Origin of the sequence: Collinsella aerofaciens (assembly GCF_040910325.1) — a bacterium.
GTDB classification, from domain to species: domain Bacteria; phylum Actinomycetota; class Coriobacteriia; order Coriobacteriales; family Coriobacteriaceae; genus Collinsella; species Collinsella aerofaciens_BL.
Window position 1 is genome coordinate 1 of record NZ_JBDGAV010000003.1, and the last position, 56,728, is coordinate 56,728.

At 60.0% G+C, this 56,728-nt stretch carries 54 protein-coding genes and 1 tRNA gene (1 of these 55 cut by a window edge); 10 read left to right on the plus strand and 45 right to left on the minus strand.

Going from position 1 to position 56,728, the window contains the following annotated elements; translation table 11 throughout:
- Window positions 1–410 precede the first annotated feature (410 nt).
- Complete coding sequence (locus AB5Z25_RS01880) at window positions 411–1,667, plus strand: ATP-binding protein (protein ID WP_271747000.1); 1,257 nt, start codon at window positions 411–413, stop codon at window positions 1,665–1,667.
- On the opposite strand, the gene AB5Z25_RS01885 is transcribed toward AB5Z25_RS01880, so the two are convergent.
- On the minus strand, window positions 1,668–2,432 hold the full coding sequence (locus tag AB5Z25_RS01885) for a DeoR/GlpR family DNA-binding transcription regulator (protein WP_368134652.1): 765 nt from the start codon (window positions 2,430–2,432) through the stop codon (window positions 1,668–1,670).
- A 205-nt stretch (window positions 2,433–2,637) separates the two neighbouring features.
- Between AB5Z25_RS01885 and AB5Z25_RS01890 the strand changes: the two genes are divergently transcribed.
- Entirely contained in the window at window positions 2,638–3,690 is a 1,053-nt protein-coding gene (locus tag AB5Z25_RS01890) for an aldose epimerase family protein (protein ID WP_368134653.1), read from the plus strand.
- An 84-nt stretch (window positions 3,691–3,774) separates the two neighbouring features.
- Here AB5Z25_RS01890 and AB5Z25_RS01895 read toward each other — a convergent pair whose 3' ends face one another.
- Entirely contained in the window at window positions 3,775–4,254 is a 480-nt protein-coding gene (locus AB5Z25_RS01895) for a PTS sugar transporter subunit IIB (RefSeq protein ID WP_368134654.1), read from the minus strand.
- A gap of 157 nt (window positions 4,255–4,411) precedes the next feature.
- Here AB5Z25_RS01895 and AB5Z25_RS01900 point away from each other — a divergent pair.
- Together AB5Z25_RS01900 and AB5Z25_RS01905 are read left to right on the plus strand one after the other, a co-directional pair.
- Window positions 4,412–4,487, plus strand: a tRNA-Thr gene (locus AB5Z25_RS01900).
- Between the two features lie 427 nt (window positions 4,488–4,914).
- Window positions 4,915–5,280 (plus strand): hypothetical protein, encoded by a 366-nt coding sequence (locus AB5Z25_RS01905; protein WP_147330591.1) that lies wholly within the window; start codon window positions 4,915–4,917, stop codon window positions 5,278–5,280.
- 134 nt (window positions 5,281–5,414) lie between these two features.
- Here AB5Z25_RS01905 and AB5Z25_RS01910 read toward each other — a convergent pair whose 3' ends face one another.
- From AB5Z25_RS01910 to AB5Z25_RS01920, 3 genes are all read right to left on the minus strand, one after another.
- Entirely contained in the window at window positions 5,415–5,888 is a 474-nt protein-coding gene (locus tag AB5Z25_RS01910) for a NanQ anomerase/TabA/YiaL family protein (protein ID WP_117778978.1), read from the minus strand.
- A 197-nt stretch (window positions 5,889–6,085) separates the two neighbouring features.
- Window positions 6,086–7,021: a hexose kinase gene (locus AB5Z25_RS01915; protein ID WP_368134655.1), complete on the minus strand. Its 936-nt coding sequence runs from the start codon at window positions 7,019–7,021 to the stop codon at window positions 6,086–6,088.
- Window positions 7,022–7,080: 59 nt separating this feature from the next.
- A complete protein-coding gene (locus AB5Z25_RS01920) occupies window positions 7,081–7,962 on the minus strand; it encodes an aldose 1-epimerase family protein (protein WP_368134656.1) in 882 nt (293 codons plus the stop codon).
- Between the two features lie 157 nt (window positions 7,963–8,119).
- Here AB5Z25_RS01920 and AB5Z25_RS01925 point away from each other — a divergent pair, with 157 nt between their 5' ends.
- Entirely contained in the window at window positions 8,120–8,704 is a 585-nt protein-coding gene (locus AB5Z25_RS01925; protein WP_368134657.1) for a flavodoxin domain-containing protein, read from the plus strand.
- Window positions 8,705–8,779: 75 nt separating this feature from the next.
- On the opposite strand, the gene nagA is transcribed toward AB5Z25_RS01925, so the two are convergent.
- The 21 genes from nagA to tmk form a co-directional block, all read right to left on the minus strand.
- Window positions 8,780–9,949, minus strand: coding sequence for an N-acetylglucosamine-6-phosphate deacetylase (gene nagA / locus AB5Z25_RS01930; protein WP_368134658.1), 1,170 nt, complete (start codon window positions 9,947–9,949; stop codon window positions 8,780–8,782).
- Between the two features lie 117 nt (window positions 9,950–10,066).
- On the minus strand, window positions 10,067–11,233 hold the full coding sequence (locus AB5Z25_RS01935; RefSeq protein WP_368134659.1) for an AgaS family sugar isomerase: 1,167 nt from the start codon (window positions 11,231–11,233) through the stop codon (window positions 10,067–10,069).
- Between the two features lie 114 nt (window positions 11,234–11,347).
- On the minus strand, window positions 11,348–12,079 hold the full coding sequence (locus AB5Z25_RS01940; RefSeq protein WP_368134660.1) for a GntR family transcriptional regulator: 732 nt from the start codon (window positions 12,077–12,079) through the stop codon (window positions 11,348–11,350).
- 185 nt (window positions 12,080–12,264) lie between these two features.
- Entirely contained in the window at window positions 12,265–13,347 is a 1,083-nt protein-coding gene (locus tag AB5Z25_RS01945) for a PTS system mannose/fructose/sorbose family transporter subunit IID (protein ID WP_055251210.1), read from the minus strand.
- Entirely contained in the window at window positions 13,337–14,137 is an 801-nt protein-coding gene (locus AB5Z25_RS01950) for a PTS mannose/fructose/sorbose/N-acetylgalactosamine transporter subunit IIC (RefSeq protein WP_196033554.1), read from the minus strand. The genes AB5Z25_RS01945 and AB5Z25_RS01950 overlap by 11 nt, the downstream gene beginning before the upstream one ends.
- A 90-nt stretch (window positions 14,138–14,227) precedes the next feature.
- Window positions 14,228–14,710, minus strand: a complete 483-nt coding sequence (gene agaV / locus AB5Z25_RS01955; protein WP_022094611.1) for a PTS N-acetylgalactosamine transporter subunit IIB — start codon at window positions 14,708–14,710, stop codon at window positions 14,228–14,230.
- Window positions 14,711–14,746: 36 nt separating this feature from the next.
- Entirely contained in the window at window positions 14,747–15,028 is a 282-nt protein-coding gene (gene yajC, locus AB5Z25_RS01960; protein ID WP_022094612.1) for a preprotein translocase subunit YajC, read from the minus strand.
- The gene (locus AB5Z25_RS01965) at window positions 15,028–15,471 is read right to left on the minus strand and encodes a PTS sugar transporter subunit IIA (RefSeq protein WP_022094613.1); all 444 of its coding nucleotides are present in this window, start codon (window positions 15,469–15,471) and stop codon (window positions 15,028–15,030) included. Before AB5Z25_RS01965 ends, yajC begins: the two co-directional genes overlap by 1 nt.
- A gap of 628 nt (window positions 15,472–16,099) precedes the next feature.
- Window positions 16,100–17,182: a hypothetical protein gene (locus AB5Z25_RS01970; protein WP_368134661.1), complete on the minus strand. Its 1,083-nt coding sequence runs from the start codon at window positions 17,180–17,182 to the stop codon at window positions 16,100–16,102.
- A gap of 126 nt (window positions 17,183–17,308) precedes the next feature.
- Window positions 17,309–18,394, minus strand: coding sequence for an isocitrate/isopropylmalate dehydrogenase family protein (locus AB5Z25_RS01975; protein WP_368134662.1), 1,086 nt, complete (start codon window positions 18,392–18,394; stop codon window positions 17,309–17,311).
- A 6-nt stretch (window positions 18,395–18,400) separates the two neighbouring features.
- Window positions 18,401–19,099 (minus strand): HEAT repeat domain-containing protein, encoded by a 699-nt coding sequence (locus tag AB5Z25_RS01980; RefSeq protein ID WP_368134663.1) that lies wholly within the window; start codon window positions 19,097–19,099, stop codon window positions 18,401–18,403.
- 15 nt (window positions 19,100–19,114) lie between these two features.
- Window positions 19,115–19,543 (minus strand): hypothetical protein, encoded by a 429-nt coding sequence (locus tag AB5Z25_RS01985; protein ID WP_368134664.1) that lies wholly within the window; start codon window positions 19,541–19,543, stop codon window positions 19,115–19,117.
- A gap of 5 nt (window positions 19,544–19,548) precedes the next feature.
- Window positions 19,549–20,628, minus strand: coding sequence for an NAD(P)-dependent oxidoreductase (locus AB5Z25_RS01990; RefSeq protein WP_368134665.1), 1,080 nt, complete (start codon window positions 20,626–20,628; stop codon window positions 19,549–19,551).
- A 98-nt stretch (window positions 20,629–20,726) separates the two neighbouring features.
- Entirely contained in the window at window positions 20,727–21,680 is a 954-nt protein-coding gene (locus AB5Z25_RS01995) for a DegV family protein (RefSeq protein ID WP_368134666.1), read from the minus strand.
- Window positions 21,681–21,759: 79 nt separating this feature from the next.
- Complete coding sequence (gene hpf / locus AB5Z25_RS02000; protein ID WP_349090327.1) at window positions 21,760–22,344, minus strand: ribosome hibernation-promoting factor, HPF/YfiA family; 585 nt, start codon at window positions 22,342–22,344, stop codon at window positions 21,760–21,762.
- Between the two features lie 317 nt (window positions 22,345–22,661).
- A complete protein-coding gene (locus tag AB5Z25_RS02005; RefSeq protein WP_368134710.1) occupies window positions 22,662–23,672 on the minus strand; it encodes a substrate-binding periplasmic protein in 1,011 nt (336 codons plus the stop codon).
- Window positions 23,673–24,405: 733 nt separating this feature from the next.
- A complete protein-coding gene (locus tag AB5Z25_RS02010) occupies window positions 24,406–25,518 on the minus strand; it encodes a hypothetical protein (RefSeq protein WP_368134667.1) in 1,113 nt (370 codons plus the stop codon).
- An 11-nt stretch (window positions 25,519–25,529) separates the two neighbouring features.
- Complete coding sequence (locus AB5Z25_RS02015) at window positions 25,530–26,336, minus strand: ComF family protein (protein WP_368134668.1); 807 nt, start codon at window positions 26,334–26,336, stop codon at window positions 25,530–25,532.
- A 102-nt stretch (window positions 26,337–26,438) separates the two neighbouring features.
- The gene (locus tag AB5Z25_RS02020; protein ID WP_368134669.1) at window positions 26,439–28,139 is read right to left on the minus strand and encodes a PSP1 domain-containing protein; all 1,701 of its coding nucleotides are present in this window, start codon (window positions 28,137–28,139) and stop codon (window positions 26,439–26,441) included.
- On the minus strand, window positions 28,130–29,257 hold the full coding sequence (locus AB5Z25_RS02025; RefSeq protein ID WP_368134670.1) for a DNA polymerase III subunit: 1,128 nt from the start codon (window positions 29,255–29,257) through the stop codon (window positions 28,130–28,132). The genes AB5Z25_RS02020 and AB5Z25_RS02025 overlap by 10 nt, the downstream gene beginning before the upstream one ends.
- Before the next feature lies 1 nt (window position 29,258).
- Window positions 29,259–29,942, minus strand: a complete 684-nt coding sequence (tmk, locus tag AB5Z25_RS02030; protein WP_368134671.1) for a dTMP kinase — start codon at window positions 29,940–29,942, stop codon at window positions 29,259–29,261.
- Between the two features lie 248 nt (window positions 29,943–30,190).
- Between tmk and AB5Z25_RS02035 the strand changes: the two genes are divergently transcribed.
- Entirely contained in the window at window positions 30,191–31,174 is a 984-nt protein-coding gene (locus tag AB5Z25_RS02035) for a zinc-ribbon domain-containing protein (protein ID WP_118081554.1), read from the plus strand.
- Between the two features lie 141 nt (window positions 31,175–31,315).
- On the opposite strand, the gene AB5Z25_RS02040 is transcribed toward AB5Z25_RS02035, so the two are convergent.
- The 7 genes from AB5Z25_RS02040 to AB5Z25_RS02070 all read right to left on the minus strand — a co-directional run bounded on the left by AB5Z25_RS02040 (window position 31,316) and on the right by AB5Z25_RS02070 (window position 38,277).
- Complete coding sequence (locus tag AB5Z25_RS02040) at window positions 31,316–33,910, minus strand: DNA topoisomerase I (protein WP_118226897.1); 2,595 nt, start codon at window positions 33,908–33,910, stop codon at window positions 31,316–31,318.
- A 54-nt stretch (window positions 33,911–33,964) separates the two neighbouring features.
- The gene (gene hypB / locus AB5Z25_RS02045) at window positions 33,965–34,648 is read right to left on the minus strand and encodes a hydrogenase nickel incorporation protein HypB (protein WP_006235936.1); all 684 of its coding nucleotides are present in this window, start codon (window positions 34,646–34,648) and stop codon (window positions 33,965–33,967) included.
- Window positions 34,649–34,702: 54 nt separating this feature from the next.
- Window positions 34,703–35,059 carry a hydrogenase maturation nickel metallochaperone HypA gene (gene hypA / locus AB5Z25_RS02050; RefSeq protein WP_117769919.1) on the minus strand — a complete coding sequence of 119 codons (357 nt, stop codon included), beginning with the start codon at window positions 35,057–35,059 and terminating at the stop codon, window positions 34,703–34,705.
- 6 nt (window positions 35,060–35,065) lie between these two features.
- Complete coding sequence (tatC, locus tag AB5Z25_RS02055; protein WP_022093860.1) at window positions 35,066–35,857, minus strand: twin-arginine translocase subunit TatC; 792 nt, start codon at window positions 35,855–35,857, stop codon at window positions 35,066–35,068.
- Complete coding sequence (locus AB5Z25_RS02060; RefSeq protein WP_040359780.1) at window positions 35,857–36,438, minus strand: twin-arginine translocase TatA/TatE family subunit; 582 nt, start codon at window positions 36,436–36,438, stop codon at window positions 35,857–35,859. The genes tatC and AB5Z25_RS02060 overlap by 1 nt, the downstream gene beginning before the upstream one ends.
- 153 nt (window positions 36,439–36,591) lie before the next feature.
- Window positions 36,592–36,906 carry an STAS domain-containing protein gene (locus AB5Z25_RS02065; RefSeq protein ID WP_368134672.1) on the minus strand — a complete coding sequence of 105 codons (315 nt, stop codon included), beginning with the start codon at window positions 36,904–36,906 and terminating at the stop codon, window positions 36,592–36,594.
- 66 nt (window positions 36,907–36,972) lie between these two features.
- Window positions 36,973–38,277, minus strand: a complete 1,305-nt coding sequence (locus tag AB5Z25_RS02070; RefSeq protein WP_368134673.1) for an aspartate aminotransferase type Ic — start codon at window positions 38,275–38,277, stop codon at window positions 36,973–36,975.
- A gap of 150 nt (window positions 38,278–38,427) precedes the next feature.
- On the opposite strand from AB5Z25_RS02070, the gene AB5Z25_RS02075 reads away from it, so the two are divergent.
- The gene (locus tag AB5Z25_RS02075) at window positions 38,428–38,682 is read left to right on the plus strand and encodes a hypothetical protein (protein WP_055285533.1); all 255 of its coding nucleotides are present in this window, start codon (window positions 38,428–38,430) and stop codon (window positions 38,680–38,682) included.
- Window positions 38,683–38,767: 85 nt separating this feature from the next.
- Here AB5Z25_RS02075 and nhaA read toward each other — a convergent pair whose 3' ends face one another.
- From nhaA to AB5Z25_RS02110, 7 genes are all read right to left on the minus strand, one after another.
- Entirely contained in the window at window positions 38,768–40,126 is a 1,359-nt protein-coding gene (gene nhaA / locus AB5Z25_RS02080) for a Na+/H+ antiporter NhaA (protein ID WP_250787274.1), read from the minus strand.
- Window positions 40,127–40,393: 267 nt separating this feature from the next.
- Entirely contained in the window at window positions 40,394–41,317 is a 924-nt protein-coding gene (locus tag AB5Z25_RS02085) for a manganese-dependent inorganic pyrophosphatase (protein ID WP_006235927.1), read from the minus strand.
- 168 nt (window positions 41,318–41,485) lie between these two features.
- A complete protein-coding gene (locus tag AB5Z25_RS02090; protein ID WP_117820909.1) occupies window positions 41,486–42,439 on the minus strand; it encodes an ROK family protein in 954 nt (317 codons plus the stop codon).
- Between the two features lie 241 nt (window positions 42,440–42,680).
- On the minus strand, window positions 42,681–43,013 hold the full coding sequence (locus AB5Z25_RS02095; protein WP_197736861.1) for a PTS sugar transporter subunit IIA: 333 nt from the start codon (window positions 43,011–43,013) through the stop codon (window positions 42,681–42,683).
- A 9-nt stretch (window positions 43,014–43,022) separates the two neighbouring features.
- Window positions 43,023–43,325 (minus strand): PTS sugar transporter subunit IIB, encoded by a 303-nt coding sequence (locus tag AB5Z25_RS02100; RefSeq protein WP_368134674.1) that lies wholly within the window; start codon window positions 43,323–43,325, stop codon window positions 43,023–43,025.
- Between the two features lie 161 nt (window positions 43,326–43,486).
- Window positions 43,487–44,830, minus strand: a complete 1,344-nt coding sequence (locus AB5Z25_RS02105) for a PTS sugar transporter subunit IIC (RefSeq protein WP_195444678.1) — start codon at window positions 44,828–44,830, stop codon at window positions 43,487–43,489.
- 119 nt (window positions 44,831–44,949) lie between these two features.
- Window positions 44,950–46,350, minus strand: a complete 1,401-nt coding sequence (locus tag AB5Z25_RS02110) for a glycoside hydrolase family 1 protein (protein ID WP_117746098.1) — start codon at window positions 46,348–46,350, stop codon at window positions 44,950–44,952.
- Window positions 46,351–46,654: 304 nt separating this feature from the next.
- Here AB5Z25_RS02110 and AB5Z25_RS02115 point away from each other — a divergent pair, with 304 nt between their 5' ends.
- Window positions 46,655–47,374 (plus strand): GntR family transcriptional regulator, encoded by a 720-nt coding sequence (locus AB5Z25_RS02115; RefSeq protein WP_152068462.1) that lies wholly within the window; start codon window positions 46,655–46,657, stop codon window positions 47,372–47,374.
- Between the two features lie 74 nt (window positions 47,375–47,448).
- The gene (manA, locus tag AB5Z25_RS02120) at window positions 47,449–48,381 is read left to right on the plus strand and encodes a mannose-6-phosphate isomerase, class I (protein ID WP_411161279.1); all 933 of its coding nucleotides are present in this window, start codon (window positions 47,449–47,451) and stop codon (window positions 48,379–48,381) included.
- Window positions 48,382–48,622: 241 nt separating this feature from the next.
- Here the strand turns inward: manA and AB5Z25_RS02125 are convergent, their stop codons facing one another.
- The 4 genes from AB5Z25_RS02125 to AB5Z25_RS02140 all read right to left on the minus strand — a co-directional run bounded on the left by AB5Z25_RS02125 (window position 48,623) and on the right by AB5Z25_RS02140 (window position 54,987).
- Window positions 48,623–49,390, minus strand: a complete 768-nt coding sequence (locus AB5Z25_RS02125) for a hypothetical protein (protein ID WP_368134675.1) — start codon at window positions 49,388–49,390, stop codon at window positions 48,623–48,625.
- Window positions 49,378–50,406 carry a hypothetical protein gene (locus AB5Z25_RS02130; RefSeq protein WP_368134676.1) on the minus strand — a complete coding sequence of 343 codons (1,029 nt, stop codon included), beginning with the start codon at window positions 50,404–50,406 and terminating at the stop codon, window positions 49,378–49,380. Before AB5Z25_RS02130 ends, AB5Z25_RS02125 begins: the two co-directional genes overlap by 13 nt.
- 366 nt (window positions 50,407–50,772) lie before the next feature.
- On the minus strand, window positions 50,773–53,673 hold the full coding sequence (locus tag AB5Z25_RS02135; RefSeq protein WP_368134677.1) for an ATP-dependent helicase: 2,901 nt from the start codon (window positions 53,671–53,673) through the stop codon (window positions 50,773–50,775).
- 333 nt (window positions 53,674–54,006) lie between these two features.
- Window positions 54,007–54,987 carry an undecaprenyl-diphosphate phosphatase gene (locus tag AB5Z25_RS02140; protein ID WP_368134678.1) on the minus strand — a complete coding sequence of 327 codons (981 nt, stop codon included), beginning with the start codon at window positions 54,985–54,987 and terminating at the stop codon, window positions 54,007–54,009.
- 249 nt (window positions 54,988–55,236) lie between these two features.
- On the opposite strand from AB5Z25_RS02140, the gene AB5Z25_RS02145 reads away from it, so the two are divergent.
- Window positions 55,237–55,674 carry a universal stress protein gene (locus AB5Z25_RS02145; protein WP_055285548.1) on the plus strand — a complete coding sequence of 146 codons (438 nt, stop codon included), beginning with the start codon at window positions 55,237–55,239 and terminating at the stop codon, window positions 55,672–55,674.
- Window positions 55,675–55,894: 220 nt separating this feature from the next.
- Here AB5Z25_RS02145 and AB5Z25_RS02150 read toward each other — a convergent pair whose 3' ends face one another.
- On the minus strand, window positions 55,895–56,728 hold the 3' portion of the coding sequence (locus AB5Z25_RS02150) for a sensor histidine kinase (protein ID WP_368134679.1). Its footprint extends 210 nt past the window's final position; only the last 834 of its 1,044 coding nucleotides appear in the window; its start codon lies off the right edge, out of view — the gene reads right to left on this strand; its stop codon occupies window positions 55,895–55,897.

The following is a 56,728-nucleotide window of genomic DNA, read 5'->3' on the forward strand; positions in this document are numbered from 1 at the left end:
GGATGTAGGGAAGCGATAGGAAAGTCATAGATGCGGGCGTGTTGGCTAAAATGGGTCGGCCGGGATTGGTCAATCTCGGCCGACTATATTTGGCTAAATTATTCCGACGCTAACACCTTATTATTATCGGTATCACGAACACACTTTCGGTATCCTTTAATGCCGAAATGATACCGAAAGCGTGTTCGAAAATACGGTTAATTCCATGCGTTAGCCCAATCAAGCCCCAGGCTTACAAACTCCGTTTTTTCAGAATGCCAATGCATTCGCGCTTGCGTGTCATTTCACGTCACTTTAACACGTAAAATGACACGCAATTTTTTTCGTGTCATAATTTTGACGCGTAAAATGACGTGTAAAGTTTTACGTGTCATTTTTCATGTCAAGTTAAAGCGAAACGGAGCACTACGATGCAAGAGACAAAGGATCTTGAGTTCAAGGAAAGCGTCACCAATTCGTTCCTCAAAACCGTCTCCGCTTATGCAAACAACACGGGTGGGCGTGTCCTATTTGGAATTAACGACGCCGGAAAAATCGTTGGCCTCGATGACCCCAAGCAGACCTGCTTGGATATCGAAAACAAGATTAACGATTCGATCATCCCCCAGCCCGATTACTCCCTAAAAATCAACGAGCCCGATGCAACCGTTGAGCTTACGGTCTTTCCCGGCAGATCGAAGCCTTATCTATACCGCTCGAAGGCGTACAAGCGCAATGACACAGCGACTATACCAGTTGATACCCTAGGTCTTTCGCGCCTTGTGCTCGAGGGTCAGAATCTCTCCTTTGAACAGCTCCCGGCAAGCAAGCAAGATCTATCTTTCACCGTTTTAGAGAATCGTCTAACTGCAAAGTTAGCGCTTCAGTCGTTCACAACCGACACTCTCAAAACCCTCGGCCTGCTCGATGAGACCGGGACCTACAATAATGCAGCAGAGCTGCTCGCGGACGAGAACGGCTTCCCAGGCATCGACATTGCAGTGTTTGGTGACACTATCAACCTCATTAAGCAGCGCAAGACCCTTGAGCATGCATCAGTTTTAACTGAAATTGACAGTGCTCTTGAGCTATTCGAAGCTCAGTACTGCTACGAAGAGATCAAGGGAATGGAACGAATCCGCAAGGAGCCCATTCCACTTGAGGCGTTCCGTGAGGCAATAACCAACGCAATCGTTCATAGGACCTGGGATGTACCAGCGCACATCCGCATCTCGATGTTCGACGACCGGGTAGAAGTCGCCTCACCCGGCGGATTACCGGCAAGCATGACTGTCGATGAGTACCTGTCCGATATGCTGTCCGTTAGGCGTAACCGCATTCTTGCCGAAGTCTTTTTGCGCCTGGGCCTTATCGAGGCATTCGGTACGGGCATTATGCGAATTCGAGACACCTATAAAGACAGCATCAAAAAGCCTCGTTTTCAAGTTTCGGACAACGCTATTGTGGTCACACTTCCCCTACTCATGGATAACCCCGGGCTCGAAGGCGACGATCTTACCGTATTTGAACTGCTGAGTGAAGTGCATCCCCAATCGACAAGTGCGCTTGCGGCCAAAGTTACCTTTAGCCGCTCGAAGCTACTTCGCATCCTCAAAAAACTCGTTGAGACGGGCCTGGCTACAGTTGAAGGCGCCGGCAGAGGGCAGAAGTATCTCCTGCTGCGCTAGCTAGCAAATGACCTGCGTGTGCTCCTCGATGGCAGTGCGGTCCTCGGCGGTAATACCCGGCTCGCACACCACGGCGTCCAAATTGTCCAGTCGACAGAAGGTGTAGAAGTCGCGCTTGCCAATCTTGCTGGAATCGGCGATCAGATAGCGCGAGTCGGCCTTGCTAAAGGCGAGCTGCTGGATGCGGCCCTCTTCCATGTTAGACGTAGACACGTCGCCGTCCAAAATGCCGTTTGCGCCGATAAAGGCTGCGTCGATCCCCAGTGCGCGCAAGGTGTCCTCGGCCGTGGGGCCCACAAAGGCGGCAGTGCGGCGGCGGTACACGCCGCCCACCAGGCACAGTTCGCAGTCTTCGCGCGCCTCGAGCAGGTTAAACACCGAAAGCGAATTGGTCACAATGCGCAGGCGAAACGCCGGCAGCATCGAGGCCATCTGCTCAACCGTGGTGCCCGTGCCCAAAAAGATGGTCGAGCCTTCCTCGATAAGCTCCACAGAACGGCGCGCAATCTGCAACTTTTCCTCGGCATGCTTCGTGCGCTTTTCGCTGTGCGAATACTCATGGCGCAGCATAGCGTGGGGACGGCCCTGCGCACTGCGGGCTCCGCCGTGCACGCGCTCGATCTCGCCCAGGCTCGCAAGCTCCTCAAGATCACGGCGGATCGTCATATCCGAGACACCTAACGCATCCGAAATCTCCTTGACCGAGACCGTTCCCTGTTCCTCGAGCAGCTGCCGAACCTTATCCTGTCGCTCCGCTTTAATCACGATGAGTCCTCGCTGTTCCACGCTCACGTCAATTCAAACAATAACGAACAAATTGTATCAGACTCGCGCGCGTCAGAAATGAACGCCCGCACAGCTCCAATCATCACTTTTTTGAGAAAAATACCCCCTGCTTTAGTGGGGTGTAGTGATAATCTCGCGTGTTCGCGCTACAGTTTGTCGGAAATACCTCGATGTTAGGAACCAAATGATCACTTCCGAGCTTTTCGGCACCGCTCCGTGCGGTACCCCCGTTCATCGTTACACCCTCAACGGGCCCGAGATCTGCGTTCGCATTATGGACTATGGCGCCACCGTGCTGGGCATCGACGTGCCCGACATTCCCGGCAACGTGCGCGATGTGGTGCTGGGCTTCGATAAGCTCGAGGATTACTTTGACAACCCCGCCTGCTTTGGCGCGACCATCGGCCCCGTGGCAAACCGCACCGCGGGCGCCACGATCACCATCGACGGCACGGACTGGCATATGCCGGCCAACGAAGGCGTCAACAACCTGCACAGCGATCTTGAGCACGGCCTGCACAAGCGCGTATGGGATGTTGAGCTCGACGAGGTCCACAATGCCGTGCGCATGACCACCTCGCTTGAGGATGGCGAGCTGGGCCTACCCGGCAACCGCACCTTTACGGCCGTGTTTACCGTGACGCGCACCGGCGTCTTTCGTGTCGAGTATGGCTGCGAGAGCGACCGCGCCACCTACGTGTCCATGACCAACCACACGTACTTTAACCTTGCCGGCCATAACGCCGGCATGGACTGTGAGCACTTCTTTGTCGCCAACGCTGCCCATTACCTGCCCATTAACGAGCAGAACATCCCCACCGGCGAGATCGCTCCGGTCGAGGGCACGCCGTTTGACTTCCGCGAGCTGCGTCCCGTCGCTCCCGGCATGGAGGCCGACGATCCGCAGATTAAGCAGGCCCGTGGCTACGATCACTGTCTGTGCATCGATGGCTATCAGTACGGCCGTAATCTGCGCCGCGCGATGCATGTTGAGGAGATGTGGACCGGTCGCGAGCTGGACTACTACACCACCGCACCGGGCGTGCAGCTCTACACCGGCAACTGGCTGGGCGACGAGCACGCCAAGGACGATGCCAACTATGGCTGGGGCGCCGGCTTTGCCCTCGAGGCCGAGATGTACCCCGACACGCCGCACCAGCCGCTGTTCCCGCAGGGCATTGTGGGCCCGGGTCACCCCTACAGCAATGTGATCGAATACCACTTTATGAGGCACTAAGCCCATAACGCGACATATCGCACAGCAGCGCCCGCCGGCACCACCGCCGACGGGCGCTTTGCTACCTAGTCATTGGGGACGTTCTTAAATGACTAGTTGGATGGGGTCGGGATTGGAACTGGGGAGGGAGCGGATTTCTAGCTCTATGCCGAGTTCTTGCAGCTCTTTGAAGGCGGCGACGTCTGTGTCGTCTACGGCAACTGTGGGCGTCGCGGGACGCTTGCCCTCCCCTGCTTGCATGTGACCGATACTGATCTTGGTAATGGGCACACCGCCCTTGACCAGCGCGAGCGCATCCGCGGGCGACGCCACCATGATGAGAATCCATTGGCGCGGCGTTGCAGTATGAATGATGTCGATGGTCCTTTGCACCGAGAAAAACCGCGTCCACACGCCCTCGGGCGCCGCGACCCTCATAGGCGCCCACTTGCGCGAATCCGCCGCAATCTCGTCGTTGACGATTAGGACGAGGTTGGAACCCATAGCCTCGTTCCACAGCTCGACGTCTTGCCCGTAAATAAACCGGTCATCGATACGCGTGAGAAGGATCTTGGGTTGAGCCATGGCAGTCCCATTCTGTTTGAGACTCGTAAGAGCGAGACATCACGTCTCCAATATTAGTGCATTTAAAGTGAGAAAAGCCGTCAGAACACTTGCACGGATGTGCGATGTCCCGTATCATAGACAGCCGTTGACGCCTCAGTTGCGTCACCACATGGCCGCCAGCGTAGCTCAGTTGGTAGAGCACCGCTCTCGTAAAGCGGGGGTCACCGGTTCGAGCCCGGTCGCTGGCTCCATTGCACAAGATAGCCGCCTTCGGGCGGCTTTTTTGTTGCCGATTCGCCCACTCGGTGGACTTCGGATTTAATGCTTAGGGGGCGGGGATTTACCAAAGTGAAATTTTAATGAAAAGAAACCCAGCTGCAACAATTGCCATGGTGAGGGCTCGAATTGGTCATATAGATTTAAAATAGCCACGATACCTTCTCTTTTGCTGGAACGATATATCTATACAAGGTTGTGAGCGGAAAACAAAAATACGTCGATTGCTATCCGACAAACGGGTCTGGAATTGCATTCACCGGCATTTCGGGGCAGATTGATACACATGTACGAAAGGGAACCTATGTGGTGCGTTGGGTTGGAGCTGCTGCAGGCCCGATATGGATTGCGGTCTTGCGCCCCGATGTCCAAATAGGTTTCTCTCTAGACGGGAAGTTGCTCATGGACGTCATCTATGACGGAGATGACTGGGTCGATCATTATACTTGGCGCCTGGTCGGCTCGAACGACAATGGGGATGTGGTGTTTGATGGACTATGTCCAAAGCATCTCCATCCTTTTGTCTCGTCGTTAATTGAGAGTTCCGCTCGTGTTGCCCCCTACAGCTCGGCATCGCTTCATGATACGGACGTTTTGAAGACCATAAGGGAATCAATTGACGATGGCACGATGAGCGGCCCGCTGTTTTCTCGGCTTGTGGGGCTAGATGAGATTGGCTCGAAACGACTGCTTGCGGGCGAAAAAGTGGAACTCACTTATCGGTCGATGATTTCAATCCTGCGGCTAGCCGATGTTCTTCGCAAATAAATGAGGCTTCCCTATTCAAAAACAGAAAACCCCGCTAAACGTGATTCCCCTAGGGAAACACGTTTAGCGGGGTCCTAGCGTGATTTCCCTAGGGGAATCACGCCATCAGACGAATAGCTCTGCCAGGCAGTTCGCTACTCCTCCCAGTAAGCGTCTGCAAGCAGCTTAAAGCAGATCTTCTTGACCGGCTGCGCGCCATCGCCCGGGAACTCGAGCGTGGGCATATGAGGCTCGCCGGCAACGAACAGCGCAAACTTATCGTCGGCAAGATCGCCGGCGATCGAGGCGTCGGAATCGACCAGATCGTAGTCGTCCTTCTCGTCAAACTCCTGGACCAGCGTCAGGCTGCCCGTGGCGACCTTAAAGGCCTCGCGACCCTCGACGTCGATCTGCAGGTCGTGATAGCGCTGATGCGTCTCGTAGTGGGCCTCGGCCTCCGGACGCGTCGTGGGAGCCATGACGTTCGCAAAGACCTTGTCGCCCAGAATCGGATGGCTGCCGACCTCGAGCTCCGCCGGGTCGTTCTCCTCGAGCCAGTCGATCAGCACGTCGAGGCCCTTGAGCATTCCGCGGTACTCCTCGATATCGCCCAGTGCACCGTAAATCATCTAAATCCCCTCTCGGATCGTTCCTTTGGCGGCTACTCGATAAACGCGTTACCGACGCTGTTGCCACCCACATACGTCTCGACCAGGGTAAGGTCGGGATTGAATACGACAAAGTCGGCGTCGCGCCCCGGCATAATGCTACCGCACTTGTCGTCAACATGAGCTAGCAAGCGATGCCGGAGCCGTCGCCCAAACTCTTACAGCTCAGTCACGACAACGCCGTTGTAGACCTCGTCCCAACGATCCATGACCAGATGGCCGGTCATGGGATCCATGGCGTTGAGCTTGCCGCAGGTGTTGGCGGTACGCAGCACCGTCTCGTCATCCGCACCAGCAGCAATCGCATGTGCGAAGCCGGCAATGGTCGAATCGCCCGAGCCCGTGGCGTTAACGGCAGGGATGTCGGGCGTCTTTGCGCGGAACGCACGGCCATTGTGGAAGCCAACGGAGCCGGCAGCGCCCATGGACACGACGACCCAGGGGATATCGGAGAAGCGGGCATCAGAGGCGAGCGCGGCGCGGAGCTCGTCCACATCGTCGGTGGTAAAGCTCGTGCCCAGAAGGCCGTTGATCTCGGTCAGGTTAGGCTTGACCAGCTCGGGCTTAATTTCGGACTTAAGGGCGGCCTCGAGCGAAGCACCCGAGGTATCGAGCAGCACCTTGGCGCCGGCGTTCTCGGCAATGCCCGTGATTTTGGCATAGTAGTCTGCCTCGACACCGCGGGGCAGCGAACCCGAAATGGTGACGACGTCGGCCTTGCCCGCAAGCTCGGTAAACTTGGCGGTAAAGGCATCGAGCTCCTCGGGGGCAATTGTCGGGCCACTCTCGAGCAGCTCAGTCTGGTTGCCGGCGTGGAGGACGTTGAGGCAAATGCGAGTCTCGCCCTTGATGGGCACAAAGTCGTTGTTAATACCGTTGGCGTCCATGAGCTCAGCCATGTAGGCGCCCATGTGGCCGCCGAGCAGACCGGTTGCCACAACGTCGTCGCCCAGCTGACCCAGCACACGGGCCACGTTGAGGCCCTTGCCGCCGGCGGTCTTTTCGGGCGTCACGCGGTTGACGTCGTCGATAACGAGCTCGTCGAGCTGATAGCGCGTATCGACAGACGGGTTCATCGTAACGGTGAGGATCATTTTTAGCTCCTTATCTCGCAGGCTCCTTGTGCCTCGCGATACGAGTCGACAAAACGGAATTACAGGATCTCAATCGTGAACGAGCGAACGACGGTCTCCTTGGGCTTGGCGACAAGGCAGCCGCGCTTATGCTCAAGCACGTCGTCCTCATCGGAGCAGGTCGAGAGACCGCCCCAAGGCTCAACCGCCACAAAATCGCCCTCGGGCTTGCTCCACACAATGAGATATGGGAAGCCCTCAAAGCTCAGGCGGACGCCCTTGTCCTCGCCCTTTTTGGAAAGCGTGACCTGACGGCTCTCGAGCACGTCAAAGATGGTCTCCGCAAAATCGAAGAGCTCGTGCGACAGGGGCAGCGTCTTTCCCACCATGGGGTTCTTGGAGCGGTTTGCCACGTCAATCAATCCAGTCGAGGGAACGGCGGTGCAGAGCTCCGCAGCCTCGTCTTTCTCAAAGCGCAGCTCGTAGTCCGTATAGGCCTCGCCCTCATCGAGCGGACACCTAAAGCCGGGATGACCGCCGATAAAGAACGGCATGTCCTCGGTTCCCTCGTTGGTGACCTCGTAGGAAACGCGCACGGCAGCGTCCTCGAGCGTATAGCGGGCGACAAGCTTAAACGGATACGGATAATCGCTCAGCAGCGCGGCGTTATCCTCCGAAGCCAGGCACATCGCCAGCTCGTTCTCGCCTTGGCTCAGCAGCTTCCACTCCTGTTTGCGCGCAAACCCGTGGCGAGCGAGCTTTACATGATGCCCGGCAAACGTCATGGCGCTGTTGTCGCGCAAGCCTCCACAAATCGGGAAGCAAATCGGTGCCTGGCCGGACCACACGGCGGGATCGCCCTGCCACAAGTACTCGCGTCCGTCAGCCTCAATCGAGGTAAACGAGCCGCCGGCCGTGGAAACCTTGATAGAAATCGAATCGTTGGAGAGAGCGTATTCCATTATCCATCCTTTCGAACAACTGCTTTTTTGCTCGCAAGAACCCGTCTCGGCCCTGACCAAAGGACAAACCCGCACGTTCATCGATACGTCCGGTATCCCAGCCATGTAACGGGGTACCATACAGACATTGATGCAATTACAGCTGAAAGGCCTTCTTATGCGAACCATCATCCTCTACGCCTCGCGCCATCACGGCAATACGAAAAAGCTCGTGGACGCCATCGTCGAGGCACACCCCGAGATCGATACCCTCGACGTCAAGGCGCTCGGTAAAAACGAGTACCCCGACCTGCACGAATACCATCTGATCGGTGTCGCCACGGGCATCTATTACTCCGAGATCGACAAGGACATGGCACGCGTGCTCACGAACGTGCTGCAGCCGCAGGACAAGGTGTTTGGCCTTATGACCTACGGTGGCAAAAACAAGTGGTACGGCAAGGATATCGATGGCATCTGCCGCATGAGGCAGGCCATCTTTATGGGCGTCTACGGCTGCCCCGGCTTTGATACGTGGGGGCCGTTCAAGCTCACCGGCGGTGTCCAAAAGGGACACCCGACCGCTGAGGAAATTATGGGCGCCGTCGACTTCTTCGACAAGATCGAAGACGAGTATGGCGACATCATCGTCGAAGAGTACGCCAAGCGCGAGAAGCGTCTAGCATACGAGAAGGAGCATCCTGCGGGAGGCCTGGTGGCCGGCGTCAAGCGCACGGCAAAGAAGATCGCTAACAAGCTGTAACTGTGAAGGTGCTTTTGAGCGTTTAACCCATACGGCGGGTCCGAGCAGATTCGGGCCCGCCGTCTTTTTCTATCGTTACTCGGTAAAGGCGTTGCCGACGCTCTGGCCGCCAACGTAGGTCTCAACGAGGGTGAGCTCGTGGTCGAACACGACAAAGTCGGCGTCGCGACCCGGCATGATGCTGCCGCACTTATCCTCGATATGCGCGGAGCGAGCCGGCACCTCGGTCGCCATGCGAATGGCGATATCGGCGCTGGCGATGCCCCAGTCGACGATGTTCTTGACGCCCTGGGCAAGCGTGAGCACCGAACCGGCGATGCTCTTGCCGTCGGCGAGCCAGCACAGGTTGTCCTTCATGATGACGTCCATGCCGCCGCTGGTGTAGCTGCCCTCGGGCATACCGCCGCAGCCCAGGCAATCGGTGATAAGCACCGTGTGCTGCCAGCCCTTGGCCTGCAGCAGCGCCTTGATGGCGGCAGGGTTCACGTGCTTGCCGTCGCAGATGATCTCGGCGTACGTCTCGGGGGTGGTCATAGCGGCACCCACGACACCGGGCTCGCGATGGTGCAGGCCGCGCTGACCGTTGTAGGTGTGCGTAAAGCAGCTGGCACCGGCGTTGATGGCAGCGACGCACTCATCGTAGGTGGCGTCGGAGTGACCGATGCTGGTCACCACACCCTTGGCATTCAGAGCAGCCGCATAAGCAGCGGCACCGTCGCGCTCGGCCGCCATGGCGCTCTTGACGATGCGACCACCCGCAGCCTCCTGCCACTGATCGAAGACCTCCTCGGAGGGATCGATCAGGTAAGCGGGGTTCTGCGCGCCCACGTGCTTCATGGTAAAGAAGGGGCCCTCCAGGTAGATGCCCTGAATGCGAGCACCGCAGAAGTCGGGGCCGCGCCCCTCGTCCGCCTGGGCGATAGCGGCGCAGGCGTCCTTGATCTGCTCGACGCCATCGGTGAACGTCGTGGGCAGCCAGCTGGTGGTACCGCGGCGGGCGAGCTCGGTCGAGCTGATATCGATGCCCTCGGGATCGTTATCGGTAGTTGAGTGGTTGTAGAAGCCATGGATGTGAGTATCGACCATACCCGGTGCGATCCACGATCCCGTGTAGTCCTTAATCTCGCAAGAGGGCTCGTCGGCCTGCCAGGCGCCAAAGACGCCATCCTCGACCATAAGATAGCCGCCCAGTTGCGGGCCTGCCGGCAAGAAGAACTTGTCAGCCTTAATTGCGTACGTGCTCATATGCACTCCTCGCTTCTAAAGCAGTTGACTGTGGTAATGCTTATACCCAGCTCACGTAAAACAAAAAGCGCCCGCCCGCCGTTATGAGCGGACGGGCGCCCTTACAGGGGGACGCGATTAAGCGGTGAAGGGGTGAATCGTCACGCCCTTAACCACGCGGTTGACCGTGCCGGTGGGGCTCGGCGTATCGGGCGTGTTGCCCACGCGCACGGAGTTGAGCAGGCTGATAGTCTGGGCAAACATCACGAACGGCAGAGCAAGGTAGCCCTCGGGAAGCGCCTCGTAGCCCTTAAAGGTGAAGGACTCACCCTCATAGACGGTAGCACCTTCCTGCTGAACGGCGATGGTGTGCTGAGCGATCTCGTCGCCACCGATCTCGTTGAGGATGTCGATGTCGTACTGACGGGTGTAGGCGTCGTTGTTGACGAACACGAAGACGAGCGTCTTATCGTCGACGAAGGACTTAGGTCCGTGACGATAGCCCATGGAGGTGTCGTAGGAAGTAGCGACCAGACCGTGAGCGAGCTCGAGGATCTTGAGCTGGCTCTCCTGAGCAAGGCCACCGAAGGAGCCAGAACCCAAGTAGGTCACGCGGTTGAAATCGCCAGCCAGGTAATCGGCGATCTCGGGCTCACGGGAGATGACCTCCTCGCCCATCTTGGCAATCGTCTCGACCCACTCGGCCTTCTGCTCGTCAGAGGCAGTGTCGAAAATAAGGGTGGAGAGCAGGGTCATGCAGGAATAAGAACCGGTCATGGCGAAGCCCTTGTCGTTGGCGCGCGGAATGAGCAGCGTCAGCGCATTGGGATCATCGGCAGACTCGACGGCAAGCTTGCCCTCGGGAGCGCAGGTGATGTTGAGGAACTTGACGTTGTGGACGAGCTCCTTGGCAACGGCAACGGCGGCAAGGCTCTCGGGGCTGTTGCCAGAGCGGGCAAAGGAAACCACGAGCGTGGGATCCTCGGCGCGCAGGAAGTCGCGCGGGGCGCTCACGATGTCGGTCGTGGCGATGGGCTTAAAGTCGTAGAGATCAGTGTTGCCAGCGTGACGCAGGTACGGGGCGCAGGTATCGCCAACGTAGTCGGACGTACCGGCACCGGTGAAGACAACGGACAGACGACCCTCGCCCATAGCGCGAGCCTCGGCCAGGAAGGCCTCGATGGCCTCCTTGTTCTCGCGATAGATGTTGAGCGTATCACGCCAAAGCTCGGGCTGCTGAGCAATCTCGGCCGTGGTGATCTGGGCGCCGAGCTCGGTGAGCTCCTCGACACTCTTCTCGAACATTTCTAATACCTCTCTCTAGAAGTAATCCTCTGACGTGCAATTATACACTTCGGTTGGTTATCTGGTAGTAACCAGTTAAATGCAAAGAATCACCATATGGAAACGATGCGAGCACTAGTTACTGCGCTGGTGGTAAACCTTGTATTTAAACTGATCGGCACGAGCAACCGAGAGTGTGTACTCCACTACCTCGTTTGACTCGTTATACGTAGTCCTGACCAAATCGAGCACAGGCGAGCCCTCGACAATTCCCAAAAGGTGGGCATCGGTGGGACGGGCTATGCTCGCATAGAACTCCTCTTCGGCCACGCGAATCTTTTGCTGAAAGTCCTGCTCAATCACATCGTAAAGCGGCTTACGCTCCAGCAGCGGTCGCTTTAGGGACAGAAATTGACGAACCGGTAGATAGCTGCGTTCGACCATCATGGGCATGTTGTCGGCAGAGCGAAGGCGCTTGAGCTTAAAAATGCGATCACCGATGCGCAATCCCATATGCTCGGCCAGATTCTTATCGGCCTCCATCTCGCAAAACTCGAGAATCGTGGTCTCGGGTTCTCGACCCATCGCGCGCATCTGCTCGGTAAAGCTGTAGGACTGCATAAGATTGGTTGCTTTTGCCGAACGGTCGATCACAAAGGTACCGCGACCGTGCTGCCGAACCACCAGTCCTAAACGCTCCAGTTCCTGCAGAGCCAGGCGTACCGTAGTGCGCGAGAGACCATAGCGCTCCGAAAGTTCGCGCTCGGAAGGAATCATGTCACCGGCGCGATATTCATGGTCAATCTTTTCGGTCAGAATATCGACCAGCTGATCGTACAGCGGTTGCTTACGCGCTCCGATCGCCATCCTATCCTCCCTTTTGCTCGAATTCGGCTAACTACCTAGGGTGTTATGCATTATCTGTCTGCCACACCCGAATCATTAAGAAAACAAAAGCCGCGCGCTCTTTCGAGCACGCGGCTTTTAACATACACATGGCTTAAGGGGTCGGGGTGTGAGCCGCGTAGGGACACACCCCTCAAGCTAGAGCCTTACCAGATGCTCGGCCAGAGACCAAGCGGGCCAGCGCCCAGGATGCCAAGGACGAAGAGCAGGAGAATGCCCTTGGTCGGGGTCCAGCTGTGCTTAGCGAACATGTAGTAAAGCAGCAGCGTAAGCATAAGCGGGACGAGCTTCGGGACGATGGTGTTGAGGGTGTCGGCAACAGAGAAGTTGACCGGATCCTCGGTAACGGTGCCGTAGGTCACGGACTCCATGCCGTTACCCAGATCGGTGACGCCGCACTCGACAGCGTTGCCGTCGGCATCGGAAGCGGTAAGGGCGTTGCCGTCCTTATCGGTCATGGCGATGGTACCGGCCTCAGCGGTCTCGGTATCGATGCCCTCCATACCGGTGAAGTTCTCGGCCTCCTTCTCGGAGACGATCACGGTAGTAGCGGAGAGACCACGGGTGGTGCCGTTGGGGATCTGGAGGTTGATCTGGGTGCCACCCATGGTGACGACCAGGCAACCGACGACGAAGACGCCCATGATGGAAGCGGCACGCGTGAAGGCCTGCATGTTGGCGGTCAGAGCGTCAATAGCGCTGGTGCCAAGCTTGTAGGACCAGTTCATGAGCCAGAAGCGCAGAGCGAACTGGACGACGTTGAAGATCACCAGGAAGATGATCGGTGCAGCGGCGTTGCCGTTGATGGCCATGTTGGAGGTGATGCCGGCCGTGATAGGCACGAGCGTCAGCCAGAACAGGGCGTCACCGATACCACCGAGCGGGCCCATTGCGGCGACGCGGACGGCGCGGATCGTGGGGATGTCAACCTTGTTCTGCTCGAGCGAAAGCACGATGCCCATAACAAAGGTGACAAGGAACGGGTGGGTGTTGAAGAACTCCAGGTTGTGGCTCATGGAAGCCGCGAGGTCGTTCTTGTTGGTGTGGATCTTCTCCAGACCGGGGATGATGGAGTAGAGCCAGCCAGCGGCCTGCATGCGCTCGTAGTTGAACGATGCCTGCAGGAAGCAGGAGCGCCAAGCCATCTTGTTGAGGGTCTTCTGGTCGAGCTGCGGAGCAGGAGTGAGATCCTCGTAGTGCTCCGGGATCACATACTCATTAGATGCCATCTTCGAAGTCACCTCCGTCAGAAACAGCTGCACCCTTCAGCTCGGTCTGCTGCTGGAAGTCCCAGAAAGCGATGCCGAAGCCGATGAGAGCGAGGATGAGCAGAGCAGGGGTTGCCAGCGAATCGTTGGCAACGGTGATGAGCGCGAGGCCAAAGCCCATGAGGAAGAAGCCCCACATATCGCGGTTCATCATAACCTTGAGCAGGACGGCGAAGCCGACGAAGCGCATCATGCCGCCTGCAGCGGACAGACCGGTCTGCAGCCAAGTCGGGATGGCGGAAGCGATGGTCTGACCAATGGTAGCGCCAGCGATGAAGAACAGGGTGACGACGACAGCGAAGATCAGGCCGAGCAGAGCCATGGCGAAGTAGTTCAGGCGCTCGATGCCCTTGGTGTCCGCGTTGTGAGCCATGTTATCGGCCGTGGACATAAGCGGGGACATAAGCGTGAAGACCAGGGTAACGCCGAGCTGGCCAAGCAGAGCGAACGGAATGGCGAGACCGACTGCCGCGTTGGGCTCGAGGTCCGTGGCGATAGCGAGAATGGCTGCCATGATGCCGCCGATGACGGCGTTAGGCGGCTGAGCGCCTCCGATCGGCATGTTGCCGATCGTCATGAGCTGATAGGTACCACCCACGAGAAGACCGGTGTTGAGGTCGCCAAGGATAAGACCGATGACGGCGCCGGTGACGATGGGCTGATAGAGAGACTCGAGGAAGTCAAACTGGTCGATTGCCGCGATGAACGTGACGACGAAGACCAGAGCGATCTGGATGATCGAGTATTCCATCTTGCTCCTCCTTTCAAAATGTATGTACGCACTTTGGATTTCACGTACAGAACGTCAGGGTTTCACTCCTGACAACGTGGATCACGAGGATTACGAGAAGAGCTTGCTCGTGTCCTCAACAGGCGTGCTCGGAACGCGCCTGATCTCCAACTCCACCCCCAATTCCTGCAGCTCTTTAAACGCAGCGACATCCTCGTCGTTAACTGCGACGGAGGTGGCGACTTGGCGCTTTCCTTCCGACATGTGCATGTTGCCGATGTTTACCTTCTTTATAGGCACACCGCCCTTGACGAGCGTAAGCACGTCTTCCGGTGTTTCGGCCACGATGAAGATCTTCTGGCGCGGGCTCGCCTTGCCAATGACGTCGATGGTCTTCTGCAGAGAGAAGAAACGCGTAGCGACGCCGGCGGGAGCGGCCATCTTCATGAGGTTCTGGCGCATGGTGTTGGACGCCACGTCGTCGTTGGCGACGAGGATGAGGTTGGAGCCCAGGGTGGAGTTCCACTGGGTGGCAACCTGACCATGAACCAGTCGGTTATCGATGCGGGTAAGAAGAATGTTGGGTTCTGCCATGTTGATCAGCTTCCTTTCGTTATTTGCTGACGACAGTTACTTGATCTCCTGAATCGCGTAACGCGAAACATCTACGACGGCTCCGGATCGGACTTTGATCTGGACCTTCTCGCCTTCGATGCCTTTGACGGTTCCGTAGATACCGCCGGCGAAAAGAACCTCTTGACCCGGCTTGAGCTCGGTGTGCAGCTCCTTGAAGTACTTCTGCTTCTTCTTCATGTTGATTTGCGACCAGATGGTGTAAATCAAGCCCATGATGACAAGCAGGCCTAAAAGGGCGACCGAGGAGCTCAGGACGTTGGCTCCGAAATCGGCCATTAGATGCCGTCCTCGTCGCCGAAGATATCCTCTTCGTCGGAGCCGGCAACGGATGCGACCGTCTGGGCGGTGATGCCCGTCTGGCCAACGGTCACGGCCTGCTCGCCAAGCTCGGCGAGCGTGGCGTTGCCGCGGAGGAACAGAAGCTCAATAACCATGGGAAGGTTGGTGCCGGTCAGAACCTCGACGTTGTCGACATCCTGGGCAATCATCATCGCCTGGTTGAACGGGGTGCCACCAAGCAGGTCGGTAAAGACGAGCACGCCATCGCACTCCTCGCGCATGGCGGTAATAGCGGCGCGGAGATCCTCACCGTAGGAAGCAGCCTGGTCGCCCTCAAAAGGAACGACGGTAAAAGCGGGCTGGTCGCCAGCAACCATAGCGATAGCGCTTGCGAGGCCGGGTGCGAACTGTCCATGACCGGTAAGAATAAAGCCAACCATTCAAATTTCCCTTCCGAAGGTGTGTACGATCTGAGTCCGATGATTTTCGGAAGCCAGCGGGCGCTCGCCCTTAAAGCTTCTTAGAAAGCGTACTTTGAAGACCAGTGGTTTCTAAACTGGTAGTAACCACGTGACGTGTTGTCACTATATCACCCCAGAAGAGGTCGCTTTCGTTGATTCATACGGTAAAACGTTTTTGCACCGCTCACGGTGATAAATCGACCGTTTACCGGTCGTTAACACTTCTACCTGCGGTTTTGAAACCGTTCCGAAATGCTTTGGCAAAAGATCGGATCTTTTCCTGTGTCTAAACAACGCAGGGCGGCTAAAAATAGCGTGTAGAAAAATTGCAGGTCATTGTGAAGATATGTGAATTGGTCTTTTTGACTTAATACCAGTTAGAACCAGTTTTGAGATTATCGGTGAACGGTAGTTTTCGACCGTTCACCGGTTACTTGCAATCGTTTGCAGTTGTTTTCCCATATGAATCGGGGAAGCGCGATGGAGCGCTTGCGCGGGCGCGAGGCCTACTCCAGTGGTTTCGGCAGCAAAAAGCCCGCTAGAACGTTGTCCGTTCTAGCGGGCTAAATCAGGCAGATCGGCTAGCGCACAGTAGCGCAGGCAAACCTTACGCAAACAGGCCGTAGATGCTGATGTTGGCCTTGGCGTACAGGCCGTTGGCGTACTCGGTCCACTTGGAGCTGGCGCTCGAAGCCTGCGAGGAATACTGCTGGTAGGCGGTGTAATAGGCGGTCATGGCCTGCTTATAGGTAGCGCTATCGGCCGTAAAGGCATCGTCGGCAAAGGCCTTAGCGTAGGCGCTATCGGCGTCCTTCCAAGTGCCCTTCTCGCTATCCCACTCGTCGCCGGCAAGGTTGATGATGTAATCGGCGTAGTCCTTGCTCGCGGTGTCCTCGTTGCCGTCAGAAGGCTCAGTCGGGGCAGTCGGCATGGTCGCGGAGCTATCGCCCACCTTCTTCTTGTAGAGCTTCTGCAGCGTCGCGGACTGGCGGACAATCTGCTTGGCCTGGTCCTTGGACACGCCATACTGCGTGGCCATGGTGTCGTAGTCCGAAGTGCCGATAGAATCCTCGGCGTACTTCTTCATCTCCTTAGAGGAGACGGTAATGCCCTCGTCCTCGGCAGCATCGAGCAGAATCTTGTTGCGTACGTAGGACAGGATGACGTCGGCAGAGGGAGCGGTGTAGTTGCCATCGCTATCCTTGACGGTATCGAGGCTGTACTGGCTCTCGATGGCCTCGCGCGCGGTGATATCGCTCTTCTTGCCGTTGTAGCTATAGCTTGCCACAGTCGAATCGAGCTGGTCCTCGGTCAGGGTCGACGAGCCGACACCCTTACCGCCAAAGCCGCCATTGCCAATAAAGAAGCCGACCACGGCAGCGATTACGATGGCGACCACAAAGGCGGCAATCATCGTCTTCTTGTGCTTGGATGCATGGTCGTCTTCATCGGAGTCGTCCTCATCCTGGGCCTTGGGCATCAGATTCTCGTCAGCGGCGTCCGCGGCAATCTGAGCCTCCAGACGGGCGTCCTCCTCCTCGGCCGTCGTGCCGGCGGCAATGTGCTCGGCAGACGTACCGGCGACCAGATCGATCTTCTCGCCCTCGTCACCGTCGGGGCCTTCGCCGCGCTCGATGATCTGGATGCCGTCGATCTCGTCCTTCTCGTCCTTCTTTTGAATCAGACCCATATCGGTTACTCCTTGTTAGGAAACATAGTCCCCAATAGAATACGCCCGACAGAGCGCCGGGCGTATTGATTCTTAGGTTATACGCAAACACTTAAGTACTATTTAGGCGTTTGCAGCACGCATGCCTTAGGCCAGGTGCGCGATAACGGCATCGGCAAAGGCCTGCGTGCCCGCGGCGCCCTCAACGGAGCCGGTCTGGGCACGACGCACGTCGCCGGTAACCTGCTCGCCCTCGTCGAGTGTGGCAGACACCGCAGCGCGGATGCGATTGGCCGCATCGTTCTCGCCCAGGTGATCGAGCATCATCGCAGCAGAGAGGATCTCGGCCGTGGGGTTGGCGATATCCTGGCCAGCGATATCGGGCGCGGAGCCGTGCGTTGCCTCGAAGATGGCGCAGCCGGCACCAATGTTGGAACCCGGAGCCATGCCCAAGCCGCCCACCAGGCCGGCGCACAGGTCGCTCACGATGTCGCCGTACAGGTTGGGCAGCACCAGGACATCGAAGTCGTTGGGATTCTGGACCAGACCCATGCAGGTGGCGTCGACGATCTTGTCGTTGAACTCGATATCGGGATAGTTGGCGGCCACCTCGCGTGCAACGCGCAGGAACAGGCCGTCGGTCGCCTTCATGATGTTGGCCTTATGCACGGCCGTCACCTTTTTGCGGCCGCAGCGGCGGGCATACTCAAAGGCGTACTCCACAATGCGGCGGCTCTTGGCGATGGAGATGGGCTTGATCGAGATAGCGGAATCGGCGGCGAAGGTCTTCTGACCCGAACGCTCGACAAGCTGCGAGAGCTCCTCGACCTCGGCAGCGCCCTCATCGAACTCGATGCCGGCGTAGAGGTCCTCGGTGTTCTCGCGCACGATGACCAGGTCGACGTCGCGGAAGCGCGAGCCATCGCCCGGCTGCGACAGGCAGGGGCGCACGCAGGCATACAGGTCGAAGTGCTTGCGCAGGGCCACGTTGACGCTGCGGAAACCCGTACCGACCGGCGTGGTGATGGGGCCCTTGATGGCAACCTTGGTCTCGGCGACCGCATCGAGCACGTGCTGGGGCAGCGGCGTGCCAAACTCGTCCATGACGCCGGCACCGGCCTCCTGGACATTCCAATTGATCTGGACACCGGTGGCCTCGACCACGCGGCGCATGGCCTGCGTAATCTCGGGACCGATACCGTCACCGGGAATCAGGACTACATCGTGCGCCATAATCTGTTACTCCTCGTTTTCGGCGTCGTCAGATTTTTTAACGCTAGCACGCTTCTTCTTTTTGGAGAGATCCAAGCCAAAGCGTTTAACAAGCATTTCGCAAATCTCGCTCGAACGGGCTTTGAGATAGCTGCCCTTGCCGTTCTCGGCATCGAACTTAAGGCGCAACGCGAGCTTCTCGGCGACCTCGGCGTCGATCTCGCCCTGGCCAAACTCGTACAGGCAACCGAGCATGTCGCGATACTCGAGGTCGCCGTGGTAGCACTGGATGGCCTCGTCCAGGATGGGCCAAGCCTCGCGCGAACGCTCGACGCCCGTGGCGCCCCACACGCACAGCAGGCGGAAGGCGGCATAGCGCAGCGTGGAGGAAATCTCGTCGAACAGCGCGGTCTCGGCACCCTCAAAGGCATCGCCCAGCTGCTCGGGGCAGGTGGTGGCGAGCGCCGTCAGGGCATCGAGGGCCTCCCAGCGGGTCTGAGCCTCGGGGCGGTCGAGCGCCTCGATCAGCGCGGGCACGCAGGGCACGACGCGCTGCGGATCGCGCTCGGCAAGCAGGTGCAGCACGCGGGCGGCAAACTGGCGGATGCGACGCGTGGGGCAGCCGAGCTCCTTGACCAGACGGTCGACGGCGTTCTCGTTCTCCTCTGCCAGCTGAAGCTGTGCCAGCTCCTCATCGGTGAGCTGTTCTTCCTTGTTTTCTGCCATAGTTACCTCTTCTTACTATTTCTTAGCGTGCTTGCCAGCACCCTTGCTGTCATCGGTGACCGAGATGAGCTGTCGGTCGGCTGCACCATTGTGACGCGCGCGGCGGCGCTCCTCGGCGTCGCCCGCATCGGCGGCGGCGCGATGGGCCTTGTTGACGTTAAAGACCTCGTCATGCTTGCGCCACGGGCCGACGGACTCGCCAAAGCTCATCTTAAGGCCGGCGATAAAGCCGCCGAGCCAGCCGATCGGCGCAAACTGCACCAGCGGGAACAGCGAGAACACCCAGGTCAGCAGAACGACTGCCGCAGCTCCCGCAAAGTTGGCAATCCAGTAGTCGCGCTTGGTGATGACGCGCTTTTCGCACGCCCACTGGCCGCACAAAAAGCCGATGTAAATCGCAAAGATAAAGAGCGCCAGCGCGAGCACCACGAACGTCCAGCTCATGGGCGCTACTCCTCGTGATGATGGCCGCAGCAGCACTCGTGGCCGTCATCATGGCCGTGGCCGCCGCAGCACTCGTGGTCCTCGCCATGGTGGTGGCCACAACCGCACTCGTGGTCGTCGCCATGCTCGCCGCAACCGCAGCCGTCCTCGTGAGCACCGTGCTCTTCGGGACGATACTGCGACCAGTCCAGACCGGCGGCGATGGCGTCGGCCTCCTCCTTATAGAGGACCGTGATGGCCTGGGTGCCCAGCTTGGCACCACCGATGGCATCGAGCATGTCGTAGAGCGTAAAGGCCACGTCGGCGCCGGGCAGCGCAAGCTCGCGATCGTCGGCATAGGCGAGCGCCAAGCGCAGGTCCTTGATGAAGTGCTCGACCATAAAGCCGGGCTTGTAGTCGCCGTCGAGCGCCTTGGTAGCCAGGCTCTCCATGGCGCCGGACTTGCCGGTACCGCCCAGGATCATCTGGCGGGTCTTCTCCAGATCAAGGCCGCTCAGCTCGGCAAATGCCATGGCGTCTGCCATGCCGACCATGCAGGCGCCCAGCGACACCTGGTTGGCGAGCTTGGCAGCCTGGCCCTTGCCGGCGCCGTCGAAGCAGCAGATGTTGGCCGCAAAGGTGGCAAGGATGTCGCGGACCGGCGCGATGTCGTTCTCGGTAGCGCCCACGATAGCCGTGAGCGTACCGGCGATAGCGCCCGACTCGCCGCCGGTGACGGGGCAGTCAAACGCCATGCGACCAGAAACCTGGGCGGCCTCGGCAATGTCACGGGCAAGCTCGGGCGAGCTCGTGGTGAGGTCGATCAAGACCGCGCCGGGCTTAGTGCACGCGAGCAGGCCGTCGCCCGCCAGGTAGAGTTCCTCGACCTCGGAGGGATAGCCCACCATGGTAAAGACGACATCGGCGTTCGCCGCGGCATCGGCCGGCGTATCTGCCCAGACGGCGCCGCGCTCGATAAGCGCCGCCGCCTTGGACTTGGTGCGGTTGTTGACCGTGACGGGATAGCCGGCGTCCAGAATGTGGCCGGCGATGGGGGCACCCATGATTCCGGTGCCGATGAATGCGACGGAGAGCTTGTTTGCCATGAAACCTTTCCTTTTGGGTTGGGTGTTGTTACCAGGTTGAATACTCGGTGCCAGCGTTTGGGCTGTGAGTCGAGGGCGATTACGGACGCAGCGCTTGCCTACTGACCGCGCACGCGGCGGGCGATACGGTCGGAAAGCGACGCCTTGTCGGCGCGGTTCTTACCCCAAAACGCGCAGCCCACCATGCCGGGGCCCACGTGCGAGCCGATGGTGGGACCCACGGAGCCGCGAATGATCGTGACGTCGGCGCAACCCTCCTCCTTGCGGATGGCGGCTTCGAGCCAGTCACCATCCTTTTCGGCATCGGCCGTCATGATGGCGATGGGCATGGTGCGATCGGGCACGTAGTTCTCGCGGAACGACTTGAGGATGGACTTGAGCGCCTTCTTGCGGCCGCGGTTGACGCCGATCAGCGACAGCGAGCCGGCCAGGTCGTAGGAGAGCTCGGGCTTGACGTCGAGCTTTGCCGTGAGCTGCGCCGCCGCGGGAGGAATGCGGCCGCCGGCAGCCAGTGCGTCGAAGCTCTCGAGCGTAAAGTAGCCGTGCACGTAGGTCTTTGCCTCGTTTGCCCAATCGACCAGCTGCTTGGCGGTCAGTCCCGCCGAACGCTGGCGCACGGCCTCGAGCGCCAAGAGCGCACCGGTCGCGCAGGGCAGAGCGTTGTCGACCACGTAGAGCTCAAAGTTGGGATACTCGGCGCGCACGACATCTGCCGCCTGGCACGCGGAGTTGTAGCTCGACGACAGCGCCGAGGTAAAGCACAGGTAGACCGCGGGCGTGCCCTCTTTGGCGCACTCGGTAAAAAACTCGATATAGCGACCGAGCGACACAGCCGAGGTGGACACGCGGGCACCAGCGCGCATGCGGTCATAGAACTCCTTGGGCGTGATGCTCGACCAGATGTCATCCGTGCGCTCCTCGCCATCGATAATGAAAGGGAAACCCAGGATATCGACATCGAGGTTCGCGGCGACCTCGGGGCTAAAGTCGCAGCAGGTATCGACGACGATGCGGCAGCGGTCAGAATGGCCGGTAGATGCGGCCTTGTCCATCAAAGCGACTCCTTACGTAAAAAGGCGGCCACCCGCATGGGATGGCCGCCAACCGTTAACTCATGCAAGTTAACGTATTTTACTCGTCAAGTGTTTCGATGCGGGGCTTGATGATGCCATATCCACCATTCTTACGGTGATACACCACATTGATGAGACCGGTCGTCGCGTTCTCGAACACGTAGAAGTCGTGGCCCAGCAAATCGGTCTGCACCAGCGCCTGCTCCTCGGTCATCGGGGTGACATCGATGACCTTCTCGCGGACGAGCAGGTCGTCCTCCTCCTCGGGCAGCAGCAGGTCGGCCAGATCCTCAACGCGCTCGACCGGCGCGACATCCGCGGCACTGGCACCACCCTGGCGGTTGTCCACGACCTTGGTCTTGAACTTGCGCAGCTGGCGGGTGACCTTATCGGCGGAGAGGTCGATGGCAGCATACATATCTGCGCCGTGCTCGGCAACGCGAATCACCGAACCGCGGGCACGAGCCGTGACCTCGACGATTGCCGGGTTGGGGTTCGAGGGGTTCTTCTCATAACGAAGCACGACGTCGACTGTCATGGGCTCGATGTCGAAAACCTTGAGCGCCTCGCCGATTTTCTCATCCACATGCGCACGCAGAGCATCGGTTACCGTCGTCTTGCGTCCAGAAACCTTGATATCCATACGTGGCTCCAATCTGCCTCGGGGACTTACTGTACTGGCTATGTACCCATTGCCGTGCATTTAATCACGCGATTTCCCAAAGACCCGAATAACGACTGCTTGATACCGCATACCGAAGTCTCGCACTTTTCCGTGGCAAAGTGCGCTATAGGAAGGCGTCGACGGAGTTAATTTTTCTCGTGAAAATTAGCTTTGACCTGCTAGTTTTACCAAAATAGAAAAGCCGGGCTCCCCTATTTGGGAGACCCGGCCATGCGTGTTGAAACCGTGAAGAAGCGCCTTGTTCAGCGTGTGGCAGGCGCCACCCCTACCAATAACTAGCTATTGAGCTTGTTGATGTCATCGTCGGTGATGGTGCCCTCCTGGCTAGACGACGGGCCGTCGCTGTTGTTATCAGAGGCGTCGTCATCGGAGGACTCGGTCTCGTTGGACGTGGAGTCGGATGCCTGCACATTGGCCCCCGAAACGGTCTTGGCGGTAAGGTCATAGGGCATCTGTCCGTACCAGACGCAGTGGACTGCCTCGAGCGTGCCATCGACCGTGATGCCATCGAGGGCATCGCTCGCGGCACGGCACAGCTCATCGTTAGAGCTTAGGCCTGCGACGCCAAGCGTGGAGGGCGCCTCGAGCGTACCGACATAGGAGATCTGGCTCATCAGACGCGCGAGGTAGCCACCAGCCGTGGAATCACAGATCACGTAATCGACCTCGCCCGACTCGAGTGCCTCGAAGCACTCGTTGATGTTGGAGAAGGTCTTTTGGTTGGCCGTGATGCTTTGCTTGGCAAGCGCTTCCTGCGAGGCCGAGGAAGTCTGAACGCCCAAGGTAGCAGTGTTGAGTGTGTCGGTTGAGACACTCGGGGACTCTCCGTCGCTGGTCTTGCCGAACACGGCGGCAGCATCGTACAGACAGGTGCCAAGCGAGCTGATGTCGCCGTCCGTAGACCTAACGTCGCCAATGAAGATGTCGGCCTTCTTATCGCTGAGCGCGGAATCGGCCGAGGACGCATCGACAAAGGCGACCTTGAGACCCATGCGGCATGCGAGGGCACGAGCGGCATCGACCGCATAGCCCGTGAGGTTTCCGTCGGCATCCTGCATGGCCTGCGGTGCATCGGACGTATCGAGGGCGACCGTCAGGGTTCCCGGCGTGACCAGGGCATCGTCCGATACCGTGGGGGTAACGGTCTCGCGCTCGATCTGGTCGATCGTGGGCGTCGTGAACGTGGACAGTGGATTGAACGCGCATCCGCTCAGGCCCAAAACGGCAATGACCGCCGCGGCCCCAGCACCTAACCGAGCCGCATGCATCAAGCTGCCCCTCACCATGTCCACTACCCTGCCTTCTGTGTCGTATACGATCCGTGCCCCGCACGGAATATCGGGTTGTTCCCACCAGCTGACCTGGTATTTGACCCCACACTTGCGCACCGGGGCGTTTGCTCGGGAGGCCGCAGCCACCTTCACGACTGGCCCGCTCGCCCGCGAGGCGGTATTGCCCCAAAGAAAGTAGAACGGACGGTGCGGCTTACATCTAGGACGCGCCATGATCGCGCCGCGCGCACGCGGTCGCTTACGTGGATCCCTTTGACCGCGTCTGTCTTGGACTAGGATGGGCATTTCGTCCGTCCGCAACCACAGCCTGGCAGGAACGTAGCGCATTATAGCTAAGTTCAAGCTATAGTTTAAGGTTAGGGACGTTATTCGCATCGCGAGCACAGATTTCGCAGGTCGGGGCGGACCATTCGTGCCCCCATGAAGCCCGGAGCTCCCCCACGGGGAGCCCCGGGGCACCCGTCTCAGGGTGCCGTGTGCAAAAAACGGCAAATATGAGTACTGCTACCAATTTAGTAGCAGCGTATTTCCGCCCCACGAGCCCTTTTTGAGTTCCGCACAGCCCGCTTGGCGCCAAGATATTCCACATTCGTTTATTATCTCTTCGCTGAATCCAGTTTTTCGGCCCAAGTTTCTTTATTTTTGCTGTCACTAATCTAGTAACAGTACTCATATTTGCCGTTTTTTGCACATGGCATATAAACAGACCCCCTATAAAGCCATAGTTTTACGCCGGCTTGAGCCCAAAGCACGCTCGGAGCGTATTCAGCAGAGCATCTTGCCTCTTTCGACGAGCCTCTACACGATTCTGATATCGTTTACCCATACGCTGGTGGATGCGCCATGCGAGCGCTTCCATCGCTTCCATGTCGCAGAGCATCTCGTTGTTGACCGTCGCGACCTCGATTCCCATGGACGCCAAACCCATATTGCGTTTTTCATCGTGAATGCGCCCGCCGCGAGACGAATGGCCCTGCTCACCGTTGTATTCCAGGTCAAACCGAGCTGCTTCCTGATAGGCATCGCAAACCGCATACGGCATCCCCGAGATCGCCTGCGCACGGTCGTTGAACTCGATCTTGTGGTCGGTCTTAAAGGGACCGCAGGCAAATCCGCCATAGGAAAACGGAAGCGAAAACATGGCAAGCATGATGCATTCCATGGGTGAGCGCAGGTTTTCCGACAGAAAGGGGCACAGCCGCCGCAGCTGCTTGGCCGCGCTCCCCTTGCATGCCGCAAGGTAATCTGCCAGGCGATCGGGCGTCAGCACTGGCTCGACCTCAAAGTAGCCCACATCTGACGGCTGGTCCTTATCCTTTGCAAGCCTGTTCACGGTAGGCGAGCTGTAAGGGGGCAGATACTGCCCGCGATCGCTCAGCGAAATCTTGGAGCACAGCTCCTGGGCCAGGGCAAATGCCTGGATACAGCCGACTTCGCGCGCAACGGCGGCACAGAGGGCCTCGGGAGACAAGCTGTACACCCCCGGCTCCACCTCCAAAATCGAGGCGTCCGGCAGGTCTGTAGAACAAACGGACCAGCTTGCACCAGGCATGCGGCGACGCTGCTTCGCCGACCCCACCAGCAGGCACAAGTCTTCTTGGACCTCGCCACTCACGGCCCCGATCCGCACCAAATCGGGAAGATAAATGTCCTCGGCCGAGGGAGACGATGTATGCAGCACACGGCGCTCTTCATCGGGATCGAGGTCTCTCCAGCTGATGTAACCCATTTGTCGGCGCTCGGCGCGCATCATGCGCAGCGCCGAGGCACCCGTTAGGATTACGGAAGCAGCCAGCTGCTCGCTTGCAGGCTTGCCACGCTGCCCGATCTTTATTGCCATCTGAACCACCCCTACCAAACGCGTGCGATAGCAAGGCCATCGACTGCCGCAGCGCCGGCGCGCTTGAGTTCCGCCGAAGCCGCGGCCATCGTCGCGCCCGTGGTGATAACGTCATCGATAAGCAGCAGGCGGCGGCCGTGCACGTCCTCAACCGTCTCGTACATGTCTTGGGCACGCTCGCGGCGCTCCTCACGACCGAGTTCGCGCTGGTCGCCATGCCCGTACTTGACGAGAGCATCGAGCAAGGGAACACCCGACAGCTCGCAAAATGGGCGCGCAATAGCCTCCATATGATCAAAACCACGCCGCCGAAACGCTGCCGCCGTCGCAGGCACAAACACCACCGCATCCGCACCGGACAGCACACCTCCGTAGCGATCGGGCGCTACGACCTGGGCATGCAGGGCAGTGTCGTAGAGCAGCTCCGCCAGATACGGAGCCAGACGTCGCTCGCCCGAGTCCTTGTACGCTTTAATGATGCGCGACAGCGGATGCGCATAGACAGCGCACGCCAGGCAGCGGTCGAGCGCCTCCGCCATTGCCGAGGACGCGCCCTCGACCGAACACTCAGTGCACAGCAAATCCCCAAACGGGGCGCCGCATCGGGTGCAGCTATGACGTGGGTCGATGAGCGTGAGCACGGCCAGGCAGTCTTGGCAAATAAGCGCACCGGCGCGCTCGCAGCCGGCACATCGTGTTGGCGACAATGCCTCGAGCGCCTCGTGTGCCGCCCGCTCGGCAAACGGTAGCAATTCGTCCGCAAACGGTAGGGCGCCGGCACCCTGCAGACGACCCAATATGTTCAGATGGCTCTTCAAGACACAACCCTCCCTACGTTCGGTCGCAGGGAGGGTTGTTGATTCGGCGCTATGATACCCCGATGCGCTCGGGGCAAGGCGGGCTAAATCCGCTCGCGGGCGTTATTCGCCGGCGGGCGGTTGTGGTGCGGGCGAAGACGGGGTCGAGCCCTCGCCACCATCCTGGCGCGGCTTGCGGGAACGGCGACGGCGACGGCGCTTTTGACCCTGGTCGGCCGAGCCCTCGCCACCGCGATCCTCGCGCGGCTCGCGCTCGTCGCGAGCGGCGCCACGCGAAGCCTTGGCAGCCGCTCCCCCGCCATCTCCGGGACGACGGCGCGTGACCTTGACCTCGCCATCCGAGACCTGATCGGCCACGGAGGGCACTGAGGGCTTCTGCTGCGCGCCCGAGGAATGGCGACGACGCGGACGCGGGGCGCGCTCGTCATCGTTACGTTGCTTGCCACCCTTGTCGACAGGCGTATCGGAACCCAAACCACCCTTGGGGGCGGCACCGGCTTCGCGAGCGGCTGCGGCGCGGAAGGCGTCCTCGCGCTCCTCGCTCGACAGATGACGGCGGCGGCGACGTGTGGGGTTCATGCCACCGCCGCGATTCTGCTGCTGGGGTTGCTGAACCTCGCGCTCGCGAGAGGCGTGCTTGCCCGCGGCTGCAGCCTCGGTAGCATCGCCCGAGCCCGCGCGCTTGCGGCGGCGACGGCCATCGGCCGCCCCCTCGGCCTCGGGCGCCTCGGCCTTGCCGCGGCCCTTTCCGCGGCCACGGCCCTCGCCCTGGCTCTGAGCAGCGCGGGCATCGGATTCGGCATCGCGACGACGGCGCTTGGGCATCGATGTGCCGGCCAGACGATCGGCGCTCGACAGGCCATCGCCCACGTCGACGCCGTTCTCGCGATCGAGTTCCATGAGCGCCAGGCGCATCTCGGGCGACTCGATGCGCTCGAGCACGTCACGCGTCACGCAGTCGGGGCGGCAGTTGCAGCCCTGCTCGGCGGCCTTCTTTTTGCAGCCCTCCGAGCACGTCATATCGGCCAGGTTGACCTTAAAGACTTTGCCGTTCTCCAGGCGCAGCACCAGCTGCTCACGCGGCGTGTCATATTCCTGGATACGCGCCTTGCCGAGCGGCGTATCGATGAGCGTCTTCTTTTTGGGCGCGCGGCTCTTAAAGTCCTTGTACGCCTCGAACTCATAGCGCAGGCAGCACATCAGGCGGCCGCAAACGCCGCTGATCTTGGACGAGTTGAGCGGCAGGTCCTGCTCTTTTGCCATGCGAATCGAGACGGGCTCAAACTGTCCGCCAAAGCGCGTGCAGCAGAGCTCCTGTCCGCATTGGGCATAGCCGCCCACCAGGCGGGTCTCATCGCGCACGCCGATCTGACGCATGTCGACGCGAATGTGCAGCGTCGAGGACAGGTCCTTGACGAGCTGACGAAAATCGACGCGTTCCTCGGCCGCAAAGTAGAACACGGCCTTCTCGCCGCCAAACAGGTACTCGACGCCGACCGGCTTCATCTCGAGGTCGAGCTCTTTGACGAGACGGCGGAAATCGACCATCGCCTCGTCGCCCTGGATGGCCAGGTCGTCGGCAAGCTGCAGGTCGATGTCGCTCGCCACGCGCAGCACGGGCTTGAGCGGCTGGCCGATCTCATCTTGCGGCACCTCGAAGGGATCGGCCGTGACCAGGCCGATCTCGGTTCCGCGCTCGGTGGAGCAAATGGCATAATCGGCCTCGAGGATATCCAGATCCTGCGGGTCAAACCACAGGTCGCGCGAGGCGTAGGTAAACTTAACGGGTACGACTAACGGCATTTCAGTGCCTTCCTGATATCGAACAGCATGACCTCGATGGCCAGCTGGGGAGTAACGTTTCTGGCGATGTTGCGCTCAGCCGTGGCAACCGCCTCGAGCGCCTGGGTGGCACCCGCAACATTCGTCGCCGCGGCAAGCCGCCCGATCGTGTCGCGCACGTCCTCGTTCACAACGCCTGCCGCCTCGTCCTGAAGTGTCAGCAGCACGTCGCGCATGAGCGTCCGCGCGCTCGCCAGCGCTTCCATGATACCCGAACGCTCGCGCGCGTTGAGTTCGCGCTTGTTGCGGTCCTCAAGCTGCTTCAATGCTCCACGCGACAGGTAGTCGGCGTTTTGCTCGAGCACCTTTTCCTGTGTGGACTTGACCTCGGCGAGCGGTGCCTTAACGGCGACGATGAGCGACTTGGCGCGGCTGAGCACATCAGCCTCGTCGGCAGCGATGAGCGAATCGATGGCGCGGACCATCTGGCGGCGAGCATCCTGGCGCTCGGCACTCTTAAGGAACTCGATGCCGCGCGTGGGGCTTCCCGCCACGGCGACCGCCATGCGACAGCGCGCGATATCCTGGCCCGTCGCGCGACTCACGGCCTGCGCGGCCACGGTGGGCGACACCAGCCGAAACGGCACGCACTGACAGCGGCTCACGATGGTGGGCAACATCACGTCTGCCGAGGTGCCCAGCAAGATGAACATAACGCCCTCGGGCGGCTCCTCGAGCGTCTTGAGCAGCGCGTTGGCGGTGTTGGCTCGCAGCTGCTCAGCGCGGTCGATGATGTAGACCTTGGCCTTGGCGCGGATGGGCGCCAGCGGCACGTCGTCGAGCAGCTCGCGGGTCTGGGCAATGAGGTAGCCCGTGGCGCTCTCGGGCGTGTAATAGTGCACGTCAGGATGCGTATGCCGAGCAACGCGTACGCAGCTGTCGCATGCTCCGCAGCCGTCCTGCTCGCACAGGAAGGCCTGGGCGAGCGCCCATGCGGCATCGAGCTTGCCGGCACCGGGAGCGCCCAAAAACAGGTAGGCGTGCGATGCGCGGCCGCTGGCGACGGCGTTGGTCAAAAAATCGCGAACGCGCTCTTGGGTGTCGAGCTTGGCCAGCAGGCTTGCCTGAGCGGGGGCCATGTTACTCGGCCTCCTTGGCAAGCGCGGCGGCGACAGCATCTTGCGGAATGTCGAGACCGTACGCGCGAATCTGCTCGACCGTCTTCTCGAAGACTTCCTCGACGGTCGCAGTGGCGTCGATGAGCTTTACGCGGTTTGGCTCCTCGGCAGCAATGGCGCAAAATCCCTGGTAAACGCGCTCTTGGAAGGCCATGCCTTTTGCCTCCATGCGATCTGCCGCGCCACGGGCTGCCATGCGTAGCGCCGCCTGCTCGGGTGTGATGTGGTAGACGAGCGTGAGCGCCGGATGCGTACCGGCGACAGCCAGGTTGTTGGCATCGCGTACCATCTGACGGTCGAGGCCATCGGCAAACGCCTGGTAGCAGGTCGTGGAATCGTAGAAGCGATCGCACAGGACCACCTTGCCGGCCGCGAGGGCGGGCGCGATGACCTCGTGCACCAACTGAGCGCGCGCCGCCTCGTAGAGCAGCAACTCGCAGGTGTCGCCCATCGCCGTATTGGCGGGGTCGAGCAGCAGAGCGCGGATCTTTTCGCTGATGGCGGTGCCGCCCGGCTCGCGCAGGCTCACAACCTGGTAGCCAGCGAGTTCGAGCGCGCGGGCAAGCAGACGCGCCTGCGTGGACTTGCCGGCACCATCGACGCCCTCGAGCGTGATAAAGCTATGTTGAGCGGGCTCAAAAGCCATGAGCGCAGCCCCTTCCTATAAGGCGCGTAAATGCAGATATATCAACCAAGCCATGATACCCCAGGGGCAGGCGCGCCCCAAATCGGGCCTAGTCATTGGGTAGTCATTGGGGACGCTCTTAAATGACTAGGCGACAGCTAGGGACGTTCCTAAAGTGCCGGCAGAAAAGGAACGTCCCTAGCTGCCGACTTTTTTGAGCGCTGGGTATAATCGTCGTATTGATTTGAAATGTGGCGAAAGGAGTGGCAATGTCTCGGTATTGCGCCTCGTGCGGCAAACTTCTTGCAGATGATGCCAAGTTCTGCACCTCATGCGGTGCACCCGTTGAGCAGACAACCGCAAGCAATGGCCAACCCGCGTTTGAGCAGACCGGCTTCCTCGATACGCCGCAAGCTAAGCCGGACGACCCCCTCGCCTATCGCCCCGACCCCGCCGCCAGCCCCGCAGCGGTCGAAACGACGCAGCGCATACCCGTCGCGGACACCCCGCCCCAACAGCAACCGGCATCTACGTACGCGCCTGATTCACCGCAGGCCCCCGCCGCCAAAAAGAGCAGCACCAAGGCGCTTATCGCCGTTATCGTTGTGCTCGTGGCAATTATCATCGCCTTGGTCATCTTTTTTGTGATCAAGCCTTTCGACAACGCCGCCACGCAAACGACTGCCGAGATTACTAAGCTGCACCATGATGTTGACGATGATGACCTCAAGCCTCTCGACGACCCCAATAGCCTTTTTGACGATGACGACGATGATGACGAGGATGGCAGCCAGGCGACCCTCTCCGAGCAAAACCTCTACCGTCGCCTGAGCGAATACTACGACCTGCTCGAAGATCTCGATAACCAGGTCCGTGCCTGCGCAGAGGCGTTCAATGGCGGTTATCTGGAAGAGGACCGTACCGCCCGTCAAAATCTCGCCGACGTCGCCGAGCGCACGGAAGACACCATCGAGCAGTACTACGATATCGTCGAGGACCTGGACGTCCCCACAAGCTCTAAGAACTACAGCTCGTGGAAGGACATCATTGCTCTGTACGACGACCTGGATCACCGCATCGATGCGATCTGCGATGCCTGGGAGATCAGCTTAAAGTACGCAAAGCCCGCAGACCATAAGAACGAGATCGTGGCGCCGCTGTCGCGCGACAACGTGGCGGGCACCAATGACAATAAGTACCGCCTAGACTTTGAGGAGCGCTATCCCGGCGCCAAACCCGTCGAAGTGAACTAACGCCTTGTCGTTTCCGAGCCGGCAGTTAGGGACGTTCCTAAACTGCCGGCAGAAAAAGGAATGTCCCTAACTGCCGGTCAAAAAACGAGCGAGGATCATGGGACCCTCGCTCGTTTTTTGGGCAATGTTTCGACTGCGCCGTTACTTGTCGGCGGCTGCTTTCTTGGCAGTCGACTTCTTCGCGGTCGTCTTCTTGGCGGCAGTGGCTTTCTTAGCCGTCGTCTTCTTCGCAGTCGAGGTCTTCTTCGCCGCGCTCGCCTTGGTCGTGGTCTTGCGGCCGCGGGCGGGCTTCTTCTCCTTGGTCGGGCAGTCCATGTTCACGCAGATGCGCCACGGGCCGCGCGCGGTGTTGACCACCACGATGGGGGCGCCGCACTCGGGGCAGGTCTCGCCCGTCGCCTCGAGCTTGCCACGCGCCGGCAGCGGATAGCTCACGCCGCAGTCGTCATAGTTGGTGCAGCGGATAAAGCGCTTGCCGCTCTTCTCGCTCTTGTGTGCGATCAGGTCGCCATGGCGTCCTGCCTCGGCGCACACCTTGCACTCGCCCACCTTAAGGTCGGGCTCGTAGTTGGTGGGGCATGTGGGGTTCACGCAAATCTCGAAAGCCTTTTGGCGGAACGGCTGGCACTTAATGCGCGGCGCACCGCATTCGGGGCACACAGCAGCCTCGCCCTCGAGCGGGCTCACCTTGACGCCGCTCGGCACCGGATAGGTCACATCGCAGTCGGGCCAGCCCATGCAGCCGATAAAGCTGCCGCGGGTCTTGGCGCTCGTCTTCATAACCAAGTCCTTGCCGCACTTGGGGCAGGCGCCCACGCGCGCATCGGCCGTGACGGCGTCGCTGATAGCATCGCCCAGTTCCTGCGTATGCTTGAGCAGCTCGTCGAGCACACCGGCCAGCAGCGCGCGCGAGTGCGTCACGACATGCTCTTCGGTGTCCTCGCCGCGCTCCACGCGGGTCATGTCGCCGTCGAGCTCGCTGGTCATATCGGGGCTCGTGATGCGCGGGGCAAACTGCGACAGTGCATCGATGATGGCGATGCCCAGCTGGCTCGGCTCCACGGGATCGTTTTTGAGATAGCGCACGGCGTACAGGCGCTCGATGATGCTCGCGCGCGTGGACTTGGTGCCCAGGCCGCGCTTTTCCATCTCCTGCACGAGCTTGCCCTGGCTGTAGCGTGCGGGCGGCTCGGTCTGCTTGGCCTCGAGCTTAATGTCGAACACGTCGACCGCATCGCCCTGCTCCAGCGGCGGCATCTGCTCGTCGCGCTTGAGTCCATACGGATACGCCTCACGGAAACCCGGGGTCACGAGCACATCGCCCGAAGCCACGAACGGCTCACCATTGACGTCGAGCTCGAGCTTGGTGTTCTCGATGGTCGCGGGACCCATGAGCGTTGCCAGGAAGCGACGGGCGATGAGGTCGTAGAGCTTGCGCTGGCCACCGTCGAGCGCGGACGGATCGCCCTCGCCCGTGGGATAGATAGGCGGGTGGTCGGTGGTTTCGACTTTGCCGCGCGTGGGCTTCATGGGGCCGGCGAGCACCTTTTTGCACACGGGCGCCAGCGCCGGGTTGATCTTTGCAAGGTCGCTCACCACGGCGCCCAGATCGAGCGTCGCAGGGTACACGGTATTGTCGACACGCGGGTAGCTGATGAGACCGGCCATGTAGAGGGACTCGGCGATGCGCATGGTACGCGCAGGTGAGATGCCCTCGGCTGCGGCGGCAGCCTGCAGCGAGGTGGTCGCAAACGGCGTGGGCGGCTGCTGCTTGCGCGAACGCTTGGTCACCGCGGCGACGGTTGCCGTCGCAACGCCGTCAACGTGGCCGTACGCCGCCTCAGCAGCATCCTTGTCGGTAAAGCGCGCCGTCTTGTGCGCAATCTTAAAGCGGTCGTCCTCGGCAGCACCCTGTGCGGCGCCCATGCCGCGAATCTGCCAATAGTCCTCGGGCACAAACGCCATGCGCTCGCGCTCGCGCTCGACCACCAGGGCAAGCGTCGGCGTCTGCACACGGCCGGCAGAGCGCACGTTACCAAAGCCGCCAAACTTGGCGAGCGTCAGGTAGCGCGTGAGCACCGCACCCCAAATGAGGTCGATGTGCTGGCGGCTCTCGCCGGCGTCGGCCAGATTCTGGTCGAGCGAGACGAGATTATCGAAGGCCTGCGTGATCTCGGCCTTGGTAAACGAAGAATACTGGGCGCGGGCGACCGGCAGGTCGGGCGCAACCTCGCGCACCTTGTTGAGGGCGTCCGAACCGATCAGCTCGCCCTCGCGATCGAAGTCCGTGGCGATGATGACACTGTCGGACTTCTTGGCGAGGTTCTTGAGCGAACGAATGAGTTCCTTCTCGGCCGGTAGCTTAATGACGGGCGCCCAGGTGAGGTAAGGCAGGCTCTCGAGTTTCCAGCCCTTGATTGAGATGCCATCGGCAAGAAACGGCTTGCGCTTGGTGTCGTAGGGCGGACGCGCCAGGCCATCGGGTATGTCGGCCGGCAGCATCTCGCCGTCCTCGGTGACCGAATACCAGCCCAGCTTTTTATCGAACAGCACGCTGTCGCAAAAATCGGGCGCTAGGATGTGACCGGCAAGGCCGATGGTCACGCACTCCTCGCCCTTCCACTCAAAACGGTAGATGGCGGTGTTGTACACCTTGTCCTTTTTGGGCTTGCCCGTGGACAGACGCTCGGCAATCTGACGCGCGGCGTCGTTTTTCTCGGCGATGATGAGCTTCAAAAGAGGCTCCTATCTCGTATCTCTGCGGCTACGCCCGCCCGTATGGCGGCCGACTTACGCCCTTGCTTGCTCAATCTGCCCGATGAGCCAATCGCACCAGGCATCCATGCCCTCGCCCTTGCGCGCGCTCACGGCAAACCGCGGCGCCTGCGGATTGAGGTCATCGAGTGTCTTAGTATACCTATCCATGTCAAAATCGAAAGCCGGGGCCACATCGACCTTGTTGAGCAGCTGCGCGCCGGCGTGCTGAAAGATGCCCGGGTACTTGATGGGCTTGTCGTCGCCCTCGGGCACCGAGAGAATCATGATGGACAGGTTTTCGCCCAGGTCAAAGTCGACTGGGCAGACCAGGTTACCCACGTTTTCGATAAAGATGACGTCGATGTTTTCCAGACCCACGGCCTGGTCGAACGCGTCAACGGCCTCCATGATCATGTTGCCCTCGAGGTGGCACAGGCCGCCCGTGTTGATCTGGATGGCAGGCATGCCGGCTTCCTTCATGGTGATGGCGTCGACGTCCGAGGCGATATCGCCTTCGATGACGGCGCAGCGCAAGCCGGCCTTGTCGCGCAGGCGCTCGTTGGTGCCCAGAATCGTTGTTGTCTTACCCGAGCCGGGGCTCGACAAGACGTTGATCACGTAGGTGTTTGTCTCATTAAATCGCTGACGCAGCTGATCTGCCAGGCGCTCGTTGCGCGACAGGATCGGCGACGCGATATCAATCGTTTTCTCGGCCATACTCGGCGCTCCTTACTTCTACCATTTATACCCCGTCCCCAGGTTGCTGGCGGGCTAATCGTCGGGGGTCTCGATCTCGATACTTGCGATGTCGAGTTCGCGGCCGTGCAGCAGACGCACGTTGGAGCCGCCACACTGGGGACAGCGACAATGGAAACGGTCGTGATCAAAGACCTCGCCGCAGTCCAGGCACTCGCTTTGTGGATGGACCTCCTCCACGGCAAGCTCGCAGCCGCGCGTGAGCGGGTCCTCGTCGCGAAACGTCTCCCAGGCAAAGTCGAGCGCCTCGCGCACGACCTCGGTCATATCCCCGATACGCAGCGTTACCAAAACGGCGCGCGAGGCCCCCGCCCCACGCGCCGCGCGAATCACTGTATCGAGTATGCCGTTGACAATGCCAACCTCGTGCATACCGATTTACTCCTCGTCGTCCTCATCGTCCGAGAACAGGTCCAGACGACTCACAAACAGGCCCTCCTTGCCCTCGCGCGCGGTAATGACCACACGGGCGATGGCGAGCGAAATCTCGTAGAGCGAGAGCAGGGCGCCATACATGAGACCCAGCGTAACGGGCGAGCCGTCGGGCGTGATCACAGCCGAACCCACGAGCAGGCCAACGTATACATAACGCCAGGCACCGCGGAAAGCAGCGTAGGACACGATGTGGAAGACGGACAGATAGAAGATGATGAGCGGCAGCTCAAACGCCACGCCAAAGCCGATCATAAAGAGCAGCTCCATGTTGACGTAGTTCTCCAGATCGGGCAGTGCCGTAGCGACGGCCGAGGTCTCGCCGATGAGCCACTCAAAGCCCGCAGGAATGATGATGAAGTAGCAGAAGATGGCACCCAGGAAGAACAGCACCGTCGAGGCGAGCACCGTGGGCACGACCCACTTGCGCTCGTTGGGGCGAAGCGCCGGCAGGAAAAACGCCAGAATCTGCCAGATGATCATGGGCGTGCACATGACCACGGCCATCTTGATGGCCAGCGAGAAGCGCAAGCCAAAGCCGCCGAGCGTGGTAGTGATGTAGAACTTACCGTCCGGCACAAAGGAGCGGATGGGATCTTCCAGGATGTCGAGCACCACAGGCGTGGCGAAATACAGCACGATAGCGGCGGCGAACACCGACACGACCACGATGGTCAGGCGGCGACGGAGCTCTCCCAGGTGATCGAAGAGCGGCATACGCGCAGGTCCGATAGGCATTACTCATCGCCTCCCTTCGGGGCGTCGGCGGCAGCGGCGTCGTCCTCGGCCTCGAGCTCGCGAGCGAGCTGGTCGACGACAGCCTTGCGCTTACGGGGACGACGGGCGTAGAGGTCAGCTGTCGTGGGCTCTGCCGGCTCGGGCTCGGGCTCCGGCTCTGCAGCAGGCTCGGGCTCGGCTGCGGCAGCAGCAGCGGCGGCAGGCTCTGCACCCTTGGCCTCCTCGGCAATACCTTCGTCCTCGGTGGCACCCTCGCTCGCAGCCTTCTCGGCGGCAAGGCGGGCACGGCGCTCGGCAAAGGTCTCCTTCTTTGCGGGCGCGACCGTCTCGACGGCATCATCGTCCGCATCGGAATCGTCATCGACGGCAGCCTTCTTGGGCTTGACCGGAGCCGAAGCAGCCTCGCTTACCGGATCGATGATCTCGGACTGAACAACGGCCGTCATCTTTTCCTGCGTCTCGCGGAACTGACGGATGGCACGGCCGATCGTGCGGCCCATCTGCGGGAGCTTATCCGGGCCAAACAGCAAAAAGCCGAAGACCACGATGATTGCCAGCTCACCCTCTCCAATACCAAACACACATACCTCCAAGGCTCGATGTGAGTCGAGCCCGCACCGCGCCATTCGGCCGGAACTCGTCTATTCATTCGGTCAAGTATAGCGCCCGGACGCCAAAACGTCCGAGCGCATCACAAACATATGCCAAACGGCACGCCCTTTTGGGGGCAAAGATTATGCCGCCGTGATCGAAATCTCCTGGTCGACGCCCAGCAGCTGAACCACGCGCATCACCTGGGGCTGCACATTAGTGCAGCTAAAGCGCTTACCGTGGTCGACCGCGTGGTGCGCGGCGCCCACGAGCACGCCAATGCCCGTCGAATCGATGTAGCTCACCTGGGCAAAATTGAGCTCAACGGCCTCAGTGGGCTGCTCGAGCGCCAGGTCGACAGCATTGCGCAGGCTATCGGCGTTAGAGATATCGATCTCGCCGGTTACCTTAATGGTGTAGATCTCCGGCGTGGGGTTGGTGGAAATACCCAAATCCATGTATACGCTCCTTTACGTATCGAAAGTGCGGATAGTACTGGGCGCGGACTTGCGGGGCCCTAGGCGTTAGGCGCGCTCGGCACGAGCAAGCTCGGCAGCGACAAGCTTAACAGCCAGCACCAGCACATCGAGCGCGGCCTCCAGGTCCTCGACCGTGGGATAGCTCGGCGCGATGCGGATGTTGGTGTCGCGCGGATCCTTGCCATAAGGCCAGGTGGCACCAGCCGGCGTGAGCTTGACGCCCAGGTCGGCACAAAGCGCGGCGACCTTCTGGGCCGAGCCCTCGGGACCATCGAAGCTTACAAAGTAGCCGCCGCGGGGATGCGTCCAGGTGGCGCAACCCGTATCGCCCAGGCCCTCGGTGAGCTTGCGCTCAACGGCCTCAAAGCGCGGACGCAGGAACTCGGCATGCTTTTTCATGTGCTCCTTGACCGCCTCGATGGTGGGAAGGAAGCGCACGTGGCGCAGTTGGTTGAGCTTGTCGGCGCTGATGAGGCCGGCCTTCAGGCGCTTGGAGAACTCCGCGATAACCGCGGGGCTCGCACCGATAAAGCCGATACCGGCGCCCGGGAAGGTGATCTTGGACGTCGAGGCAAAAGCCACCACGCGGTCCTCGGTACCCGCCGCGCGAGCGAGGTCAAAGATGTTTGCGAGCTCGTCGGTCTCGTCGTACAGGTCGTGCACGCAGTAGGCGTTATCCCAGAAGATGCGGAAATCGGGCGCGGCCGTGGGCATCTCGACCAGGCGGCGCACAGTGTCCTCGCTAAAGGTGATGCCCGTGGGGTTGGAATACTTGGGCACGCACCAGATACCCTTGATGGAATCGTCGGCGGCAACCAGGCGCTCGATCTCGTCCATGTCGGGGCCGTTGTCGGTCATCGCGACGGGGACGTTCTCGATACCCAGGTCGGCGGTGATGCCAAAGTGGCGGTCGTAGCCGGGAACAGGGCACAGGAACTTGACCTTCTTGCCGTCATGCGCGGCCTCGTAAGCCTCCCAAGGCTCGCTGCCGCACGAGCCGCAGCGCCAGAACATACCGGCGATATCGTGCTCAATCAGCAGGCTCGATGAACCCAGCACGAGCGTCTGCTCGGCGGGGCAGCCCAAGAACCCCCCTGCCAGCTTGCGTGCCGAGGGAATACCCTCAAAGCAGCCGTAGTTGGAACAATCGACGTTGCCGTCGTGCAGATCGGCATCGGCATTGAGGATATCGAGCATGGGTCGAGAGATGTCCACCTGGGAGGGCGACGGCTTGCCGCGGGCCATGTCGAGCGCCAGGCCCTTGGCCTTGACCTCGGCGACCTCGGCTTTGAGCGCCTCTATGGCGGCATCGAGTTCGGTGGTTTCCATCTTCTGGTAGATCGTCTGCATGGGTGCGACCTTTCGCGAAGCGGTACGTTGCAGTTCGTCTAAGTATAGACCGCCACCGCCGCAACGGTATGAAGCCGTGATAGATTAAGTCCATCGCAATAAATTACGAATCGCCGCGCATGCCGGCATGAAGCGCCCAAGGAGGCACTAATGGAGTACGGATCGTTCCAGGCCGAGGAATTCGGCGACCTTCAGCGCCTGGTCGACGGACTGTTTTACGACCGCCACGCCATCGACCGCCTGGATCTGATCGTACAGGCCGAAATCTTGGACCTGGCGCCCGATCTCATGGAAATCGTGAACCTGCTACCGCCCGGCTATTACGACCGCCAGTCACTTTGCGACCAGCTCAACTCCGCCTTGGCCGCCCACGGCTGGGGCGCCATCTACGGCACCGTAGAATAAACCTAGTCATTAAGAACGTCTCGAATGACTAAAACGCCGCCTGTGATGGTGTTCACAGGCGGCGTTTTCAAACTTGTATGTGCTCTTACTCGTCCTTGGGCGCGGGGTGTTTGCAAACCACGCTCATGTAGATCATGCCGAGCACGGCAGCGGTGACCGAACCGGCAAGAATGGCAGCCTTGGCGGCCAGAACCTCAAACTCAGCCGTCGGGAAGGCAAGGCCGCTGATGAGAATCGACATGGTAAAGCCGATGCCGCCCAGAATGCCCACACCGGCAATCATGTGCCAGTTGACATTGCGCGGCAGCTCGCAGGCCTTGAGCTTGACCAAGGCGAACGTCATGCCAAAGATACCGATCGGCTTACCCAGCAGCATGCCAAAGTACACGCCGAGCGTCACCGGGTCGGTGAGCAGCGTGCTCATGTCCACGCCCACTAGGCGAACCTGTGCGTTGACGAACGCAAAGATCGGCAGGATCACAAAGTTGACCGGTGTGGAGATCAGACGCTCCATGCGGATGAGCGGCGGGGTCACGCGGTGCATAACACGCTCGACCTTGGTGGTCGAGACGGTAAAGTCATGCTGGCCCAGGATGTGCGCCTCGTCGTCGTAGCGGTCATCGAGCAGCGGCAGGCACTCGCCCAACCAATCGGTGAGGCTATCGAGCTTGACGCCGCACTTGGCCGGGATGGTGAAGGCCAGGATGACGCCGGCAAGCGTAGCGTGCACGCCGCTCTTGAACATGCAGAACCACAGCAGCAGGCCCAGCACCGAATACGGGGCGAGGCGGTAGTGCTGCGTCTTGTTGAGCCACACGAGCGCGCACGTCACAAGCGCGGCGGCGCCCAACCAAAACGGATTGGGGCTCTGACCGTAGAAGATGGCGATGGCGGCGATGGAGATGAGGTCGTCGGCGATGGCGAGCGTCGAGAAGAACACACGCACGCCGTTGGGCACGCGATTGCCCAAAAGCGACAGCACGCCCAGCGCAAAGGCAATATCGGTTGCCATGGGAATGGCCCAGCCGTTGTGCGCGCCGGCATGGTTAAAGATCAGATAGATGCAGGCGGGAACGACGACGCCGCCCACGGCCGCCAGCATGGGAAGCATAGCCTGGCGCGGGTTTTTGAGCTCGCCGACCGTCATTTCATATTTGAGCTCAATGCCCACCAGCAAAAAGAAAATCGCCATGAGGAAGTCGTTGACGAAAAGCTCGACGGTGAGGCCAGCCGTCAAATGCCCCAGACCCACATACAGCGGGGTCTCCAAAAAGTGATGGATGGCCTCGTAGGCATCGGTATTAGCGCAAATGACGGCGGCGATGGCGGCGAAGACCATGACGGCGGCGGAAATCGTGCCGTTCTCGGCGATGCGCTCCCAGATGTCGTGACGTTCAAAGCGCTTGCGCTCGCGAACGTTGAACAGCTGCTCAGTTGCTGCCATGGGCGGCTCCTTTCACGGGATGGCTCCCGTCTTAAAAAAGCACGGCCCGCCCAAGTGGCGGCGCCGCGCTCTAACGTATTACGCTTGCATCTAGCCTACCCTGCACGACAAGCACGCAGGCGTGGCCGAAAAGCGGAACCACAGGTTGAACATTATTTGCTCAACGGCACGGGCACGCCTGTCCAAGAGACGACGCGGCGCCGTGCACAAAAAACGACCGGAGCGCGGGGCGTCCGCGATCCGGTCGTGGCGTTTGGTCAACTAAACCTAGCAGGCGGCCATGATGGGAGCAGCAACCTGCTTCTTACGGGAGAGGACGCCCGGCATCCAGACGCCGTCGTGCTCGTCGGCAATGCCCAGGCCCTTCTGAGCAGCCTCGGTCTCGCCCTCGAGCAGGACCTGCGAGCCCTCCTCCATGATGTCGGTGATGCACAGGACAATGCCGTCAGCACCCTTCTCGGCGGCGTAGGCGCGCATGGCCTCGCGGATCTCGTCGATCATACCGAGCGCACGGCTCTTGTCGACGGTCTCGTACTGGCCGATGAGCAGCTTCTTGCCGGCGGGCTCGAACATCTTGATGTCGTTGCCAACCATCTCGGCTGCGGTGAAGGAGCCGGACGGGCGGGTGAGGAAGACCTCCATGCCAAACTTGACCGGGTCGACGCCCACCTGCTCGCCGAGCTTGGCGGCGACGGCGCGGTCGACATCGGTGGTAGTGGGGCTCTTGAGCATGAGCGTGTCGGTCATCATGGCCGAGAGCAGCAGCTTGGCCTGAACGTCGGAAAGCTCAACGCCGAGCACGCCGGCGAGCTTGGTGACGATGGTGCAGCTGGAGCCCCAGGGCAGGCAGATGTAGTGCAGCGGGCCGGCGGTCTCGAAGTCGCCGATGCGGTGGTGGTCGACGACGCCAAAGACCGTGGCGTCCTTAAGACCGGCGACGGACTGGGCAGACTCGTTGTGGTCGGTGAGGACGACGAGCTGACCGGCCTCGACGGACTCGATCACGCGGGGCTCGGCAATGCCGGCGTCGGCGAGCAGCTTGGCGGACTCGGCCGGAAGCTGACCAAGGGCGCAGGCCTCGTAGGTGTTGCCGGCATACTCAACCTGGTTGAGCAGCTGGGACAGGACGACGGCGCTCATGATGGCGTCGTTATCGGGGTTCTGGTGACCAAAGACAAGAACGTTTGCCATGGATATCCTCCACTTGATATGTGTACTTGGACGTAGCTATGGTAGCACGCCGATGCCGAGCCTTCGCAGACGGAAGGGCCACGGCATATTTTGGGGCGCAGGCACGGGGGCCAAGGCTGTCCCTTTTGCACCATGTTGGTGCAATGTAACCTGTCCCCCTTGCACCAGCTATTTACCGGCAGCGCGCAGGGCTACGTAGGCGGCACCGATGATGCCGGCGTCGTTTCCGAGCGAAGCGACCTTAATGGGCGTCTCGCGCGAGGCAGAAAGCGCGTACTGCTTAAAGTGCTCGCGAACCTTGTCGAGGTAGACATCGGCCGAGGCGGAGGCGCCGCCGCCGATGAGGAACATCTCGGGGTCGACCACGTTGGCGATAAGTGCCAGGGCGCGACCGAGATAGTCGGCCATGGTATCGGCCGCGGCCAGCGCGAGCTTGTCGCCCTCGCGGCAGGCCTGGAACACGTCCTTGGAATCGGAGGGGCCGGTGAGCTCGATGGGCTCGACGCCAGCCTTCTTGCACTCGGCAAGGTAGTTGCTCACCACACCGGTGGCGCTGGAATACTGCTCCAGGTGGCCATGGCCGCCGCAGCCGCAGGTGCGCTCCTCAGCCGGATTCAGGCACATGTGGCCGATCTCGCCGCCGGCACCCACAACGCCCGACACCACGTCGCCGTTGACGATAACGCCGCCGCCCACGCCGGTACCGATGGTGACCATCACCACGTTCTGCACGCCCTTGGCAGAGCCGAGCCAGGCCTCGCCCATGGCGGCGGCGTTGGCATCGTTCTCGTACTTAACGACCGCGTCGGGGCAGTGCTCCTGAATGGCGACTCTCAGCTCAGGCAGGTTAATGGCAATGTTGGCCTTGACCTTGGCATCGCCCGATGCCGGGATGGGGCACGGAACGGCCAGGCCAATACCCGCCACAAAGGCGCGCGGAATCTGGGCCTTGGCGACCACCTGGTCGATAGCCTCGGTCACCGCGGCAAAGCCCGCGGCGTCAACGATGGGAGGCGTGGGCACGCTGGCCTTGGCCAGCAGGTTGCCGTCCTCGTCGAACAGGCCCTCCTTAACCGAAGTGCCGCCGACGTCGATGCCGATGTAATACTGCTTAGGTTCCATGGGAGCCCGCCTTTCTCGTTTAAACATTGCCTGTATGGTACCGCTCTCAAGGCAAAAACCTACCAAAAAGGGACAGGTTTGTTTTGGCAGGTTTTATCTGGGGTAACGCAATTGGCTGCCCAACAGGCCGCGCAAGACCATCCCCAATAATAAAGGCGCCGGGAGGCGGAGGCTCCCGGCGCCCGTCAAAGGGACTATGTTGTCTGTTGGACCGCACGGTCCGTCGCGGCGATAACGCCGACTAGGCCTGAAGTGCCTGCAGCTGCTTGTGAACCTCGATGAGCTCCGTCGCCATGACGCGCATGGTCTCGGTGCCGGCCATCTGGTCCTCGGCATGCAGCAAAATCAACGGGGCCTCGCCGTTACGTTCGCCGTTGGCCTCCTTCTTCAGAAGCCCCATGTGAACATCGTGGCCACCGTTATAGGCCTCGTCGCCCTGCTTGATAAGCTCCTCGGCGGCGTCAAAATCGCCCTCCTTGGCCTTTTGCACGGCATTGATGTACATGCTCTTGGCGGTACCGACGTAGCTGATGATCTCAAAGCAGGTCATCTGCAGTTCGTTCATATCCTCCATGCAGAGCACCTAGCCAATCACGCTGACGCAGTGGTCGATGATGCCGGCAGCGTTCATGCGGCCGTAGTCGACCATGTTGATGACCTCGACCGGAAAACGACCGGCGGCCTCCTTCTCAAAATCGCCCTTGGTGTAGCCGATCTGCGGACCAAGCAGCAACATGTCGCACTCGTCCAGGTGATCGTGGGCCTCGTTCATGGGACGAGCCTCGACCTCAATATCCAGACCACGGTTTGCAACCTCGGCCTGCATCTTCTGGACCAGCAGGCTCGTGGACATACCGGCATTGCAGCAGAGCATGATCTTCTTCATGGTTTCCTCCTTATAACTGCGCGGCGCGCAGACGACAACTGGTTTTATTCCTTGCGGCTATTGTGCCCACCCCCCTGCATCTTTACACAAGGGAGAGAGCTGCGGGCACCGGCGCCGCGTACCGGCGCCCGCAAAGGTGAAAGGGACGAACGTTAGGCGTTCTACTCGGCGAGAGCCTCCTGCTTGGCGATTGCCTTCTCGGAAATCTTCATAAAGGGCAGGTAGACGGCCATGCCAATGACAATCTCGATAGCCTGCCACACGCCAGCGCGCCAGTCAAAGCCCGTAGCGAGCAGGGCATTGATGACGGGAGGCATGGTCCAGGGCACCTGGGCGATGCAGGGGCTGATGATGCCTGCGCAGGTAAGGCCATAGGTGATGCCGATGAACAGGTCGGGAAGGAGGACAAACGGGATCATGAGCGGCAGGTTGTACACGATGGGGTAACCGTAGATAACCGGCTCGTTGATGTTGAACAGACCAGGCAGGATAGCCATCTTGGAAACGGTCTCGGAAGCCTTGTTTTTGGAGAACAGGAGCGTGTCGAGCAGGAGCATGAGGGTGCAGCCCGAGCCGCCGATGAGGGCGAAGCTGTTAACGATCTGCATGTTCATGTAGTGATCGGGCTGGATGGTGCCACCGGCGGCAAAGGTAGCCATGTTGTCGACGATGAGCATGGTCAGGATCGGCTCGACGGTAGCGCCAGAGATGGTGGACTGGTGAATACCGACGCAGAACAGCAGGTTAGCAAGGGTGTAGATGAGGATAACAGCCCACGGACCAGCGTTCATGATGCTCTTGAGCGGGTTGGAGATGCACGTGGAGATGATGGTGCACAGATCGGTGCCGGCGCACACGGCGAGCAGGGCTGCGGCAAGAGCGAAGACCGCGAGGTTAAGCAGCATCGGAATCATGACGTTGAAGGAGTTGGAGACCGCGGGAGGCACGCCCTCGCCCAGCTTAACCTTGAGCTTCTCGACGCCAGAAATCTTGATGAAGAGCGAGACGGAAAGCAGGGCGATGATAATAGCCGAGAACAGACCGTTGGTGCCGGTGTTGGCAGTCGAAAGGGCGCCCGTGACCTCGGCGGAGGTGATCTTGTCGGTGAGCAGTGGGCTCGTGGCGGCAAGCGTGGCGGTGATCTGCTGCGGCATCATGATGACGAAGGCAGAGATAGCGACGACCATGCAAGCAAGCGGATTATCGAAGCGCTTGTTCTTAGCGAGGCTGTAGCCAATCAATCCGGCCAAGATAATGGCAGAGACGTTGAGGGTGCCCAGCGTAATCGCCGAACCCCACGTCTGAAGGTTGGCAAGGCCCGCCGCATCGAGCGGGAACAGAGGGAACACGACGTTGTTAATAAGAACCGCGATACCCGCAAGGATATAGAGCGGCGTGATGGTCGCGAAGGCGTCACGCAGGGAACGCAGGTGAACCTGGTTTCCCACCTTCGCAGAGACCTCGGCAAACTTGTCGAGGAAGCTCTTTCCGTTGTCACTGGCCATGATTGCTCCTAACTTTCAAATCCGGCCTTTCCTATGCGCACGGTGGTCTGTCGCCCTCTGCCACCAGATGTGCCATGTGTTGCGCGCGGCGGCGCGCGGTCTGGACGTTCGTCCGGTCGCTAATCAACCACGTGGGTCGTGGCGACCTGTTTGAGCCAGGCCGCCGACTTCTTAAGACGGCGCTTATAGCCATCCATCAGATCGACCTCGACAAAGCCATAGCGATTCTTAAAGGCATTGGCCCAAGACCAGTTATCGATGACGGCCCAATAATGGTATCCGCGGCACTTGGCGCCCTCGTCGATGGCCTTGGCCACCCACTCCAGGTGCTGACGTACAAAGTCGACGCGGTAGTCATCCTGGATGGTTCCTTCGGCGTCACGGTTCTTGTATTCGTCCATGATGCCGATGCCGTTCTCGGAAACGAACCACTCAAGATCGGGGTAGTTCTTAGCGCAGTCCATGCCAAAGTCGTAGAGGCCCTGCGGGTAGATCTCCCAGCCGCGGCTCTCGTTCATAACGGCGTCGGGCCATACGTACTCGTCGGCAAAGTGCGGCAGGCCGTACTGGTCGACCTTGCTCGCCGGCGCCTGAACACGCGTGGGGTGGTAGTAGTTGCAGCCTAGCCAGTCGACAACACCCTGCTTGAGGATCTCTTGGTCGCCGGCGCGGAACGGGAGCTTAACGCCGCCCTCGGCCAGGCTGTCGAGCACGTCGGCAGGAAGCTCGCCCTTGGTGATGAGGTCGAGCCACCAGCGGTTGTTGATGCCGCTGGTCATGCGCACGGCCTCGAGGTCCGCCTCGCTGGGGTTCTCCTTGGTGTAGACCGGGGTAAAGCAGTTGATCATGCCGATCTTGGCATCGGCGCGAATAGCGCCCTCGTCATAGGCGCGACGATAGTTGGCCACGGCCAGCGCGTGCGCCAGCGAGATGTGATACTGCACGGTGCGGGCGCGGTTGAAGTCGTGGAGCTGCGGGAACCACACGCCCTCCTGATAGCGCTGCTCGGGCTCGACGATGGGCTCGTTAAAGGTGAACCAGTACTTAATCTCCTGGCCAAACTCGTGGAAGGCGACGTCGGCGTAATGTGCGTAAGCCTCGACAACCTCACGGCTCTCCCAGCCGCCACGGTTAAAGAGGTAGGTGGGCATGTCAAAGTGGTACAAGTTGACAAACGGCTCCAAGCCGGCTTCGCGAGAGGCGCGGAACAACTCGTGATACCACGCGGCACCTTCCTCGTTGAGGTTGCCGTCGGCATCGAGCAGACGGCTCCACTGGATGGAAGTGCGATAGGTATCCAGACCCAAGTCCTTCAAAATGCGAAGGTCTTCCTGGTACTTGGCCATAAAGTCATTGCCGGCGTAAGAGCCAACGCGGTTGTAGAACGAACCCAGATCCTGGATGGACCAGGTGTCCCACAGGTTCTCGAGCTTGCCGCCCTGGTTCCACTGACCCTCAGTCTGCGGGCCGGACATAGCAGCGCCAAAGAAGAAGTCGTTGGGCAGCTGATACTGTGCCATCAAAGTCCTCGCTTTCGTGTTCTAGAGCTTCCGGTTGGAGACGGGTTTGCTTTGGCAGGTTATCCGGCGCGGGCGCGCACCGGCCATACCGATATCCAACCCGCCAAAACAAAACCGTCCCCAAACGGTCGATCCTGTTGTGCGGAAGGATTCCGTTCGTTGCTTAAACTATAGCGCTCTAATTTTAAAAGTAAAGCGTCTTTTTCTTTTTTCTTTCTCGAACTTCTTAGATAAAAGTAATATGGATGCCCTGTTGAGGGTTATACTTACTTTTTGTATTCATATATGTCGGAAAGGAGGTTCCATGATTCCCAAATACGAGGCGATAGCTGCAGATATTCGTCGAAGTATCGAGGATGGCGCTCTTAAACCGGGCGACAAGCTTCCCACCGTCGTTGAGTTCTGTGAGCTCTATAGCGTTTCCAAAATCACCGTCAAACGAGCTATCGAGCAAATCACCGAGGAAGGTCTTATTACCAGCCGTCGTGGATCGGGTACCTACGTTAAGGACACGGCGGGGCTTCCCGGCCAGGCGTTTTTCCAGGGCAAAAACGACCGTGCCCAGGGTTTTTCGTATGAGCACCGCGGGGAGAAGGTGACCTCGGTGGTCTACGATTTCTCGATTGTTAATCCACCAGCGGACATCGCAGCCCAGCTGGGAATTGCCGAGGATGACTTTGCCTATCACATCGTGCGCGTGCGTCAGGCCGATGAGAAGCCCATCGTTATCGAGTACACCTACATGCCGCTCGAGCTGATTCCGGGCCTTAAAAAGAAGGACCTGTACGGATCGGTCTACCGCTTTGTCCGCGAGCAATGCGGGCTGAAGATTTCGAGCTTCCACCGCACCATTCGCGCCGTGGCAGCAACCGAGGAAGAAGCCGATCGCCTGGACACCAAACCTGGCTCTCCCCTGCTCGAGCTCACCCAGATTGGCTTTTTGGACAGCGGCGCGGCCTTTGAGTATTCGGTCTCGCGCAACGTTGGCGACCGCTTTGAGTTGCACAACGTAACGTTGGCATAGGTTTTTGTAGTCATCCGGGCGCTCGCTTTGAACAGTTTTACGCAGCGCCCGCGCAACACAATGGGGGTATGAACATGTCCGATTTGATTAAGCTGACGCCGATCTTCCACGAGAAGATCTGGGGCGGACGCCAGCTCGAAACCGTATTTGGCTACGACATTCCCGATGGCCCCATCGGTGAGTGCTGGGCCATCTCGGCCCACCCCAACGGCGACTGCCAGATTGCGGAGGGCCCGTATGCCGGCCACACGCTGTCGTGGCTGTGGGCCGAGCATCGCGAGCTCTTTGGCAACTGCGAGGGCAAGGAGTTCCCGCTGCTCATTAAGATTCTGGACGCCAAGGACGACCTTTCGATCCAGATTCATCCCAACGACGAGTACGCTGCCGAGCACGAGAACGGTAGCCTGGGCAAAACCGAGTGTTGGTATGTGCTGGACTGCGAGCCCGACGCCACGATCATCGTCGGCCAGCGTGCCAAGGACCGCGCCGAGGCCGCACAAATGATCGAGGAAGGACGTTGGGACGACATGCTCAACGTGTTGCCGATTCACAAGGGCGACTTTTTCCAGATTGATTCCGGTACCGTGCACGCCATCAAGACCGGCACGCTCATTTTGGAGACGCAGCAGTCGAGCGACGTGACGTATCGTCTGTACGACTACGACCGTCCCGGCACCGACGGCAACCTGCGCCCGCTGCACATTGAGCAGAGCCTCGACTGCATCGACTTTGATGCTCAGGCTCCGACCGACGGCACGGTGACCGCGCCCGAGGTGGACGGCGTGACCGAGCTCGAGTCCAACCCCTGCTACACCGTCGATCGCGTGCGCGTCAACGGCAGCAAGACCCTCGACCAGCGCTGGCCCTTCATGTGCCTGTCGGTCATCGACGGCGAAGGCACCGTCTGCGGCGACCCCGTCCACAAGGGAAGCCACCTGCTGGCCCCGAGCACCGTCAGCTCCATCGACCTCGAAGGCAAGATGGAACTGATCATCAGCCACCTCTAGGTCACCGGTCCCAAGCGCTCGTCGGGACGGGGCGCGGGGGTTTGGTCGCCTGCTCGGACAGTCCTGCTCGCACGGAGAGCACATTAAGTGCTCTCCGGCTCGTGCGGAACTCGCGATCGACCAAACCCCCGCGCCCCGTCCCGACGAGCCTCTGGCTAGTTACGACAATCAAAAAGCAACAAGGGGCTCCCCCGCTCATCAAACGGGAGAGCCCCTCGCCATACATAACGAATCAAGGTGCCTATAGGTAGACCTTTTCGAGAAACGATAATGTGTCCTGAAGACGTGCTCTCTCTTTACGATCGGTCTGCCGATTTACATAAGAAGAAAAGTCCGCAAAGAAGTCTCCGGCATCAGCCCTCATTTGCTCTATTAGCTCCAAGCGAGCCGAAGGCGGCAACAAACCCGCAAGTCGAACAATATCCGAGCGATGCTTTCGTCGATCTTTATCGTTGCAATGGCGCCCTTCTTCATAGCTCCTATTGATATCAATGTGTGCACGCATCTTGAGGGGAATGATATGGAGCGCATCGAGCAACGTAATGCCCTCTACGTTCGTTGCGTTGTCGCGAATTAATTCGTAGTAGCCATCGTCGAGAATAATTGCCGAAAGACTTGATACGGCCCCGTCAAAGGAAAGAGGTGCCACTTCGCTCGTTTCATCTTCGAGCACAAAATCAGGATGTCGGGCAAATAGCTCAATTTGACCGGGATAGTCTAGGACTTGCCTTGATCCTTCGGGCAAACAGAACCGATAGTAAGTGCACCTTCCATCGCCGACCTTTCCAGTCTCATATCCGGCAGCTTTGATAAATGCCCACAATGCAGTGGCGAATTCAACGCCTTTCCCATCAACAATTACGACGACATCCAAGTCTTCAGTAGCTCTAAACGAATTGCCCTCATTGTCAAATAGAACGCTGCAGGCCCCTCCACCAATAAGGACGTAACCGCCTTTACAGCCGCTCATGGCATCGGCAAATCGCTCTATTCCCCTCACTTTTGACATATCGTCCTCCTGAGCTGTTCGACCGCGTCGAGCAGACGATCTTCTTTGTAATCTGCTTTTGCGCAAGCAACGTATAAGGAAAACGGGTCGACACACTGCAAACCCGTCGCGTCAAAACTAATATCGGACGGCGCGTCCACGGGATACGACCAGACCTCAATCACAACTGCCGCCGGTTCGTACCACTGAGCCTCCAGCCATCTGTCGCCCATATGCTCTTTCAAGGCCTCTAGCTGATATTTTTCGAGAGCAATGGTTGGAGCAGAGTCTTCATGGGCAAGGTCGGACATATAGCTAAGGGCAGACACACCGGAAAGCAGCGCATCAACGGCACGTAGCTCTGTTCTCTCGATAACCTTCTTGAGCCGGATTCGCTCTAAAACTGGCGTGCGAAGATAGTCCTCAAACCCATCTAGCAACGTCTCGGTCGACAGCCCGGCGTCACACAATATACGCTTTTTGCCGTCCCGCATAATCAACCCAGGAGCTATAGCGGCGATTTCCGAAAGATAGCCGCTGACGCTTGCCGCGCTTTTGCCACACAGACGCGCTAGGTCGCCGGCGGAGCAGTCAACCCATCGTCCCGCAATGAGATTTAGGACGATTCGTTGAGATTGGGACGAAAGCGGAGCAGCGGGAGAAGCACCCAGCACTTCATCGGAAATAACGGCTCCGATAAACGGCAGGAACGCATTTCGCTCATCTCGGATATATGCGATTCCCTCTGAAGAAAGCGCGCGCATAAAACCTAAATCCATAGCATCCCAGCAAATTGCCACCGGACGAGCATCTAACGTACGCACTGCATTGACGAGATTTCGCGCCGAAATGACACTGGGCGGTTCTTTAGGTTCCGCAACAATAAAACGGCCCTGCTCAGACATGCCAAGCCGTGCCAAGCGAAGCGAATACCGCTCAAGATACATGCGAGGAATCTGCATCTCAACTGGCTCCGGGTCGATGGCGAGCTCTAAAGAGAAGAGTCTTTTTGGGAGACAATTTAGCAGCATGTCCAATCACCCTTTTCATTTCAGTTACATTTTAGTATCTATCTGAAATTATACTGAATCGTATAAAACGCTCAATCCCTAAAGTCATAAGAAACAATCCAAACGCAATAAAGAGGCTCCCCCGCTCATCAAATGGGAGAGCCCCTACTCACATCTATTTTTCTATCAGCCCACCCGGCTCTCCAGATCAAAAAGCGAACGAGAAAAGCGACGTTCGTCCAGCAACGTTACCCAAGGACCTGGGCGGGCGTATGGGGCAACATCGGTCGCGAGTTCCGCACGCAAAGGAGGCCACTTAATGTGGCCTCCGTCTTGCGCAGGACTGCCCGAGCAGGCGATGTTGCCCCATACGCCCGCCCAGGTCCGCCGGGATTACGACAGCTTGACGATCGGAGCGAATCCCTTCATGAGCTTTTTGGTCTGGCCGGTCTTTTCGAACTGGACCTCGATCATGTCTCCAGCGACCGAGATCACGGTACCCGTGCCAAAGGTCTTATGGCTCACGGTATCGCCCGCGGCAAAGTCCTGCGATGCGCTGGCGCGATCGACCTTGCGCTCCACCGTCGGGGACACCTTGGACGACGGCTTTTTGGCTCGCGGCGCGCCCGAGCCAAAGGTCGAGGCAACACGGCCGGCGTCGGGCGAGACCCCACGATGGCGCTCGGTCCCGTAGCTGCTGCCGCCAAAGAAATCGTCAAAGCTCGATCCACCGCGCGAACCGGAACCGCCGGTCGAGCGCGTATGCGAGCCAAACACCTTGCCGCCATACATATCCGAACCCATGCCCGAGCCAAAGGTGCCGTGACGGTCGCCGCGCTTCTCCCAGCCCGTGCCTTCAAAACCGGCAGAACCGATACCGCTAAACTCGATATCCTCAAACGGAATCTCATTGAGAAAGCGCGAGCGTGGGTTGGCAGAGGTCGAGCCGTAGGTGCGACGCGTGGCCGCATAGGTCAGGAATAGGCGCTTACGGGCACGCGTGATGGCGACGTAGGCCAGGCGACGCTCCTCCTCGAGCTTGCCCGGATCGTCACTACCGCCAAAGTCGTGCACGTGCGGGAAGATACCCTCCTCCATGCCGGCCACGAACACCGCCGGGAACTCCAGGCCCTTGGCGGAGTGGATGGTCATCATGGTAATGGCATGCGTCTCGCCGGCCAGGGAATCCAAGTCGGAGCGCAGGGCCAGCCACTCCATGAGCGCCGGCAGCGCCTTACAGGTGAGCGGACCGTAGGTGCGCTCGATCTCGTCGGCATACACGGCACCCGCCGGCAACTCTGTTGGCACGGCATACGCGTTGCCCGCGATGGCGGCGGCCAGGGCATCCTGCGGAGACAGCGCCGGAGCGGCCAAGCTATCGAGCGGATTGGAGCCCGCGGCGTCACGCGCGCCAACGAGCGCCTCAAACGAGGATACCGGGGCAGATGGCCCCGGTTCGGGCGCAGGCGCGCTCACCACGACAGGCTCGGGCTCGGCGCTAGCAGGCACATCGGCAACACCGGCAGCGCGCAGCTCTTCCAAGCTCTCGAGCGTACCTTCGATATCCTCGTGCGTCTCCTCAAATTCGGCGGCGACGCCCAGGAATTCCTGGATGTTCTCGGCGCGGCTCTCGGACTCCATGGTGCCCTCGGCGCGGAAAGCCTGCAGCAGGCCCGTCTTATCGACGATCATCTCGACGACGTCCTTGAGCTCGCCGTCCATGCGGCGACCCTCGCGCACCAGCGCCACAAAGCTCGACAGGCCGTTGCGCACCTTGGCGCTAAACATGCCCGTCTCGGCTGTTGCGATCTCGCAGGCTTGGAAGAACGAGCAACGGTTGTCGCGCGCCAGCTGCTCAATCTTTTGGATCGAGGTGGAGCCGATGCCGCGGCGCGGCGTGTTGATAACGCGCTTGACGCTCATATCGTCTGCCGGGTTCACGATCATCTTGAGGTAGGCCATGACGTCGCGGATCTCGGCACGGTCGAAGAATCGCGTGCCGCCCACGATCTTGTAGGGCACGCCTGCGCGCAGGAACATATCTTCGAGGATACGCGACTGGGCGTTGGTGCGGTAGAACACAGCGATATCGTCGTAACTCGTGCCCTTGGAGTGCAGCTTTTCGATCTCGCCGGCAATCCAGCGGCCCTCGTCGCGCTCATCGCTTGCCTGGAAGGCCTGGATCTTCTCGCCGTCGCCCTCGGCCGTAAACAGACGCTTGTCCTTGCGTTGCGAGTTGCGGCGCACCACGGCGTTGGCGGCGCTCAGGATATGACCCGTAGAGCGGTAGTTCTGCTCCAGCTTAACGGTCTTGCAGTTTTTAAAGTCCTTCTCAAAGTCCAGGATGTTGGTGATGTCGGCGCCGCGCCAGCTATAAATGGACTGGTCATCGTCGCCCACGACCATGAGGTTTTGGTACTTGGCGGCCAGCAGGTTGGCGATCTCGTACTGGACGTGGTTGGTGTCCTGATACTCGTCGACGCTAATGTAGCGGAAACGCTCTTGGTACTTATCGAGCACCTCGGGGCGGGTGCGCAGCAGCTCAAGCGTGCGCACGAGCAGGTCGTCGAAGTCCATAGCGTTGGCGGCGCGCAGGCGGCGTTCCAGCTCCAGGTAGACCTGCGCGGCCTTTTTGTCGTTGGGGCTGTCGGCGGATTTGAGCATGTCCTCGGGGCCGATCATGGCGTTTTTGGCCGAACTGATCTTGCTGCGGATCATATTGATGGGGAATTGCTTTTGCTCGATACCGAGCGCCTGCATAATATCGCGCACCATGCGCTTGGAATCGTCGTCATCGTAGATGGTAAACTGACCGGTGTAGCCCAGCAGATCAGCGTCCTCGCGCAGCATACGCACGCACATGGCATGGAAGGTGCACACCCACATGCCACGGGTGCCGCTGGGAATGAGCGCCGCCAGACGCTCACGCATCTCGGCCGCGGCCTTGTTGGTAAACGTGATGGCAAGGATCTGCCAGGGCTTAACACCCAGGTCGCCGAGCATATGTGCGATGCGGAAGGTCAAGACGCGGGTCTTGCCCGAGCCGGCGCCGGCAAGGACCAGCAACGGACCCTCGGTGGTCAGGACCGCCTCGCGCTGGGCGGGATTAAGGCTGTCGAGGTCGACGAGCGGCTTGGCGGGTTTGGGTGCCGGCGCGGGAGCGTCGTAGATGTCGAGCGGGACGAGCTCGGGCTCCGGCGCAGCGGGGGCGGTGTATGCATCGAGCGGCACGGGTTCCGGCGTGGGCGGCACGGGTACCGCGGCGTTCTTTTCCCAGGGCAAGGGCTGGGTCATGGGCGACTCCTCATCTGACGGACGGCGCGCCTGCGGGCGGCGCCATAGTTTGAGCCGTACCAGTATACCGAGCCGCACGGACACCGGCGCAAATCACACCACGACTCCGTGCGCCACCGTCAGGCCCGCCCAGCGGATTTGGCGCAATGGGGTCAGGTTACTTTGCACCAATCTATTGACAATCACGAAACCGCCGATGTCATGACAGCAGCAGCGAGCGGCGGCCAGGGCGAACAAATTGGCATGAAAAAGGGGGCAGCATAGACCTTTTGGTCATGCCACCCCCTTTGAATGACAAGTTGTCGCCCCGGCCGCCGCGCAGCGTCGACTAAGTTAGAGGCCGAGCATCGGCTCCAGAACGAAGAAGTATGCGAGCACTACGATGCCCAGGATGATGCGGTAAACACCGAAGCACTTAAAGTCGTGACGGCGGACGAAGCCCATGAGCCACTTGATAGCGATGAGCGAAACCACAAAGGCCACAACGCAGCCCACGCCCAGGATGGCGACCTCGTTGGCACCGAACGTACCGCCCTTGATGAAATACTTGACCAGCTTGAGCGCACTCGCGCCAAACATGACAGGGATGGCCAGGAAGAACGTAAACTTGGACGCCACCGAACGCGTGCAGCCCAAAAGCAGGCCGCCGATGATGGTGGAACCGGAGCGCGACGTGCCCGGAATCAGCGAGAGCACCTGGAAGCATCCGATGCCCAGTGCGGTCTTCCAGCTCAGATCCTCGAGCGTAGTGATGGAGCCAAAGTCCAGGCTATCGTCATCGCCCTCATCATCGGCGGTAGCCGCGGCGGGCGCCGCAAAGTGCGCACCGGCGGGACGTCCACCCGACACCACAGCACGAGAACCAAACGAACCGGCAAGAGCGGCCTGGTCGCGCTTGCTCGCGCGCCAGTTCTCAATCACGATAAACAGCACGCCGTACACAATGAGCGCCAGCGCCACGACGGGAGCATTGTAGAAATGCTCCTCCATCCAGTCGTTGAGCGGCAGACCGATTGCCGCAGCGGGAATGCAGCCGAGCACGATCTTGCCCCACAGCACCCAGGTGTCGCGACGGCCCTCCTTGCCCTTGCTGGGCGAGAACGGGTTAAGGTCGTAGAAGAACAGGACGCAGACGGCCAAAATGGCGCCAAGCTGAATCACGACCAGGAACATATTCCAGAACGTCTCGCTCACGTTCATCTTGACGAACTCGTCCACCAAGATCATGTGACCGGTCGACGAAACGGGCAGCCATTCGGTGATGCCCTCGACCAGGCCCATGAAGGCAGATTTTAGAAGCTCGATGATATCCAAAGGGACCCCCTCGTTAGACACCCGCCGGTAGATGTTCTGCGGACGATGCGGGCGATGTCCCATTATCAACCGTTGGCAGTGCGACCGCGCCTGCCTTTACCAAAAAACTCGCCCGTTCACAGAATTGCGAGCGGTCAAACCGAAATCCTTGGGTATAACTGCAACAAGATAAAGTGTCCGGCGGCCAACGCGCCCGCGCCCGCCCGACGCACGAGCCCCACGCCCGTGCGATAGACCAAGGAGGAAGCCATGAACGAGGGCTACACCAAGGTATTTGTTTCACTCGACGGTACTGAGCAGCAGGATTTTGTGCTCGCACGCGCCATCAAGGTCGCCGCGAACAACGGCGCTAAGCTGATCATCGGCCACGTCATCGACTCCACCGCGCTCGAGAGCGCCGGTTCCTATCCGGTCGACCTGGTCAACGGCTTGGAGGAGGCCTTTAACAACTCCATCGCCAAGCAGCTCGAGGAGGCCAAGGCCAATCCCGACATTCCCGAGGTCGAGGTCATGATTCGCACCGGCCGCATTCGTGAGACGCTCAAGGATGAGATGCTCGACGTGGTCAAGCCCGATCTGGTGCTCTGCGGCGCCCGCGGCCTGTCCTCGATCAAGTATGCGCTCCTGGGTTCGATTTCGACGTTCCTGCTACGCAACACGGACTGCGACATCTTGGTCGTGAAGTAGGTTCCTTCCCGTCGGCGCAAGGCCTGCGGGGTTATCACGCCGACGTCCTCGCCGCTTCGCGGCTGCGGGATGTCGGCTTTGATAACCCCTCCCGGCCTTGCGCCTTCGTCACCGTACTTCAGCGAGTTGGCTGATAAAAGATGGCGTGCCGCCCCATTTGGGGCGGCACGTTTTGTTTGAGGCGGCACGTTTTTGTTTGGGCGGGCGTCTGCCGCGTGCGTTACTCGAAGTATTGGAACTTGTTGGTTGAGAAGGCAAACGTGACGACAAAGCCTTCGCCGGAGTCGGATGCCGCGGTGACGTCGATGCCCATCTTGGAGCACAGGCGCGCCACCAGGTAGAGGCCGATGCCCGTTGCGCGCTTGGTGGTGCGGCCGTTGTCGCCGGTAAAGCCCTTCTCGAACACGCGCGGTAGGTCTGCCGCACACACGCCACAGCCGTTGTCCGCGACGGTAAGCTCGATGCGCTCGCTCGCCAGACCCTCGTCCAGCAACGCACCCGAAAACACGATCTTTGCGCCGTCCTCACGCGCATATTTAATGCTGTTCTGAATAAGCTGGCCCAGAATAAACTCGAGCCACTTCTCGTCGGTAAAGACCTCAAAGTCGAGGTTCTCGCACACCGGGGCCACGTGCGCCGCGATGAGCTCGCGCGCGTTGGCCTTAATCGCGCCCGTCACCAGGGTCTTGAGATCCCAGCGGCGAATCAAGTAGTCGCGCTCCACGACTTCCGAGCGCGCGTAGTACAGCGCCTGGTCGATATAGCGCTCCACGCGAGCCAGCTCGCGACCCAGGTCATCCACACGCGACAGGTCGTCTTCGCTGCCATCCAGGTTTTCCAAAATCAGATGGGCCGCCGCCAGGGGCAGCTTGGCCTCGTGGACCCAGCTCTCGATATAGTCGCGATAGTCATCGGTCTGACGCCGGCCTTCGGCAACCTCGTCGCATGCCGCCTTGCCCACCCGGCGCAAGACCTCGTACTCGAGCTCGCCCTCGGCATAGGTCGGGCATTGCACCATCTCCTGCACCCATGCGGGACTCTCGAGCTCCTCGGC

Coding starts and splice junctions, on each gene's coding strand:
- tatC (WP_022093860.1), bottom strand. CDS start 35,857: ATGCCTATCGGACCTGCGCGTATGCCGCTCTTCGATCACCTGGGAGAG.
- AB5Z25_RS01975 (WP_368134662.1), bottom strand. CDS start 18,394: ATGGCGCACGATGTAGTCCTGATTCCCGGTGACGGTATCGGTCCCGAG.
- AB5Z25_RS01935 (WP_368134659.1), bottom strand. CDS start 11,233: ATGTTCGAGAAGAGTGTCGAGGAGCTCACCGAGCTCGGCGCCCAGATC.
- manA (WP_411161279.1), top strand. CDS start 47,449: ATGTCCGATTTGATTAAGCTGACGCCGATCTTCCACGAGAAGATCTGG.
- AB5Z25_RS02010 (WP_368134667.1), bottom strand. CDS start 25,518: ATGGCAATAAAGATCGGGCAGCGTGGCAAGCCTGCAAGCGAGCAGCTG.
- AB5Z25_RS01920 (WP_368134656.1), bottom strand. CDS start 7,962: ATGGAATACGCTCTCTCCAACGATTCGATTTCTATCAAGGTTTCCACG.
- AB5Z25_RS02125 (WP_368134675.1), bottom strand. CDS start 49,390: ATGTCAAAAGTGAGGGGAATAGAGCGATTTGCCGATGCCATGAGCGGC.
- AB5Z25_RS01970 (WP_368134661.1), bottom strand. CDS start 17,182: ATGGGTCTGATTCAAAAGAAGGACGAGAAGGACGAGATCGACGGCATC.
- AB5Z25_RS01985 (WP_368134664.1), bottom strand. CDS start 19,543: ATGAGCTGGACGTTCGTGGTGCTCGCGCTGGCGCTCTTTATCTTTGCG.
- AB5Z25_RS02065 (WP_368134672.1), bottom strand. CDS start 36,906: ATGGATTTGGGTATTTCCACCAACCCCACGCCGGAGATCTACACCATT.
- AB5Z25_RS02020 (WP_368134669.1), bottom strand. CDS start 28,139: ATGCCGTTAGTCGTACCCGTTAAGTTTACCTACGCCTCGCGCGACCTG.
- AB5Z25_RS02070 (WP_368134673.1), bottom strand. CDS start 38,277: ATGCAGACGATCTACCAGAAGATGGAAACCACCGAACTCGATGCCGCC.
- hypA (WP_117769919.1), bottom strand. CDS start 35,059: ATGCACGAGGTTGGCATTGTCAACGGCATACTCGATACAGTGATTCGC.
- AB5Z25_RS02145 (WP_055285548.1), top strand. CDS start 55,237: ATGAACGAGGGCTACACCAAGGTATTTGTTTCACTCGACGGTACTGAG.
- AB5Z25_RS02090 (WP_117820909.1), bottom strand. CDS start 42,439: ATGGAACCTAAGCAGTATTACATCGGCATCGACGTCGGCGGCACTTCG.
- AB5Z25_RS01910 (WP_117778978.1), bottom strand. CDS start 5,888: ATGATTTACGGTGCACTGGGCGATATCGAGGAGTACCGCGGAATGCTC.
- tmk (WP_368134671.1), bottom strand. CDS start 29,942: ATGGCTTTTGAGCCCGCTCAACATAGCTTTATCACGCTCGAGGGCGTC.
- AB5Z25_RS02005 (WP_368134710.1), bottom strand. CDS start 23,672: ATGGTGAGGGGCAGCTTGATGCATGCGGCTCGGTTAGGTGCTGGGGCC.
- AB5Z25_RS02035 (WP_118081554.1), top strand. CDS start 30,191: ATGTCTCGGTATTGCGCCTCGTGCGGCAAACTTCTTGCAGATGATGCC.
- AB5Z25_RS02075 (WP_055285533.1), top strand. CDS start 38,428: ATGGAGTACGGATCGTTCCAGGCCGAGGAATTCGGCGACCTTCAGCGC.
- yajC (WP_022094612.1), bottom strand. CDS start 15,028: ATGGCCGATTTCGGAGCCAACGTCCTGAGCTCCTCGGTCGCCCTTTTA.
- AB5Z25_RS01950 (WP_196033554.1), bottom strand. CDS start 14,137: ATGGAATACTCGATCATCCAGATCGCTCTGGTCTTCGTCGTCACGTTC.
- AB5Z25_RS02095 (WP_197736861.1), bottom strand. CDS start 43,013: ATGGAGGATATGAACGAACTGCAGATGACCTGCTTTGAGATCATCAGC.
- AB5Z25_RS02135 (WP_368134677.1), bottom strand. CDS start 53,673: ATGACCCAGCCCTTGCCCTGGGAAAAGAACGCCGCGGTACCCGTGCCG.
- hypB (WP_006235936.1), bottom strand. CDS start 34,648: ATGGCCGAGAAAACGATTGATATCGCGTCGCCGATCCTGTCGCGCAAC.
- nhaA (WP_250787274.1), bottom strand. CDS start 40,126: ATGGCAGCAACTGAGCAGCTGTTCAACGTTCGCGAGCGCAAGCGCTTT.
- AB5Z25_RS02100 (WP_368134674.1), bottom strand. CDS start 43,325: ATGAAGAAGATCATGCTCTGCTGCAATGCCGGTATGTCCACGAGCCTG.
- AB5Z25_RS01890 (WP_368134653.1), top strand. CDS start 2,638: ATGATCACTTCCGAGCTTTTCGGCACCGCTCCGTGCGGTACCCCCGTT.
- AB5Z25_RS01995 (WP_368134666.1), bottom strand. CDS start 21,680: ATGGACAAGGCCGCATCTACCGGCCATTCTGACCGCTGCCGCATCGTC.
- AB5Z25_RS02115 (WP_152068462.1), top strand. CDS start 46,655: ATGATTCCCAAATACGAGGCGATAGCTGCAGATATTCGTCGAAGTATC.
- nagA (WP_368134658.1), bottom strand. CDS start 9,949: ATGAGCACGTACGCAATTAAGGCTGACAAGTTCTTCTTGCCGGCAGGC.
- AB5Z25_RS01965 (WP_022094613.1), bottom strand. CDS start 15,471: ATGGTTGGCTTTATTCTTACCGGTCATGGACAGTTCGCACCCGGCCTC.
- AB5Z25_RS01945 (WP_055251210.1), bottom strand. CDS start 13,347: ATGGCATCTAATGAGTATGTGATCCCGGAGCACTACGAGGATCTCACT.
- AB5Z25_RS01895 (WP_368134654.1), bottom strand. CDS start 4,254: ATGGCTCAACCCAAGATCCTTCTCACGCGTATCGATGACCGGTTTATT.
- hpf (WP_349090327.1), bottom strand. CDS start 22,344: ATGGATATCAAGGTTTCTGGACGCAAGACGACGGTAACCGATGCTCTG.
- AB5Z25_RS01880 (WP_271747000.1), top strand. CDS start 411: ATGCAAGAGACAAAGGATCTTGAGTTCAAGGAAAGCGTCACCAATTCG.
- agaV (WP_022094611.1), bottom strand. CDS start 14,710: ATGGCAGAACCCAACATTCTTCTTACCCGCATCGATAACCGACTGGTT.
- AB5Z25_RS01905 (WP_147330591.1), top strand. CDS start 4,915: ATGGACGTCATCTATGACGGAGATGACTGGGTCGATCATTATACTTGG.
- AB5Z25_RS01980 (WP_368134663.1), bottom strand. CDS start 19,099: ATGGCAGAAAACAAGGAAGAACAGCTCACCGATGAGGAGCTGGCACAG.
- AB5Z25_RS01940 (WP_368134660.1), bottom strand. CDS start 12,079: ATGGCGATCGGAGCGCGTAAGCAACCGCTGTACGATCAGCTGGTCGAT.
- AB5Z25_RS01990 (WP_368134665.1), bottom strand. CDS start 20,628: ATGGCAAACAAGCTCTCCGTCGCATTCATCGGCACCGGAATCATGGGT.
- AB5Z25_RS02105 (WP_195444678.1), bottom strand. CDS start 44,830: ATGGCCAGTGACAACGGAAAGAGCTTCCTCGACAAGTTTGCCGAGGTC.
- AB5Z25_RS02085 (WP_006235927.1), bottom strand. CDS start 41,317: ATGGCAAACGTTCTTGTCTTTGGTCACCAGAACCCCGATAACGACGCC.
- AB5Z25_RS02110 (WP_117746098.1), bottom strand. CDS start 46,350: ATGGCACAGTATCAGCTGCCCAACGACTTCTTCTTTGGCGCTGCTATG.
- AB5Z25_RS02025 (WP_368134670.1), bottom strand. CDS start 29,257: ATGGCCCCCGCTCAGGCAAGCCTGCTGGCCAAGCTCGACACCCAAGAG.
- AB5Z25_RS01915 (WP_368134655.1), bottom strand. CDS start 7,021: ATGATCCTCACCGTTACGATGAACCCGTCTGTCGATACGCGCTATCAG.
- AB5Z25_RS01925 (WP_368134657.1), top strand. CDS start 8,120: ATGCGAACCATCATCCTCTACGCCTCGCGCCATCACGGCAATACGAAA.